Annotated in this window: 50 protein-coding genes, 1 tRNA gene and 2 pseudogenes (2 of these 53 running past the window's edge); 27 read left to right on the forward strand and 26 right to left on the reverse strand. The window is 60.4% G+C overall.

The window, feature by feature from the left end; genetic code table 11:
- On the forward strand, nucleotides 1-902 hold the final stretch of the coding sequence (locus EDF70_RS19830; protein ID WP_132277109.1) for a TIGR02302 family protein. 1873 nt of this gene lie to the left of the window's left edge; 902 of the gene's 2775 nt are visible here — the last part of the coding sequence; the start codon falls outside the window, past its left edge; its stop codon occupies nucleotides 900-902.
- 84 nt (nucleotides 903-986) lie between these two features.
- Here EDF70_RS19830 and EDF70_RS19835 read toward each other — a convergent pair whose 3' ends face one another.
- The 3 genes from EDF70_RS19835 to EDF70_RS19845 form a co-directional block, all read right to left on the reverse strand.
- Entirely contained in the window at nucleotides 987-1367 is a 381-nt protein-coding gene (locus EDF70_RS19835) for a response regulator (RefSeq protein ID WP_132277111.1), read from the reverse strand.
- A 130-nt stretch (nucleotides 1368-1497) separates the two neighbouring features.
- Entirely contained in the window at nucleotides 1498-2052 is a 555-nt protein-coding gene (gene hpt / locus EDF70_RS19840; protein WP_132277113.1) for a hypoxanthine phosphoribosyltransferase, read from the reverse strand.
- Between the two features lie 54 nt (nucleotides 2053-2106).
- Nucleotides 2107-2799 (reverse strand): hypothetical protein, encoded by a 693-nt coding sequence (locus tag EDF70_RS19845; protein WP_132277115.1) that lies wholly within the window; start codon nucleotides 2797-2799, stop codon nucleotides 2107-2109.
- 216 nt (nucleotides 2800-3015) lie between these two features.
- Between EDF70_RS19845 and ftsE the strand changes: the two genes are divergently transcribed.
- The 4 genes from ftsE (at nucleotide 3016) to EDF70_RS19865 (ending at nucleotide 6412) form a co-directional block, all read left to right on the forward strand.
- On the forward strand, nucleotides 3016-3675 hold the full coding sequence (ftsE, locus tag EDF70_RS19850) for a cell division ATP-binding protein FtsE (protein ID WP_132277117.1): 660 nt from the start codon (nucleotides 3016-3018) through the stop codon (nucleotides 3673-3675).
- Nucleotides 3676-3775: 100 nt separating this feature from the next.
- Complete coding sequence (locus tag EDF70_RS19855) at nucleotides 3776-4726, forward strand: ABC transporter permease (RefSeq protein ID WP_165932084.1); 951 nt, start codon at nucleotides 3776-3778, stop codon at nucleotides 4724-4726.
- A gap of 70 nt (nucleotides 4727-4796) precedes the next feature.
- Nucleotides 4797-5531, forward strand: coding sequence for a YdcF family protein (locus EDF70_RS19860; RefSeq protein ID WP_132277119.1), 735 nt, complete (start codon nucleotides 4797-4799; stop codon nucleotides 5529-5531).
- Nucleotides 5532-5620: 89 nt separating this feature from the next.
- Nucleotides 5621-6412 (forward strand): lysophospholipid acyltransferase family protein, encoded by a 792-nt coding sequence (locus EDF70_RS19865; protein WP_132277121.1) that lies wholly within the window; start codon nucleotides 5621-5623, stop codon nucleotides 6410-6412.
- On the opposite strand, the gene EDF70_RS19870 is transcribed toward EDF70_RS19865, so the two are convergent.
- Nucleotides 6413-6967, reverse strand: a complete 555-nt coding sequence (locus EDF70_RS19870; protein ID WP_132277123.1) for a gamma-glutamylcyclotransferase — start codon at nucleotides 6965-6967, stop codon at nucleotides 6413-6415.
- Nucleotides 6968-7012: 45 nt separating this feature from the next.
- Here EDF70_RS19870 and EDF70_RS19875 point away from each other — a divergent pair, with 45 nt between their 5' ends.
- Nucleotides 7013-8014, forward strand: a complete 1002-nt coding sequence (locus tag EDF70_RS19875; RefSeq protein WP_132277125.1) for a DUF2125 domain-containing protein — start codon at nucleotides 7013-7015, stop codon at nucleotides 8012-8014.
- Here EDF70_RS19875 and EDF70_RS19880 read toward each other — a convergent pair whose 3' ends face one another.
- The 3 genes from EDF70_RS19880 to EDF70_RS19890 form a co-directional block, all read right to left on the reverse strand.
- Nucleotides 8015-8944, reverse strand: a complete 930-nt coding sequence (locus EDF70_RS19880) for a prephenate/arogenate dehydrogenase family protein (protein ID WP_132277127.1) — start codon at nucleotides 8942-8944, stop codon at nucleotides 8015-8017.
- Nucleotides 8941-10050, reverse strand: coding sequence for a histidinol-phosphate transaminase (gene hisC, locus EDF70_RS19885; RefSeq protein WP_132277129.1), 1110 nt, complete (start codon nucleotides 10048-10050; stop codon nucleotides 8941-8943). Before hisC ends, EDF70_RS19880 begins: the two co-directional genes overlap by 4 nt.
- 96 nt (nucleotides 10051-10146) lie before the next feature.
- Entirely contained in the window at nucleotides 10147-10890 is a 744-nt protein-coding gene (locus EDF70_RS19890) for a class I SAM-dependent methyltransferase (protein WP_132277131.1), read from the reverse strand.
- Nucleotides 10891-10978: 88 nt separating this feature from the next.
- On the opposite strand from EDF70_RS19890, the gene gloB reads away from it, so the two are divergent.
- On the forward strand, nucleotides 10979-11749 hold the full coding sequence (gene gloB, locus EDF70_RS19895; RefSeq protein WP_132277133.1) for a hydroxyacylglutathione hydrolase: 771 nt from the start codon (nucleotides 10979-10981) through the stop codon (nucleotides 11747-11749).
- Nucleotides 11749-12180 (forward strand): cupin domain-containing protein, encoded by a 432-nt coding sequence (locus tag EDF70_RS19900; protein ID WP_132277135.1) that lies wholly within the window; start codon nucleotides 11749-11751, stop codon nucleotides 12178-12180. Before gloB ends, EDF70_RS19900 begins: the two co-directional genes overlap by 1 nt.
- A gap of 389 nt (nucleotides 12181-12569) precedes the next feature.
- Here EDF70_RS19900 and EDF70_RS19905 read toward each other — a convergent pair whose 3' ends face one another.
- Nucleotides 12570-13343, reverse strand: a complete 774-nt coding sequence (locus EDF70_RS19905) for a DUF3108 domain-containing protein (protein WP_132277137.1) — start codon at nucleotides 13341-13343, stop codon at nucleotides 12570-12572.
- 233 nt (nucleotides 13344-13576) lie between these two features.
- Between EDF70_RS19905 and rpmB the strand changes: the two genes are divergently transcribed.
- Nucleotides 13577-13867 carry a 50S ribosomal protein L28 gene (gene rpmB / locus EDF70_RS19910; protein ID WP_132277139.1) on the forward strand — a complete coding sequence of 97 codons (291 nt, stop codon included), beginning with the start codon at nucleotides 13577-13579 and terminating at the stop codon, nucleotides 13865-13867.
- Between the two features lie 106 nt (nucleotides 13868-13973).
- Nucleotides 13974-14609, forward strand: a complete 636-nt coding sequence (locus EDF70_RS19915) for a queuosine precursor transporter (protein WP_132277141.1) — start codon at nucleotides 13974-13976, stop codon at nucleotides 14607-14609.
- On the opposite strand, the gene EDF70_RS19920 is transcribed toward EDF70_RS19915, so the two are convergent.
- From EDF70_RS19920 to EDF70_RS19940, 5 genes are all read right to left on the reverse strand, one after another.
- A complete protein-coding gene (locus tag EDF70_RS19920) occupies nucleotides 14606-15163 on the reverse strand; it encodes an AAA family ATPase (protein WP_132277143.1) in 558 nt (185 codons plus the stop codon). The genes EDF70_RS19915 and EDF70_RS19920 overlap by 4 nt on opposite strands.
- A gap of 46 nt (nucleotides 15164-15209) precedes the next feature.
- The gene (locus EDF70_RS19925) at nucleotides 15210-16217 is read right to left on the reverse strand and encodes an esterase-like activity of phytase family protein (RefSeq protein ID WP_132277145.1); all 1008 of its coding nucleotides are present in this window, start codon (nucleotides 16215-16217) and stop codon (nucleotides 15210-15212) included.
- 14 nt (nucleotides 16218-16231) lie between these two features.
- Entirely contained in the window at nucleotides 16232-18127 is a 1896-nt protein-coding gene (gene cobT, locus EDF70_RS19930) for a cobaltochelatase subunit CobT (protein ID WP_132277147.1), read from the reverse strand.
- An 18-nt stretch (nucleotides 18128-18145) separates the two neighbouring features.
- Complete coding sequence (gene cobS, locus EDF70_RS19935; RefSeq protein ID WP_132277149.1) at nucleotides 18146-19138, reverse strand: cobaltochelatase subunit CobS; 993 nt, start codon at nucleotides 19136-19138, stop codon at nucleotides 18146-18148.
- 65 nt (nucleotides 19139-19203) lie between these two features.
- Nucleotides 19204-19830 carry a J domain-containing protein gene (locus tag EDF70_RS19940; protein WP_132277151.1) on the reverse strand — a complete coding sequence of 209 codons (627 nt, stop codon included), beginning with the start codon at nucleotides 19828-19830 and terminating at the stop codon, nucleotides 19204-19206.
- A 103-nt stretch (nucleotides 19831-19933) separates the two neighbouring features.
- On the opposite strand from EDF70_RS19940, the gene EDF70_RS19945 reads away from it, so the two are divergent.
- Nucleotides 19934-20215, forward strand: a complete 282-nt coding sequence (locus EDF70_RS19945) for a BolA family protein (RefSeq protein ID WP_132277153.1) — start codon at nucleotides 19934-19936, stop codon at nucleotides 20213-20215.
- Nucleotides 20216-20248: 33 nt separating this feature from the next.
- Here EDF70_RS19945 and EDF70_RS19950 read toward each other — a convergent pair.
- From EDF70_RS19950 to EDF70_RS19960, 3 genes and pseudogenes are all read right to left on the reverse strand, one after another.
- Nucleotides 20249-21115 (reverse strand): annotated as a pseudogene (locus tag EDF70_RS19950) (transporter associated domain-containing protein); the annotation flags it as partial.
- An 11-nt stretch (nucleotides 21116-21126) separates the two neighbouring features.
- A complete protein-coding gene (gene aroB / locus EDF70_RS19955) occupies nucleotides 21127-22260 on the reverse strand; it encodes a 3-dehydroquinate synthase (protein WP_132277157.1) in 1134 nt (377 codons plus the stop codon).
- 1 nt (nucleotide 22261) lies between these two features.
- A complete protein-coding gene (locus EDF70_RS19960; RefSeq protein ID WP_132277598.1) occupies nucleotides 22262-22888 on the reverse strand; it encodes a shikimate kinase in 627 nt (208 codons plus the stop codon).
- Nucleotides 22889-23139: 251 nt separating this feature from the next.
- On the opposite strand from EDF70_RS19960, the gene EDF70_RS30030 reads away from it, so the two are divergent.
- The 5 genes from EDF70_RS30030 to EDF70_RS19980 all read left to right on the forward strand — a co-directional run bounded on the left by EDF70_RS30030 (nucleotide 23140) and on the right by EDF70_RS19980 (nucleotide 27060).
- Nucleotides 23140-23310, forward strand: a complete 171-nt coding sequence (locus EDF70_RS30030; RefSeq protein WP_165932076.1) for a hypothetical protein — start codon at nucleotides 23140-23142, stop codon at nucleotides 23308-23310.
- Between the two features lie 16 nt (nucleotides 23311-23326).
- Nucleotides 23327-24277, forward strand: coding sequence for a site-specific tyrosine recombinase XerD (xerD, locus tag EDF70_RS19965; protein WP_132277159.1), 951 nt, complete (start codon nucleotides 23327-23329; stop codon nucleotides 24275-24277).
- A gap of 53 nt (nucleotides 24278-24330) precedes the next feature.
- Nucleotides 24331-25284: an acetyl-CoA carboxylase carboxyltransferase subunit alpha gene (locus tag EDF70_RS19970; RefSeq protein ID WP_132277161.1), complete on the forward strand. Its 954-nt coding sequence runs from the start codon at nucleotides 24331-24333 to the stop codon at nucleotides 25282-25284.
- A 193-nt stretch (nucleotides 25285-25477) separates the two neighbouring features.
- Nucleotides 25478-26803, forward strand: a complete 1326-nt coding sequence (locus EDF70_RS19975; RefSeq protein ID WP_132277600.1) for a murein L,D-transpeptidase family protein — start codon at nucleotides 25478-25480, stop codon at nucleotides 26801-26803.
- Nucleotides 26804-26811: 8 nt separating this feature from the next.
- Nucleotides 26812-27060 (forward strand): sulfurtransferase TusA family protein, encoded by a 249-nt coding sequence (locus EDF70_RS19980; protein ID WP_132277163.1) that lies wholly within the window; start codon nucleotides 26812-26814, stop codon nucleotides 27058-27060.
- Nucleotides 27061-27063: 3 nt separating this feature from the next.
- On the opposite strand, the gene EDF70_RS19985 is transcribed toward EDF70_RS19980, so the two are convergent.
- The gene (locus EDF70_RS19985; protein WP_132277165.1) at nucleotides 27064-28251 is read right to left on the reverse strand and encodes a GTP-binding protein; all 1188 of its coding nucleotides are present in this window, start codon (nucleotides 28249-28251) and stop codon (nucleotides 27064-27066) included.
- 47 nt (nucleotides 28252-28298) lie between these two features.
- Nucleotides 28299-29330: a D-alanyl-D-alanine carboxypeptidase family protein gene (locus EDF70_RS19990; protein WP_132277602.1), complete on the reverse strand. Its 1032-nt coding sequence runs from the start codon at nucleotides 29328-29330 to the stop codon at nucleotides 28299-28301.
- 234 nt (nucleotides 29331-29564) lie between these two features.
- Here EDF70_RS19990 and EDF70_RS19995 point away from each other — a divergent pair, with 234 nt between their 5' ends.
- The 3 genes from EDF70_RS19995 to EDF70_RS30655 all read left to right on the forward strand — a co-directional run bounded on the left by EDF70_RS19995 (nucleotide 29565) and on the right by EDF70_RS30655 (nucleotide 32915).
- Nucleotides 29565-30728, forward strand: coding sequence for a M20 aminoacylase family protein (locus tag EDF70_RS19995; RefSeq protein WP_132277167.1), 1164 nt, complete (start codon nucleotides 29565-29567; stop codon nucleotides 30726-30728).
- 72 nt (nucleotides 30729-30800) lie between these two features.
- Nucleotides 30801-30877 (forward strand) — tRNA-Arg (locus EDF70_RS20000).
- Between the two features lie 271 nt (nucleotides 30878-31148).
- Nucleotides 31149-32915, forward strand: coding sequence for a flagellin (locus EDF70_RS30655; protein ID WP_132277169.1), 1767 nt, complete (start codon nucleotides 31149-31151; stop codon nucleotides 32913-32915).
- Here the strand turns inward: EDF70_RS30655 and EDF70_RS20010 are convergent.
- Entirely contained in the window at nucleotides 32906-34168 is a 1263-nt protein-coding gene (locus tag EDF70_RS20010; RefSeq protein ID WP_132277171.1) for an FAD-dependent oxidoreductase, read from the reverse strand. The genes EDF70_RS30655 and EDF70_RS20010 overlap by 10 nt on opposite strands.
- A gap of 139 nt (nucleotides 34169-34307) precedes the next feature.
- Here EDF70_RS20010 and dxr point away from each other — a divergent pair, with 139 nt between their 5' ends.
- Nucleotides 34308-35477: a 1-deoxy-D-xylulose-5-phosphate reductoisomerase gene (dxr, locus tag EDF70_RS20015; RefSeq protein ID WP_132277173.1), complete on the forward strand. Its 1170-nt coding sequence runs from the start codon at nucleotides 34308-34310 to the stop codon at nucleotides 35475-35477.
- Between the two features lie 79 nt (nucleotides 35478-35556).
- Here the strand turns inward: dxr and hemA are convergent, their stop codons facing one another.
- The gene (gene hemA, locus EDF70_RS20020) at nucleotides 35557-36771 is read right to left on the reverse strand and encodes a 5-aminolevulinate synthase (RefSeq protein WP_132277175.1); all 1215 of its coding nucleotides are present in this window, start codon (nucleotides 36769-36771) and stop codon (nucleotides 35557-35559) included.
- Between the two features lie 343 nt (nucleotides 36772-37114).
- Between hemA and EDF70_RS20025 the strand changes: the two genes are divergently transcribed.
- The 7 genes and pseudogenes from EDF70_RS20025 (at nucleotide 37115) to EDF70_RS20055 (ending at nucleotide 49849) form a co-directional block, all read left to right on the forward strand.
- Complete coding sequence (locus EDF70_RS20025) at nucleotides 37115-37381, forward strand: YMGG-like glycine zipper-containing protein (protein WP_132277177.1); 267 nt, start codon at nucleotides 37115-37117, stop codon at nucleotides 37379-37381.
- Nucleotides 37382-37617: 236 nt separating this feature from the next.
- Nucleotides 37618-38232 (forward strand): GPR1/FUN34/YaaH family transporter, encoded by a 615-nt coding sequence (locus EDF70_RS20030; protein WP_132277179.1) that lies wholly within the window; start codon nucleotides 37618-37620, stop codon nucleotides 38230-38232.
- 281 nt (nucleotides 38233-38513) lie between these two features.
- Nucleotides 38514-40388: an autotransporter assembly complex family protein gene (locus tag EDF70_RS20035; protein ID WP_132277181.1), complete on the forward strand. Its 1875-nt coding sequence runs from the start codon at nucleotides 38514-38516 to the stop codon at nucleotides 40386-40388.
- Nucleotides 40389-40437: 49 nt separating this feature from the next.
- On the forward strand, nucleotides 40438-46854 hold the full coding sequence (locus EDF70_RS20040) for a translocation/assembly module TamB domain-containing protein (protein ID WP_132277183.1): 6417 nt from the start codon (nucleotides 40438-40440) through the stop codon (nucleotides 46852-46854).
- An 82-nt stretch (nucleotides 46855-46936) separates the two neighbouring features.
- Nucleotides 46937-47131 (forward strand): annotated as a pseudogene (locus EDF70_RS30720) (hypothetical protein); the annotation flags it as partial.
- A 216-nt stretch (nucleotides 47132-47347) separates the two neighbouring features.
- Complete coding sequence (locus EDF70_RS20050) at nucleotides 47348-47827, forward strand: chemotaxis protein CheW (RefSeq protein ID WP_132277187.1); 480 nt, start codon at nucleotides 47348-47350, stop codon at nucleotides 47825-47827.
- A gap of 237 nt (nucleotides 47828-48064) precedes the next feature.
- On the forward strand, nucleotides 48065-49849 hold the full coding sequence (locus EDF70_RS20055) for a PAS domain-containing methyl-accepting chemotaxis protein (RefSeq protein WP_132277189.1): 1785 nt from the start codon (nucleotides 48065-48067) through the stop codon (nucleotides 49847-49849).
- 74 nt (nucleotides 49850-49923) lie between these two features.
- Here the strand turns inward: EDF70_RS20055 and EDF70_RS20060 are convergent, their stop codons facing one another.
- The 6 genes from EDF70_RS20060 to EDF70_RS20090 all read right to left on the reverse strand — a co-directional run.
- The gene (locus EDF70_RS20060) at nucleotides 49924-51582 is read right to left on the reverse strand and encodes an OFA family MFS transporter (protein WP_132277191.1); all 1659 of its coding nucleotides are present in this window, start codon (nucleotides 51580-51582) and stop codon (nucleotides 49924-49926) included.
- Nucleotides 51583-51658: 76 nt separating this feature from the next.
- Complete coding sequence (locus tag EDF70_RS20065) at nucleotides 51659-51949, reverse strand: formate dehydrogenase subunit delta (RefSeq protein WP_132277193.1); 291 nt, start codon at nucleotides 51947-51949, stop codon at nucleotides 51659-51661.
- Nucleotides 51939-52790 carry a formate dehydrogenase accessory sulfurtransferase FdhD gene (fdhD, locus tag EDF70_RS20070; RefSeq protein WP_132277195.1) on the reverse strand — a complete coding sequence of 284 codons (852 nt, stop codon included), beginning with the start codon at nucleotides 52788-52790 and terminating at the stop codon, nucleotides 51939-51941. Before fdhD ends, EDF70_RS20065 begins: the two co-directional genes overlap by 11 nt.
- 145 nt (nucleotides 52791-52935) lie before the next feature.
- A complete protein-coding gene (gene fdhF, locus EDF70_RS20075) occupies nucleotides 52936-55815 on the reverse strand; it encodes a formate dehydrogenase subunit alpha (RefSeq protein ID WP_132277197.1) in 2880 nt (959 codons plus the stop codon).
- A gap of 258 nt (nucleotides 55816-56073) precedes the next feature.
- Entirely contained in the window at nucleotides 56074-57642 is a 1569-nt protein-coding gene (locus EDF70_RS20085) for an NADH-quinone oxidoreductase subunit NuoF (protein ID WP_132277199.1), read from the reverse strand.
- A protein-coding gene (locus tag EDF70_RS20090; protein WP_132277201.1) for a formate dehydrogenase subunit gamma crosses the window boundary here: on the reverse strand, nucleotides 57639-57671 show its final stretch. 447 nt of this gene lie beyond the right edge of the window; the window shows 33 of its 480 coding nt (coding positions 448-480); the start codon falls outside the window, past its right edge — the gene reads right to left on this strand; the stop codon is at nucleotides 57639-57641. Before EDF70_RS20090 ends, EDF70_RS20085 begins: the two co-directional genes overlap by 4 nt.

Raw genomic sequence — 57671 nt, forward strand, 5'->3', positions numbered from 1 at the left:
AGCAGATGCTGCAGCAATTGCAGCGGATGATGAACAACATGCAGGCCGGTCGCCCGCAGCGCGGCCAGCAGGGTCAACAGGGCCAGCAGCAGAACAGCCAGATGCGCCAGCAGATCGACAAGCTCGGCGAGATCATGCAGCAGCAGCAGCGCCTGATGGACGAGACCTTTAAACTCGATCAGGCCCTGCGCGACCGCCTGCAGCGCGGCGACCCGGAACAGCAGGGCGAAAACCCTTATGAACAGGGCCAGAACCAACAGGGACAAAACCAGCAGGGCCAAAATCAGCAAGGTCAGCAGCAAGGACAGAACCAGCAGGGCGGCCAGCAGCCTGGCCAGCAAGGTCAACAGGGGCAGCAATCCACCGACCAGATGACCGCAGAACAGCTGCGCGAGGCGCTGAAAAACCTGCGTGCCCAGCAGGAAGGTCTCGGCAAGCAGCTCGGCGAATTGCAGAAGGGCCTGAAGGAACTCGGCATGGATCCCGGCCCCGGCTTCGGTCAGGCCGAACGAGAAATGGGCAATGCCGGTCAGGCGCTCGGACAGGGCCAGGGCGAACAGGCCGTCGAAGGTCAGGGCAATGCCCTCAACGCACTGCGTCAGGGCGCCCAGAGCATGATGCAGCAAATGATGCAGGCCATGCAGGGTCAGGGCCAGCAGCCGGGCCAGGGTCAGGGCGAAGGGGAAGGCATGGCCAATCAGGGCGGCCAGAACGGCCGTGACCCGCTCGGCCGCCTGCGCTCCAGTTCCGGCCCGGAATTCGGCGATCAGGTGAAGGTGCCGGACGAAATCGACGTGCAGCGAGCGCGTGAAATTCTGGAAGCGATCCGCGAGAAGCTGGGCGGCGCACTGTCGGGCGAGGCCGAGCGCCGTTACCTTGAACGCCTGCTGGAAATGCGCTGAGCGCAAAGAAAACCACGCAGAACGACAAAGGCCTGGAAGCTTGTTGCCTCCAGGCCTTTTGTTATTCGGTTACCCTGAAAGGGTTCAGGCCGCCTTTGTCTCGCGAGAGACTGCGAGTGCCTGTGCCACGGCCTTGCGGATATCCGGCAGGGCAAAAGGCTTGTCGACCACGTCGATCACCTTGGTCATCAGGTCGTCGGCACGCTCGCGCTGTTCGGCATAACCGGTCATCAGCAGGATGCGCAGATCCGGAAATTTTGCAGATGCCTGATGCGCCAGCTCGATGCCATCCATCACCGGCATGCGGATGTCGGAAAGGAGAAGGTCGAACGGACCTTCATCGAGAAGGGCAAGCCCTTCGGCGCCATCGGCCGCTTCGCAGGTTTCGTGACCGTCCAGTCGCAGCGCACGAGCCACGAAACGACGTAGCGAATCCTCATCCTCGGTGATCAGGATCTTGGCCATGTCCATATAACTCCCGTGCTTCAATTCGGGACCCAAATGACCAGTCTTTCCTTTGCAAGGAGTAAACATCGGGCACATGGGGAAGGAACGTGGTTAACAGGCCGTGTCACTGTGTCAGCTTATGCGGCCGTCACGCTTGCGTTTCAGCATCCCCGGTGACGACACCGACGAATGGCAGTTCGCGGAACGCGTAGGCCACGTCCATGCCATAACCGACCACGAAATAATCCGGGCATTCGAAACCGACATAGTCCGCCTGGAGGTCTTCCTTGCGCTTGACGCGCTTGTCGAGCAGCACGGCGATGGTGACGTTGCGGGCGCCGCGTTCGAAGAGCAGTTCCTTGGCGAATTTCAGTGTGCGGCCGGATTCGAGAATATCGTCGATCAGCAGAACGTCGCGGCCATGCACGTCGCTGTCGATATCCTTGACGATGCGAACGCCCTGCGAAACCGTGCCGGTGCCGTAGCTCGACAGCGTGATGAATTCGACCTCGGGAGCAAGATCCACATCATGCATGGCGCGCAAAAGGTCGGCCGCGAAGATGAAGGAGCCCTTCAGGATGGCGATGACCAGCAGATCCTTGGTCGGACCCTTGGCAATCCTGGCTGCGATATCGTGGTTGCGCTCGGCAATCTGCTCGGCAGTGTAGAGCGGTTCGATATTTTTTCCGCGGACCACGGGCATTGGCATCTCCTTCGGCCAGTTGGGCTCGACTTCAAAGCGGGGCCGATAGCACAATCAGGGGCGCGGAGCATCACCTTCGACGAAGGAAAGCCGCAACTCCGGCTTTTTTCCACCGGCATAGGCCATGCGCGCCGAAAATCCGCGGCTTTCGCGGGCACCGATCATGGCCGTTGGTGGTGCAATAAGCGTCTGCCCCACCACCTTGCCGCCGGACACCAGTTCGGCGCGGATCGGCGACAGCGGATGGCTGTTGGCATCGCCATTCTCGATGATGCCGGTGATCAGCAGCGCCTGCATGCCGTTGGCGTCCTGCGGCGTCAGGTTGACATGAGTGATGCCGAGACCGCGGTTTTGGGCTGCATCGGCTCTATCGCCGCCAATCAGGGAAAATCCGCCAGAAAGGCCAAAAACCAGCACGAAAACGAGCGCAACGATGGCGGAGAAGAAATCCGCCGACATGCGCATGAGAGCGTGCTCAGCGCGCTCCACAATGCGTGCAACGAAACCGGCCTGCGGCGGCATTGAGCGTTGACTTGCGGCCGGGCGACGGGTGGTGCGGCGATTGTCGTTGCGCGGTGCGGCTTCGAAAACCCGGCGATGTGCCGTATCACCAACGGTCACGAATTGGGCATCCACGACCTCATCGCCAGCCTTGCGGCCCTGCGCCTGCGGCCTGCGGCTTGGCGCCGGCGGCAGAATGTCGTAGGCATCGGTCGTCTTCTCTTGGCGTGAACGGAATGCGCTCATGGCTTCTCCGGCCTCCTCGCGCCCCGTTATCCCCGAGAGTTGAGAACCACGGACAAGCGGGGCATTGAAACGAATCCCGCCCAGAAGTAAATTTAAATGGTTAATGCTTCGCAAAGACGGTGCTCAAACCGCCTCTTTCCGCGGTTGATTCATGCTCTGTAAACCTCCAGCGTTTACGCACGCGGAAAACCAAAACCTGATGGACTGGACGATCGGTTGATCCATTTCGAAAATGTCGGTTTGCGGTATGGAATGGGCCCGGAAATTCTCCGGGACATGACGTTCGACATCCCGAGCGGCTCTTTCCAGTTCCTGACCGGCCCCTCCGGTGCCGGCAAGACCACGCTTCTGCGCCTGCTCTTTCTGTCGTTGCAGCCGACCCGCGGCCTTATCCGCATGTTCGACCGCGACCTGTCGCAGATCCCGCGCAGCGAAATGCCGATGCTGCGTCGGCGCGTCGGCATCGTTTATCAGGATTTTCGCCTTCTCGATCACCTGACCACCTATGAGAACGTCGCCCTGCCCTTGCGCGTGCGCGGCAAGGACGAATCCTCCTATCGCAACGACGTCATCGAACTGTTGAAATGGGTCGGCCTCGGCGAACGCATCAATGTTCTGCCGGCTGTCCTCTCCGGTGGTGAAAAGCAGCGTGCTGCCATTGCCCGCGCCCTGATGGACCAGCCGGAAATCCTGTTGGCCGACGAGCCGACCGGTAACGTCGATCCACCAATGGCACGCCGCCTTCTCAACCTGTTTCTGGAGCTTAACCGGCTCGGCACCGCCGTCGTCATCGCCACCCATGATCTGGCCTTGATGGACCAGGTGGATGCGCGCCGCATGATCCTCACCGAAGGGCGGCTCGATATCTATGAATGAGTTCGAGCGCATCAGGCGATCGAGCCTGCCTAAAACGGAGAGCAAGCGGGCGATCCCCGCCACCGACGACCTGCCCGAACAGCAGCCGCGGCGCGCGGAAATGCAGGTGCGCCCAACGGGGCCGATCCTGCCGCCCTCCAACATTCAGGGCAATGCGCTGATGGTGGTGATCGCCATCATGTCGTTTCTCGCCTGCCTGACGCTTGGCGGCGTCAGCATGGTGCGCGCCACGGCATCCAGTTGGGAAAGCCAAATTTCCCGCGAGATCACCATCCAGATAAAGCCGGATGACGGGCTGGACATGAATGCCGCGCTCGCCAAGGCGCGTGACCTTGCCTTGAGCTTCGTCGGCACGACCAACGGTACGATCATGGACGACAGCGCCACCGCGCGCCTGCTCGAACCTTGGCTCGGCAGCGGCCTGGACCTCAAGGAACTGCCGGTCCCACGTCTCGTCATCATCACCATAGATGAAAGCAACCCGCCCGATTTCCAGGCCATGCGCGACCGGCTTCATGCGGAAATTCCGCAAGCCTTTCTCGATGACCACCGCACCTGGGTCGACCGTCTGGTTTCCATGGCAAAAACCACCGTGATGATCGGCGGCGGCATTCTCATCCTGGTTTTTACGGCGATGATCCTCACCGTCGTTTTTGCCACACGCGGTGCATTGTCCAGCAACCGGCATATCGTCGAGGTTCTGCATTTCGTCGGCGCCGAAAGCGGTTTTGTTGCCCGTGAATTCCAGAAGCACTTTTTGAAGATCAGCCTGAAAGGCTCGGCCGCCGGCGGCGCATTGGCTGCATTGCTGTTCGCTATCGCCAGCTTCTGGCAGAGCCGTTCGCTGGCAACACCGGAAAGCGATCAGGCAACAGCGCTGTTCGGAACGTTCACGATCGGCATGGGCGGTTATCTCGGCATCATCGCCACGATCGTCATCATCGCTCTTCTGACGACCCTCACCGCCCGCTTCACCGTGATGCGCACGATCGACGAGATCGACCTGATCCGCTCCGATCCCGCCCGCTCGGACGGCCTGCCCGCTTCGTGACGGGAGCGCCGCGACGCGGCTCCGAAATATAGCCCTGTTCTCGCCACGAATCTCGGTCTATGGACAGAGCATGACACCCGGTTCGACGAACAACGATCAGGAACCTCATCCAGCGCCGGGACGCTGGAAACGCAGAGGTTGGCTTTCACGCCGAAGTCCGCTGCGCCGGTTCGGGCGCTGGGTCATTTTTGCCTGTCTTGTGCTGATCGCCCTGTTCTGCGGCGGATTTCTCTGGTTTGCCAACGAGGTTACATCGCTCAAGACGCCGGACGGCGTGAAGGCTGATGCGATCGTCGTGCTGACGGGCGGTTACCAGCGCATCGATCAGGCCGTCGGCCTGCTGCGGGATGGTGCCGGGAAACGGCTTCTGATTTCAGGCGCCCACCCCTCTGCCACCCCCAACCAGATCCGCAAGACCACACAGGTCTCAACCGACCTGTTTTCCTGCTGTGTCGACATCGGTTATGACGCAATCGACACGATCGGCAATGCCAACGAGATCATCCGCTGGATCCATGATCACGGCTATCGGTCGGTCGTTGTGGTGACCAATAATTACCATATGCCGCGCAGCCTGCATGAACTGCGCCGCCGCGATGTCGAAACCGATTTCATTCCCTATCCGGTCATCAACTCGGACCTTGCGCGAAAAGCCTGGTTTGCCGATCCCGATGCTCTGCGCATCATGCTGGGTGAATACGGCAAGATGGCCGCCGCCATGCTGCGCGACTGGGCCGGCATGAACCAGGGCAGCGGGCTGAGAACCGACGGTGAAGACGAAACGCCCAAGGCCAAATCCGGCTGACAGGGATTGGTGCTGCACCGACAAGCCTGCTTTCCTCACCGCCCGATATCGTGTAGGCACCGCACACCTCACTATCCGGAAATGCATCCATGCTGCTCTTGCGTTCGATCCTCTTCAATACGGCGTTCTACATCAACATCATCGCCCGGATGGTCATATTCTCGCCGGTCTATTTTCTGTTGGACCGCAAGAAGGCCCTGTTCGTCCCAAGGGGATGGGCGTCGTCGTCGAACTGGCTGATGGCCAAGATCACCGGCGCAACCTTCGAGATCGAGGGACTGGAAAACATTCCAGAAGGCGGCTGCATTTTTGCGCCCAAACACCAGTCGGCCTGGGACACATTCGCGCTCCTGCCTTACCAGCGCGATCCCGTCTATATCCTGAAACGTGAACTGATGTGGATTCCGCTGTTCGGCTGGTATGTTGCCAAGCAGCGGATGATACCGGTCAATCGCGGCGCCCGCGGCAAGGTCATGGTCGAGGTGATGAAGCGCACCAAGCAGGAGATGGATGCCGGCCGTCAGCTGATCATCTATCCCGAAGGTACCCGCCGCGCACCGGGCGATACACCCGACTACCGCTACGGCATCGCCCGCATCTACCGCGACATGCAGGTGCCGGTCGTGCCGATCGTTGCCCATTGGGGCCTGTTCTGGGGTCGCCGCAAGCTGATCAAGCATGGCGGCCACTTCAAGGTGCGCATCCTGCCGGCGATCCAGCCGGGCATGGAGCCGGACGCATTCTTCACCCACCTGATCGCCACGCTGGAACAGGCAAGCGACGAACTGCTGCTGCAGACCGCGATCGACAATCCGAACCTGCCGCTGCCGCCGACTGCGGTGAAGCGCCTTGCCGAACTGCAGGCCCAGACCGTTTCCTGATCAGCGAGCGCCGAAGGCGGCGGCATCGTGCCGCTGCAACGCTTCCACACGGCTGCCCACACCTTCAAGCCACAGGTCACGGATACCCATCTCGCGCAGGTGCGTCAGCGTGTTGAGCACATAGGCATCGTTCGGGCCTGACTGGCCGGCGGAGGCATGCACGATGCGTGACGCCTCCTCGACGCCAAGAGCGCCGGCATACTGCTTGTGGGCGCGATCCACGACATAACCGACCGCCTGAGTCTGACGCCCGTCGGCAAGCACCAGCGGCAGCATCCGCTCCAGATAAACCTTCGTCACAAGTTCGCGTTCGTGCAGATAGGCCATGACCGGCTCACGCAACTCGCCACGCACCTTGAAGGCGACGCCGCGGCAGGAGCCACCGCGATCCAGCCCCAGCACAAGCCCCGGATTTTCAGGCGTTCCGCGATGCACGAAGGACCGCACGCAGAGCGACCTGCGATATCCGAATGCACGCGCGGCAAGCCGCTCCTCATACTCGAAGCCCGGATTCCACATCAACGAGCCGTAGCCAAACACCCAAAATTCGTCCATATCCGACGCAACACCTCTGCAATCGAAGCACCATTGGAGAACATCATGGCAGCGTCAAGCCGGCGGAGCGTCAGCGGCAAAATTTGGGCCCTTGGCATCATCATCATTCTGGTGATCGGCGTTTATACCGGCGGCTGGTTCTATGCCGCTTCGCTTCTCAAGGAGCGCACCCTCACCCTGCTCGGCAGCCAGCAACAGGCCGGCGTCAATGCCGAATGCGCCGATGCAGAATATCGCGGTTACCCGTTCCGCATCGGCCTGTTCTGCTCGAAAGTCTCGGTGGACGACCGCAACAATGGCGTCTCCGCCGTTTTCGGAGGCCTGCGCTCGGCAGCACAGGTCTACGATCCGAAACACGTCGTCTGGGAACTGGACGGGCCATCGGAGATCCGCACCAGCCATGGCCTGAGCATTTCCTCCAACTGGGAAAGCCTGCAATCCAGCCTGACCGCCAAGGGCCGTGGCGTCGAGCGCTCCTCGACGATCATCAATGCCCTGCAATCAGCAATCGTCTCGTCGGCGACCGGCCAGACATTCAATCTCGCGGCCGCCAATACCGAGATGCACCTGCGCCAAAACGGTGCCGATCTCGATGCGGCGATGACGATCACCAATGCCAGCCTGACCGGCGAAGGCCTGCCACAGGGGCTGCCGGCGCTGACGACCAGCGCCGATGTGGTGCTGACCGGCAAGGCCGGGCTGATCGACGGCAGCGACCGCAATGTCTCGCTTTACGGCGCCGAAGGCGAAATCCGCACACTGTCCGCCGATCTCGGCGAAGGTCGCGTCATTACGCTGTCCGGCCCATTCAGCTTCACCGCCGGCGGTCGCATGAACGGCAAGATGAAGCTGCGGGTGGAAAAGCTGGAAGCGTGGAAGGCAAGCCTGGAAACGATCATTCCCGGCATAGCCCCGATGCTGAACAACGCCACCAACATGCTGTCCGCTCTTGGCGGCGGTGACCGTGCCTCGATCGATTTCACGATCAAGAACGGCAAGGTTCTGGTCGGCGGCTTCATCCAGGTGGGTGAAATTCCGCCGATCTGATTATTTCTTCTGGTCGAGTGCGTGGCGTCCGAAGTCGGGCGCATCGACATCCTGACCGGCCTGGATGATCGACCGGCGGACATCACGGGTGCGGGTGAAAAGCTCGAAAAGCTTGTCGCCCTCACCCCAGCGGATCGCCCGCTGCAGATAGGCGAGGTCTTCGGAAAACCGCGCCAACATTTCGAGGATCGCGTCCTTGTTGTGCAGGCAGATGTCCCGCCACATGGTGGGGTCGGATGCGGCCAGACGCGTAAAATCACGGAAACCCGAGGCCGAATATTTGATGACTTCCGATTCCGTCACCGTCTCCAGATCATCGGCGGTGCCGACGATATTGTAGGCGATGATATGCGGCAGGTGCGAGACGATGGCGAGCACCTTGTCATGGTGCTGCGGGTCCATGTCGTCAACACGCGAACCGAGCGCGATCCAGAAGGCCTTCAGCTTTTCCAGAGCATCCGCGTCGGTATCCGGCAGCGGCGTAAAGATGCACCAGCGATCGCGGAAGAGACCTGCAAAGCCGGCATCGGGCCCCGATTTTTCCGTACCCGCCAGCGGGTGACCGGGAATGAAGTGCACACCTTGCGGCACAAACGGCGCCATCTGGGCGATCACCGATGCCTTGGTCGAGCCGACATCCGTGAGGATGGCGCCCGGCTTCAGGTTCGGTGCGATCTGTTCAGCCACGGCACCGGAGGAACCGACCGGCACTGACACAATGATAAGATCCGCATCCTTCACCGCTTCGGCAGCGGAGGAAACGTAATGCGTGCCAAGCTCAAGCTCTTCCGCTCGCTTAAGCGTCTCGGTGCTGCGGCTGGAAATCACCACCTCATTGGCAAGGCCAAGCGCCTTCACATCGCGAGCGATGGAGGAGCCGATCAGGCCGATGCCGATCAGGGCAATGCGGTTGAACTGCGGATCACTCATGCGCTTCTCGCCATGAACTCACCGAGCGTTTCGATGACGCCACGGTTTGCCTCTTCCGGGCCGACCGTCATGCGCAGCGCGTTCGGCAGGCCGTAACCCTTGACCATGCGCAGGATATAACCGCGGCTGGTGAGGAAGGCGTCGGCATCCGGCGCACGCTTGCCATCCACATCCGGGAAATGGATGAGAATGAAGTTGGTGACGGAAGGCGTAACCTTCAGGCCGATGGTTTCGAACGCGTGGGTGAGCTTGTCGAGCCAGAGCTTGTTGTATTCGACGGCAGTGCCGATGAAGGCCTGGTCGCGCATGGCGGCAGCACCGGCGGCAATGGCCGGAGCATTGAGGTTGAACGGGCCACGCACGCGGTTCATCGCGTCGACGACCTCCAGCGGGCCATACATCCAGCCGATACGCAGCGCCGCCAGACCATAAACCTTGGAGAAGGTACGGCACATCACGACATTGCTGTTGGACGAAACAAGCTCGATACCGGCCTCGTAGTCGTTCTTGCGGACATATTCCGCATAGGCGGCATCGAGAACGAGGATGACGTTTTTCGGCAGGCCCGCCTGCAGGCGACGGATATCGGCAACCGGAACATAGGTACCCGTCGGATTGCCGGGATTGGCGATGAAGACGAGCTTTGTCTTCGGCGTCACCGCAGCTAGGATCGCATCGACGTCGACCGTGTAATCCTTTTCAGGCACGGTCACCGGCGTCGCACCGGCACCCATGATCTGGATCTTGTAGACCAGAAAACCGTGCTCGGTGATAACAGCCTCGTCGCCTGCGCCGAGATAGACGTGGCAGAGCAGGCCGAGCAATTCGTCGGAACCGTTGCCGCACAAAATGTTGGCGGCGTTCAGGCCGTTGATCGAGGCGATCGCCTCGCGCAGCTGATGTGCCTGACCATCCGGGTAAAGTTCGAGATTGCCGGCGGCCTCGCGAAACGCCTCGATCGCCTTGGGGCTGGCGCCGAGTGGCGTTTCGTTGGACGAGAGCTTGTAGACGCGAGCAACGCCCTCCGCATGATCCTTGCCGGGTACATAAGCGGCAATATCAAGGATACCCGGGCGCGGAGCGGGCTTCATCATCTCGGTGCTCATCAGACAGACCTTCCAGGGAATACGCCGGAAAAGCCGGCGAAAGATTGCCTTGAGGCAATAAAACGGAAGCGCCTTTTTGTCGAGTGGGGAACCCTGCTACTCGCGGTTTCGCGTGCTCGGCACGCCCTGCGGCGACAGGACCGGCACGAAGACACGGCGGGATGCGCGTGCCGCAACAGGCAGCCCCTGATACAGCCGCTTTTGCGCCTCCACCACGATGACACCGGAAAACACCGGCCAGAACCGCCGGCCGGCCTGCTCGAAGACGTGGCGTAATTTCAGCAGGAACCGCAGTTTCGATGGTGGAAAAAACAGAGCTTCGGCGCTGGCCGAGGGCGTAAAATTGCTTTCGCGCAGAAGTGACGTGAGCTGGCTGCGCGAATAAGGCCGGCCGGAACCGAAAGGCGTGTGTTCCATGCGCGCCCACACACCACGACGATTGGGCACGACGATGATCAGCCGCCCGCCCGGCGCCAGCACCCGCCAGATTTCCTTCAGGCTCTCACGCGGGTTCTCTGCAAATTCCAGCGAATGCACCAGCAGAAAACGGTCTATCGACGAATCCGGCAGCGGCAGTTCCTCATCGAATACCAGCGCTGTGGAGGAAAATTCGCCCGGCGGCCAGTTCACAGCCCCCTGCCCTGCCGGCATGAAGGCAAAGGTGCGCTCAGTATCCTTACGGAACCGGTCGAGATAGGGAACCGCATATCCCAGCCCGACAAGCCGCTCTTCCGGCAGCCGCGCCCACAGCGACGACAAAGCCATCACGATGGATTGTTCGGCCACGCGGCCAAGCGGGGTTTGATAGAATTCGCGGAGATCGACAATATCGGCGTGCATGGTGATTTTGCTATCAGACGACGGTTGGACTTCAAGACCCCAATCTCTACATTGTTCCCGAAGCCATTCAAACTAGAGAGGCGGATTGATGAAATCCCTGGAGATCGAAGTCTTTTCATGCCGCAGCGACAATTACGGCGTGCTGGTCCATGACCCGGAGACGGGCCTCACCGCATCAATCGATGCGCCTGAGGAAAAACCGATCCTCGATGCCGCCGAACGGCGCGGTTGGTCCATCAGCCATATTTTCACCACCCATCATCATACCGACCATGTGGAAGCCAATCTGGCGCTGAAGGCCCGCTTCGGGCTTGAAATCATCGGCCCGGTCAATGAGGCTGTTGCCATTCCCGGCCTTGACCGCACCGTGGACGATGGTGACGAATTTCTGTTCGGCGAACATCCGGTGAGGGTAATCGAGACGCCGGGCCATACGGCTGGCCATATCTGCTTCCATTTCTCCGAGGACAAACTGCTGTTTTCCGCCGACACGCTGTTTGCGCTCGGCTGTGGCCGTCTGTTTGAGCGCCCGGCCGCCGACATGTGGCATTCGCTGCAAAAGCTCGCCGTGCTGCCGGATGAGACCGCCATCTATTTCGGCCATGAATATACGCTGTCCAATGCCCGTTTCGCGCTCACCATCGACCCGGATAACGAAGCCCTGCAGCGCCGTGCCGTCCAGATCGAGGAACTGCGTGCCGAAGGTCGCTTTACAATCCCGACGATGATGGGACTGGAGAAGGAGACCAATCCCTTCCTGCGTGCCACCGACCCATCGATCCGCCGCAACCTGATCATGGAAGGCAAAACCAACGAGGAAGTGTTTGCCGAGATCCGCAAGCGCAAGGACAATTTCTGATGTCCGACATTCCCTCCGCAAAAGAGATCATCGAAACGCTCGGCATGCAGCCGCACCCGGAAGGCGGCTGGTATGTCGAGACATTTCGCGATGAGCATGGCGCGCCGCGCGGACACTCGACCGCCATCTATTACCTTCTGCAAGCCGGTGAACGCTCGCACTGGCATCGCGTGCGCGACGCGTCAGAAGCCTGGCATTTTTACGCCGGCGACCCGCTTTTGCTGAAAATCTCGACAGATGGCCGCAGCACGGAAACGGTGACACTCGGTATTGACCTTGCGGCGGGACAAAGACCACAGGCCATCGTGCCCGCCAATGCCTGGCAATCAGCCAAACCATTGGGCGCGTTCACGCTGGTGGGCTACACCGTTGCGCCGGGTTTCGATTTTTCGAGTTTCGAAATGGCGCCGCCGAATTGGCAGCCGAACTGAAACCTAAGCGCGATTTTACTCGCCGTGTTTGCGCTTATCGTTACGCACCCAAAAATAAGCGTAGGTCCAGCCAATCGCCGCAATGGAGAGCGGCAGCACGATGAATGCATAAATCTGCAAACCGGTCATCGCATTCTCCTCAAAATAGCCTTACCCGACAAATGTAATATGGCGGCGGCGAAAAGCCAACAGACACCGAAAAACACCAGCGGATATACGTGTGCACTGGACCCCATCGGGGTATAGATAGCTGCGGCTATCGGCGCAAATACGCCCACCGTCAGGCAGGACGTCGATGCCCGATCAAAAGCGTTGGCGATGTATTTCGTCTGCTCATTGTGAACGACCGACACTCCCCAACTCCCCCAAGCTGGATTTCGCTCTATCCCTCACCCGCCGTATTTCGTCGCCTTCACGTAAAGCGGTCCCATCCGCGTCGGAATATAGGCATAGACGGGCGCATAGACATTGGCACCATCCGCCTTGGCAAACCAGACTTCCATCGCAACGGTCTTCAAATATTCGATATCCTTGCGGCCCTTGCGGTAACCGGCTTTCGGCACGTAGCGGATCGAGCAAACGATGACATCGCCCTTGAAGCCGCTCGTGGAGAATTTTTCGGTCCCCTTGGCGGTCAGCACCAGGTCGAGACGGGATTCTCCGTCATAGATCGGCAGTTTGGAGGGGCAGACTTTTGCATCAGCGGGAAAAATCATGCCCGAGAGCGGATCGAGCACGGAGCGCAGGTCGGCATCGCTGATCGGGATCCAGCTTGATGGCCGGGCTTTCGGCTCGGGCTGCACGGTCGTCGAAACGACATTGCCGTTGCGATATTGAACGTCGTAGATCTGCGTCTTCTTGTTGGTCTTGTAGGTCAGCGAATAGGAATTGGCCTGCAGCCTGTCCCGCCCCATCGAACCTTTCACGGTCGTCTCGGCCGAGGTCTTGGCGATGATATCGACGATGCCGGCAGATCGGAAACTGCCATTGATCGTGTAGGACTTGTCATCGAACTCACTGGCGAAGGACAGCTTTGCCACCGGCAGGAGGCCCAGCGAGACACTGTATTCGCTTGTGTGGCGGATGCCGGCCGTGCTGGCGGGGGATGCGACAGCAACGGATACGACGGCGGCGACGAATGCAACGGAAGCCTTGGCGATCATGAACCAGCCTTGGAACGAGAAATGTTGACGTCATATAGACGTGCCACTATGGCAATAAAATAGCGACTTGCGACGCCCGAAGCGGGTTTATCCTGATTCGGTTGAAGGTTTGGCTTGACGCGCGCGGCCCCACTGACTATAGAACCGCAACTTTCCAATCAGGACCAGTTGGATCGGCGCGCCGGACATTGTCCGGAAGTGGCATCCAATTGCAGAAGAACAAAGGTGTACCCATGTCCCGTGTGTGTGAACTGACCGGCAAGGGCGTAATGACCGGCAACAACGTCAGCCACGCCAACAACCGGACCCGTCGTCGCTTTCTGCCGAACCTGTGCCAGGTTACGCTGATCTCCGACGCTCTTGGCCAGCGTTTCCGTCTGCGCGTCTCGGCTCACGCCCTGCGCTCGGTCGAGCATCGCGGCGGTCTCGACGCTTTCCTCGTCAAGGCTGACGAAGCCGAACTGTCGATGCGCGCTCGTCTGCTGCGTCGCCAGATCGTCAAGAAGACCGCTGAAGCTGCATAAGCTTTAGCACTTATACATCATCGGTTCTGGTGAAGGCTTGGGCGTTTATCGCACAGGCCTTTTCCTTTGCTTTATTCCAACTGGTGGCATCACCCAGGATAAAAAAATGCTGACGAAGCGCTCTACCCTTATCTATTCGCTGGTTATGGCGGCCATCGTGGTCGCGTCCAATATTCTCGTCCAGTTTCATCTGACGGGAACACTCTGGGGCATCGCACTTGGCGATCTGCTCACCTGGGGTGCCTTCACCTATCCGGTCGCATTCCTCGTTACCGACCTTGCCAACCGCCAGTTCGGCCCGGCCATCGCGCGCCGCATCGTGTTTGTCGGCTTCGTCGTCGGCGTGGCCCTGTCCTTCTGGCTGTCGGAGCCGCGTATCGCGATTGCCTCGGGCACCGCCTTCCTGATCGGCCAGTTGCTGGATATCTCGGTGTTCAACGAACTGCGCCGCAAGACGTGGTGGAAAGCACCGCTGGCAGCTTCGATGATCGGCACGGTGATCGACACCGTCCTGTTCTTCTCGCTCGCCTTTGCCCCCTTCTTCGCCTTCATCGGCCCGAACCTCGACTTCGCGGTTGCGCCGGCCCCGGTTCTTGGCGTGATGGCGACAGAAGCGCCGCGCTGGATCTCTTGGGCGCTGGGCGACCTCGTGGTCAAGATCTTGGTCGGCGTCGTGCTGCTGCTCCCCTATGGCGCACTGATGAGCATTCTGAAGCCGATGCCGCAGGTTTCCGCGCGCTAGGATCGGACTGCATTTAGAACAATAGGATGACGGAGAACGGCTTCGGCCAGCTCCGTCACCGGCTTGATCGAATCGAGCCGCAGAACGGTTGTCGCCTGTGCCGAGAGCCACGCCTCATGCGCGGCAAGACTGCGTTGCTCCGGCCCTGCGGTATCATAACTTTCCGCCCACCGCAGAAACTGCCGGCTTTTCTCGGCCATGTCGCCACCCGGCTCGATCCGCGCACCATACCGCTGCTGCTCACGCCTGTAGATGCGGCTCATGCGAATGGATGGCTCAAGCCGTAGGAAAACGATCAGGTGATACAGCGGCTCGACCGCCAGCCCCCATTTCAGCGCCGAGCCGGATAGAACCCAACCCTTGTCAGTGGCCGCCTGCGCTCTCAACATGGAGATGCGCGACACCATTTCTCTGGGCGTCGTGAACGGCGGGTCGGTGGGCATCCAGTAAAAATTGTCGGAATCGAGATGGCGGATATCAAGCCGCTCAGCCAGAACGGCGCCCAGTGACGTCGTGCCGGAACCGGATGCACCCGTCACATGAATGCGGAGCATGATCTTTGTCCTTCAGTCAGCAAGGATAAAGACTATGAAAGCAGGCTCAGCGGTTCAAGCGGAATTCCAGCATCAGGTTGCGCTGGAAAATGGAATGGTTGTCGTCGGAGACGATGATCAGGTGCGGCACGCCATCGGCTCCCGCCACCACATCGATGCCTTCCATATTGTCGATCTGCTGGCCGAGATCGGCCTCGATCAGCATCTCGCCATCCACCAGCGCACCTGGCTTCAAACTGTCGCCATCGATGCGGCGGATGCGCATACCGACACCACCGAGCAGGCTGAACGAGCGCTCCAGCAGAACGAGGTCGCCATCCGGAAGGAAAGCGCCATCCGTAATGTCGAACGGGTGATGGCGCTGCACCTTGAACTGGCCCTTGCGCGGCCCCTCCAGAATGGCCGCGTAAAAATTGCCGTCAGCATCGACGCTCTTTTCCGCAGCGACCACGATAGCACCCTGCAACGGACCTTCCTTCGGCGCGGCAACCACCGTCTCCAGGCCGCCATTGGCACGCAACTCGCGGCGCGGGATCAGGAAATCCAGCGTCCTTCGCGGGCGAGAGGTTTCGAAACCCGGATCGGGATAAATATCGACACGATGACGGCGCTCGAAACTGACGATCGCTTCGCCATTGCGCAACGTCACCCCTTCCGCATCGATATCGCCCTTGGAGCGTGGCTCACGCCCACTCGCGTCCACCATAGGCATGATGCGAACATCCTGCATGCCCGACAGGCGCCCCTGCCCGTCACGCTCTATCGAACCCGTCATCCAGTGGCCGGTATCGAGCACGGCAACAAAATTGCGGCCATCCGGCCGGAAGCGGATGCTGGAGACGGCGCCGACAAGGTCGTTGCCGGACGTATATTCGAGGCCCCCGACAAATTCGAGAGCACCGAATTTCGTTTCCGGATTGCCGGCCTTGAATTCGTGGAAGGCACGCGCCTCGATCGGCGCATCAACATCCGCCGCCCGCAAGGATTGCGCGGCGACGGCCACAAAAATGGCTGCGAGCACATGGGCACGAAGCCGGGCGTGTTTTGGGAGCATATGCCGGCCGGTTCTCAACCGGCGCGGCGGGCGCCACGGCCCCTGCCCGCATTTTCTTCAAACAACGAGGCAAGCTGTTCGGTCATCGCACCGGCAAGCTCGTCGGCATCAACGATCGTCACCGCCTTGCGGTAATAACGCGTCACATCGTGGCCGATGCCGATTGCCAGAAGCTCGACCGGCGAACGGGTTTCGATCTGTTCGATGACGGCGCGCAGATGCCGCTCCAGATAATTGCCCGGATTGACCGACAGCGTCGAATCATCGACCGGCGCACCATCCGAGATCATCATCAGGATCTTGCGCTGCTCGCGACGATTGATCAGGCGGTTATGCGCCCACATCAGCGCTTCGCCGTCGATGTTTTCCTTGAGCAGGCCTTCGCGCATCATCAGGCCGAGATTGCGGCGCGAACGGCGCCACGGCGCATCGGCCGACTTGTAGATGATATGGCGCAGATCGTTGAGGCGGCCCGGCGTCGCCGGCTTGCCGCTTGCCAGCCACTGCTCGCGCGATTGACCACCCTTCCATGCCTTCGTCGTGAAGCCGAGAATCTCGACCTTGACGCCGGAGCGTTCCAGCGTGCGGGCCAGAATATCGGCGCAGCTAGCGGCAACGGTGATCGGGCGACCACGCATGGAGCCGGAATTGTCGATGACGAGAGACACGACCGTATCGCGGAATTTCGTGTCGCGTTCCTTCTTGAAAGAAAGCGGCTGCATCGGATCGATGACCAGGCGCACGAGACGGGCCGGGTCGAGATAACCTTCTTCCAGGTCAAAATCCCAGGAACGGTTCTGCTGCGCCATCAGGCGGCGCTGCAGGCGGTTGGCAAGACGGCCGACCGCGCTCTGCAGATGCGCCAGCTGCTTGTCGAGAAAGGCGCGCAGGCGGTCGAGTTCCGCTTCGTCGCAAAGCTCTTCGGCGGTGATTTCCTCGTCGAACTCGTGGGTGAAGATCTTGTAATCGACCTTCTCGTTGAAATCGTCGAACGGGCTGTTGGGACGCTTGGTTTCGCCGGGCGTTTCGGATTGCTCGTCGCTCTCTTCCGACATGTCTTCGTCGGAGATTTCGGCGCCGTCCATCTCGCCGTCGTCCATCTCGTCTTCGGCAGCCTGGCTCTGCTCAGCCGGCGCCGCATCCGATCCCGCCTCTTCCTCGACCTCTTCGTTTTCGGTCTCGTTGCTGCGGGCCTGATCTTCTTCGCTCTGGTTTTCGAGTTCCTCGGCTTCGGTATCGTCGTCGCCGTAGTCCTCGGCCATCTGCATGGAGGACAGCATGTGGCGGATCAGCTTGGCGAATGCCTGCTGGTCTTCCATCGCATTGCGCAGACCATCGAGGTCGGTCGCAGCCTTGTCCTCGATGAACGGACGCCAGAGATCGAGCACCTTGCCGGCGCTTTCAGGCGGCTTCACGCCGGTCAACTTTTCCCGCACCAGCATGGCCATGGCCTCGCCGATCGGCGCATCATCCTGACGCTCGATACCGGAGAAATTGGCCTTGGCGTATTTTTCGGCATTCATGCTGCCGATATTGCTGGCCATGCCGGCCATACGCAGCGAGCCGATGGATTCGACACGCGCCTGCTCGACGGCATCGAAAATCGCACGGGCATCCGGCCCCTGTGGCGCCATCGTCGCATGCACACCGGTATCGTGGCAGGCAAGCCGCAGCGCCATGCTGTCGCCGAGCCCGCGGGTTACCGCGAGCTCATGGGCCGTCGGACGTTTCGATATTTCCGGCAGGCGAATGCGCTCACCGGCCATGCCGGGACGCTCGTTGGCGAAGGTTACCTCCACCTCGCCGCTGCCCGCAACCGAGCGGACGCAGCCGGTAATGGCCCGGCGCAACGGTTCGGTATCAACCGGACCACCCGCCTTGGGCTTCGAATTGTCTCCACGACCTGCCATGCTGCTGCTCCCGCGCGCTTAAGCCCCGAGAACGATGTTGGCGGCGCTTTCCTTCAGTTCGACACCGAAGGCGCGCTGGTACTGTTCAGCCACCAGCGTACGCTCCAGTTCGTCGCACTTGTTGAGGAAGGTCACGCGGAAAGCAAAGGCGACATCGCCGAAGATCTCCGCATTTTCCGCCCAGGTAATCACCGTACGCGGGCTCATCACGGTCGAAAGATCGCCGTTGATGAAGGCCGAACGGGTCATGTCGGCGATGCGGACCATCTTGGAAACCGTCTCGCGGCCTTCAGCCGTCTTGCCGAAGGATTTGACCTTGGCGGCAACGATATCGACTTCCTTCTGGTGCGGCAGGTAGTTCAGCGTGGTGACGATGGACCAGCGGTCCATCTGCGCCTGGTTGATCTGCTGCGTGCCGTGATAGAGGCCGGTCGTATCGCCCAGACCAACGGTGTTGGCGGTTGCGAACAGGCGGAAGGCCGGGTGAGGACGGATGACACGGCTCTGGTCGAGCAGGGTCAGGCGGCCCGACGATTCCAGCACGCGCTGGATGACGAACATCACGTCCGGGCGACCGGCATCGTATTCGTCGAAGACGAGCGCGACATTGTGCTGGTAGGCCCAGGGCAGGATGCCGTCCTTGAATTCGGTGATCTGCTTGCCGTCCTTCAGGACGATGGCGTCCTTGCCGACGAGATCGATACGGCTGACATGGCTGTCGAGGTTGACGCGCACGCAGGGCCAGTTGAGGCGGGCCGCGACCTGTTCGATATGGGTCGATTTGCCGGTGCCGTGGAAACCGGAAACCATCACGCGGCGGTTATGGGCAAAACCGGCGAGAATGGCGAGCGTGGTATCACGGTCGAAAAGATAGTCGGGGTCGAGGTCGGGAACGTAGGGGTCGCCGTTGCTGTAAGCCGGAACCCTCAGATCGGTATCGATGCCGAAGACGTCCCTGACTGAAACGGTCGTGTCGGGAAGGTTCGAAATATCAAGATCAATTTTGCTCATCACCACTCCATGCCGGACGGTCCGTAGCCCGGCAGCAATCCTTGCTGCTTCCTATGTTTTACCGCTTAGCAGAAACCAGACTGTTTCAACAACTGATATGCTTGAATTACCGCGCGAAAACGTTCTTCCGATCCGCGGTCGCCGCCATTGGCATCGGGGTGATGCTTCTTGACGAGTTCCTTGTATCGGGTCTTGATCTGCGCAGACGTAGCGCCTGCGGTCAGCTCCATCGTGTCGAAGGCCTTCTGTTCCAGCGTCTTCAGCTTGCGTTCCTGCGGGAAACGCGGACCGCTACCCATGCGCCCTTCCCGCACGAAACCGAAGGGATCGCGCATGCGGTTTTGGCTCGCTGCACTGCCGGACCGCATCGTCGCATGTAGGGGCGCATCCTTGATGTCCTTGTTGACGCCGACAGACCATGTCGGACGATGACCGGTGATCGCTTCCTTCTGGTAGCGGGCGATCTCGCTGTCCGACAGGCCGGAAAAATAGTTGTAGCCCTTGTTATAGTCCTTCACATGCTCGAAGCAGAACATGAAGAACTGCCCCTCAGCATTGCGGCCGACAGGCGCACGATGGGCTCCCGGCTTGTCGCACCCGTCCCACTGACAAGTAGACGCCTGAGCGGGCTCTTCCTGCTTGCGGTTCCGGCGCGTCCGGATGCGGTCGAAATATTTTGAATCTAGGTTCATCAGACGCACATTATGGGCTGCACAAAGGGAGAGGACAAGAATTGACAAATCCCTTTGCTGCTGGTTTGTGAAGTGCCCTTCCACGCTGCTTCGGAGCGATTTCATGACTGTCAAAGCCCGTATTGAAACGAGCCTCGTCCACGCTCTGCAACCGGAACGACTGGACGTGATCGACGAGAGCCATCAGCACGCCGGCCACCAGCCGCAGTTTTCCGGCGAAGGCGGCAGCCACATGCGGGTACGCATCGTTTCGAAGGCGTTCGAGGGAAAGAGCCGCATCGAGCGGCACCGGATCATAAATGATATCCTCAAGCCCGAACTTCAAGCCGGCCTGCACGCCTTGGCAGTCGAAGCTTCGGCACCGGGTGAGCCGACCCGCTGGTAACATCTGCGCGAGCGCAAAGATTTGGCGCGCGAGCTACTGGGCGGCTGCAACGGCGGCCGGGCGGATGCGCAGGCGGGTGATGCGATTCTTTTCGCGCTTCAGCACGATGAAGCGCTTCTCATAGAAGGTGAAAGCCTGCCGCTCTTCCGGGATCAGTTTCGATTCGTGGATGACGAGGCCGGCGATCGTCGTCGCCTCCGTATCGGGCAGGCTCCAGCCGAGCGCGCGGTTGAGATCACGGATCGACACCGAGCCATCGACGATGATCGAGCCATCCGCATCCTGCCGCACGCCCTGCAGCGACGGATCGTGCTCATCGGCAATATCACCGACGATTTCCTCGATAATATCCTCCAGCGTGACGATGCCCTGCATCTCGCCATATTCATCGACCACGACGGCCATGTGGACCTTGCGCCGCAGAAAAGCGTTGAGCTGATCCTTGAGGCTGGTCGTATCGGGCACGAACCACGGCTTTTGCGCGACCTTGGCGATATCGACCGTTTCCGGCCGCACATCCGGCTCGGACAGTGCCCGCAAAAGATCCTTGGCATGGATAACGCCGACGATGTTTTCCGTCGAGCCGCGCCAGACCGGCATGCGCGTATAGGGGCTTTCCAGCACCGTGCGAACCACCTGTTCGGGCGGATCGGCAGCATTGACGGCGCGCATCGCCAGACGATGCACCATCACGTCGGAAACCTCGAGTTCCTCCAGATCGAACAGGCCGCTCAGGCGATCACGGTCCTGCTTGTCGAAATCCCCCTCACGATGCACCTCATCGAGAGCTTCGTGCAGATCGTCATGCGAGGCGAGCTTGAGCGTAGAAGGGGTCAACGTCACGCCTGTAACACGCAGCGTGCCGCGCACGACAGCGTTGACAAGACCTGACAGAAACCCGCTTCCTGACGTCATCTGGCCTTTTGCAACTCCAGGAAATTGAGGACTTCGGATGCCGCCACATCGTCGGCCACATAGGACTGGCCGATGCCGCGGGTGAGAATGAAGGTGAGCTTGCCGCCCTTGACCTTCTTGTCCTGGGCAATCGCCTCCATCAGCCGCTCGACCGGCAAGGCTTCGCCCGGAATATCGCTGATGCGGGTCGGCAGGCCGACAGCCTTCAGATGCGCTTCGACACGCTCGGCATCATCGGGGCTGGCAAGATTGAGACGGGACGAAAAGCGATAGGCGAGCGCCATGCCGATGGCGACACCTTCGCCATGCACCAGACGGCTGCTGTCATACTGGGTCGCAGCCTCCAGCGCATGACCGAACGTATGCCCCAGATTAAGCAGCGCACGGCGGCCGTTTTCGAACTCGTCTTCGACGACCACATCCGATTTCGCCTGGCAACTGATGGCGATCGCTTCGGCACGGGCCGGACCACCGAAAAAAACATCCTTCCAGTTCTTTTCCAGCCATTCGAAAAAGTCCGGCTTGTCAATCAGGCCGTATTTGGCGACTTCGGCATAACCGGCGCGGAATTCACGCTCGCTCAGCGTATTCAGCGTATCGGTATCGGCAAGCACCAGATCCGGCTGATGGAATACGCCAAGCAGGTTCTTGCCGTGGCGTGAATTGACGCCGGTCTTGCCGCCGACGGAACTGTCCACCTGTGATAGAAGCGAGGTAGGGATCTGCACGAACCGGACACCGCGGCGCACGATACCTGCGGCAAAACCGGCCAGATCGCCGATGACGCCGCCGCCAAGCGCTATGATCGCATCGCTGCGCTCGATACGCGCCGCCAGCGCCATGTCACAGACGGCGGCCAGATGATCGAGGCTTTTGGTCTTTTCGCCGGCCGGCAGGGTCAGCGAGGCGACCTCGATACCATCCGTCTGCAATGCGTCCGTCAACGCTTCGAGGTAAAGCGGGGCGACATTTTCGTCGGTGACGATGGCAGCCTTGCGGCCCTTGATGCGGCTGGTGATCTCGCCACCGGCACGACCGATCAGGCCGGGACCGATGAGAATGTCGTAAGCGCGTTCACCAAGCGGAACATGCACAAGCTTTTCAGCCGCCTGCGAAGAAGACGTCGTCATTTCAATCACTTTCCACTGCCTGATCATTGCTCGATAACGACGAGCCGGCATGATCGCGGGGAGAAAGCCCGGCGATGGCTGCCAGCACGTTATGCGCCATGGTTTCCTTGCGTACGTCGGCCGACTCGACGGTCAATTCCGCTTCCGCATAGATCGGATACCGCTGGTTCATCAGATTTTCGAGCGTCTCCTTGGGGTTCTCGGTCTTCAGCAACGGCCGTGTATCGCGTTTGCGCACACGGTCCCACAGAAGGTCGAGATCGGCGCGCAGCCAGATCGACAGGCCACCGGCCTTGATATGCCCGCGGGTCTGCTCGTTGATGAAGGCGCCGCCGCCGGTCGAGACGACGCGCTGCGACTGATGCAGCAGGCGCTCCATCACCCTTGCTTCCAGCGCACGAAATTCCGCTTCGCCATAGGTGGCGAAGAGTTCGGAAATCGTCATGCGCGACACTTTTTCGATTTCGGCGTCGGTATCCACGAACGGCAGGGAAAGCTGTTGCGCCACCAGCCGGCCGATCGCCGACTTGCCGGCGCCCATCAAGCCGACGAAGATCAGGTTACGGCCACCAAGCGCTTCGCGCGCCTTGTCGCTCAGCGAAGGCGCTGCCACGAGCGCCTCTGGCATAACAAGATCGGTCATCACCGGATAAGCCTGTTCCTTGGGGTCTTCCATGTGAAAACCCTATCGACAAATGCACCGGCAGCGTCAAGGCTTGCGCCCGTGAAAGATGCAACCTTGGCATTCGGGCAGCGATGCGCAGCATGCTTGCAACGCAGATGAACAACCGTATGCCGAACACGCCCATGTCAGCCAATGCCGGCTTGCACTGGCACGCTGCTTTGCTCATAAAGACGGCTGTTCAAACGGAGCCCCGCATGCCCACACTCTTCCGGTTTCTCTTCATCCTGGCCGTCATCGCGGGGGTGATCTACGGAAGCATGATGGCGCTGGTTCTGCTGGTGGAACCGAAGGAGCGCGACGTGACCGTGCGTGTGCCATCCGAACGCCTGAACCCGCCGGCAACGACCGCTCCGGCAAAGCCATGAGCGAAATGGACCGGACATGATGGATCTGTCTGGCGCGCATCTGGAAGCCTTTCTGGAGATGATGAGCGCGGAACGCGGTGCTGCCGCCAACACGCTTTTATCCTATGAACGCGATCTGACAGACCTGCGAGAATTCCTCGGCAAGAAGCAGACGCTGGTGCTGGCCCAGAGCAGCGATCTCTCCGCTTATCTCGCCCACCTTGCGCGACAGGGTTTTGCCGCCTCCTCGCAATCGCGCCGCTTGTCGGCCATGCGGCAATTCTACAAGTTTCTCTATGCGGAAAACCTGCGCGGTGACGATCCGACGGCCATCCTGGACGCGCCCAAGAAAGGCCGCTCGCTTCCCAAGGTCCTGAGCGAGGATCATGTCGGAAAACTTCTCGCCCAGGCGGCGAGCGAAGCGGAAGACCCCGCCTCCGGCAGATTGTCGCGCCTGCGCATGCTGGCATTGCTCGAAATTCTTTATGCGACCGGCATGCGTGTCAGCGAACTGGTATCACTGCCTGCCCGCGTGCTCGATCAACAGGGCCGTTTCCTGATGATCAAGGGCAAGGGCAACAAGGAAAGACTGGTGCCGCTGTCGCGTGCTGCGATCGAGGCAATGCGGGTTTATGGCGCCGCCAAGGCCGAAGCTGCCCGTCAGAAGGAAAAAGAAGAGGAAAGTGCATGGCTTTTCCCCTCTTCCGGCAAGGATGGTTTTTTGCCGCGTCAGGTGTTTGCCCGAGACCTTAAAGATCTGGCCATCCGGGCGGGCCTGCCGCCGTCGGCGATCTCGCCACATGTGCTGCGCCACGCCTTTGCCAGCCATCTTCTGGCCAATGGTGCAGACCTGCGCGTCGTGCAGGAACTGCTTGGCCATTCGGACATTTCCACCACACAAATTTACACACATGTTCTGGAAGAAAGACTTCGTGAACTGGTGGAAACGCATCACCCTCTTGCAAAACAGGGCAAAAACCGGGATTAGAGCGGTCAAAAGCGCGGCCATCCATCAGCCAGCAAGATCGGAAAACGGTTCTTATGCAGACTTATCTCGATTTCGAAAAACCCATCGCGGATCTCGAAGGCAAGATTCATGAGCTGAAAAAGCTCGCCACCGAAGACGAGAGCATCGACACCTCGGACGAGATCGGGCGCCTCGAAATTCGCGTGCGCGAAGCCATACAGGATATCTATTCCAAGCTCACCGCCTGGCAGAAGACGCAGGTCGCGCGCCATCCGCAGCGCCCGCATTTCGTCGATTACGCGGCAGGCCTGTTCACCGAATTCACGCCTCTGGCCGGCGATCGCACCTTTGGTGAAGACGCTGCCATCCAGGCAGGTCTTGCACGTTTCCGCGGCCAGCCGGTTGCGCTGATCGGCCAGGAAAAGGGTCACGACACCAAGACCCGCATCAAGCACAATTTTGGCAGCGCCCGGCCGGAAGGTTACCGCAAGGCGATGCGCGTCATGGAAATGGCCGACCGTTTTGGCCTGCCGGTCATTTCGCTGATCGACACCGCCGGTGCCTATCCGGGCGTTGGTGCGGAAGAACGCGGCCAGGCCGAAGCCATCGCCCGCTCCACCGAAATGTGCCTCGGCCTGAAAGTGCCTATGGTTTCGATCGTCATCGGCGAAGGCGGTTCCGGCGGCGCGATTGCGATTGCCACCGGCAACAAGGTCTACATGCTGGAGCATTCGATCTATTCGGTCATTTCGCCGGAAGGTGCGGCCTCGATCCTGTGGCGCGATTCGACCCGCGCCCGCGAAGCCGCCACCAACATGAAGATCACCGCGGAAGACCTGAAGGGCCTTGGCGTGATCGACGAGATCATTGCCGAACCGCTGGGCGGCGCCCATCGCGAGCCGGAAACGGTGATCCATGCCGCTGGCAACGTCATCGAAAAGGCGCTTGCAGAACTCGGCCAGCTTTCGGGCGAGGAAGTGCGCAATGCACGCCGCCAGAAATTCCTGGCCATCGGCCGCAATCTCTAAAAGTCGAAACGGCCGGAAAACCGCCGCATTGACAGTCACATTGCTATGCTAGACGATGCCGGTCGCTTGATTTGCGATCGGCATCGTCGTATGCGGTTAAGAAGATGTAAAGATTACCATTCTATTGAGAATGGATGGGAAGCTGGCTTACGCCTGCTTCGTTCGTATCGTCAGCAATACGTGGTTGTCCGTGATGCGCCTGAAACACATCGCCCTAGCTTTTCTCGTCGGCACGGTTTTGACCGGTTGCAATGACACTCTGGATTCGGCGTCCACCGTCGATATTTCCAAGGTCAAGAACAAGGTCGAGCAGCCGCTCTCCTCGCGCATCATTGCCGAGATGCAGGCAAAGAACATGCCCCGCACCTCTCCGATCATGATCCGCATCTTCAAGGAAGAAGGTGTTCTGGAGATCTGGAAGGCGAAGGCCGACAACCGCTTCGACAAGCTGACCAGCTACCAGATCTGTGCGTGGTCCGGCAAACTCGGCCCCAAGGTGAAGGAAGGCGACCGCCAGGCGCCTGAAGGTTTTTACGGCCTGACGCCGGCCCACCTGAACCCGAATTCCAAATATTACCTCGCCATCAACACCGGTTTTCCGAATCGGTATGACGCAGCGAACGCTCGCAGCGGTTCGAACCTGATGATCCACGGCGCCTGCTCGTCGTCGGGTTGCTATTCGATGACCGACGAGCAGATCCTCGAAATTTACGGCTTTGCCCGCGACGCCTTCAAGGGCGGCCAGACCTCCGTGCAGATGCAGGCCTTCCCCTTCCGCATGACGGCCGAAAACATGGCGCGTCATCGCAGCAGCGAACATTTCGAATTCTGGAAGATGCTGAAGGTCGGCTACGACAATTTCGAAGTCACCAAGCGCCCGCCGGACGTGAATGTCTGCGAGAAGAAATACGTCTTCAACCAGCAGGCCAGCGGTGGCTTCACGCCGGGCGGCGCCTGCCCGACCATGTCGACACCACCGGCGCTGAACGTCGCCTTGTCTTCCTACGAAAAGAACTATGACATCGCCTACAACAAGGCGATCGACAAGCTGGACGGCATGGTCTGGTACGAGCCCAGCGAAGCCGAGCGCAAGGCCGTTGTTGCCGACAAGCGCAAGGGCCGCGAACTGGCCTACGCGCCGACCGGCAGTTCGCTGGAAGCCGGCAAGCTGATGAAGCAGTCGGAATTCGAAAAGATGATGGCGACGCGCATGGGCGCAGGCTCCAAGCCGGCCGGCCCGATGCTCGCTTCCGCGCCTGTTAGCGGTTCCGCCGGCGCAGAGGTGGCTGCACCCCAGCCACGCACCAGCGCCGCTGCCGTGATGGCCGCCGAAGCCCAGAAACGTCGTGGCGCACCGGCCGTTGCCGATACGGCCCAGACTAATGTTGCCGCCAAGACCGATCGTGACGGCACGACATCGACCGGCGCAATCCCGGTACCGGCCCAGAACCCGCTGGCTTACGCGCAGGCACCGGCACCCGAGCCGGAAGAAAAGAAGCCTTTCTGGAAGCTCTGGTAGTCGCCCTCATGGGCGATGCCGGCGACGCGAAAGAACTTTACGATCTCAGAGGCCTGAAATGTCCGCTGCCGGTGCTGAAAACGCGCCGACGCCTGAAGGACATGGTCGTGGGCGACGATCTTCTCATCGAGACCAATGACCCTCTGGCCGGCATCGACATTCCGCATTTCTGCCGGGAAGACGGCCACGCGGTCGTGTCATCGGAAAAGACCGCGGACGGCCACCGTTTCCTGATCCGCAAGGGATCGGCGGCCTGACACTCAGAGTTTGAGGCCAGGCACCGCCAGCGGATTATCTTCCAGTGCCGCGCGATCGGGGCGATCCAGCCGCGGTTCGCCGGTAAAGGCGGCAAACAGATCCTTCACGAAATCCTCCGGCATGCCCTGCGTGATCAGCACCATGCGGGTGCTGCGATCGCTGCCGTCCGGCCATTTTGCCAGCCGTTCCGGCCGGTGAAAGATACTCTGCACGCCATGCAGCACCAGCGGACGATCAACGTTGTCGCTGAGCGCCACCACCGCCTTCATCCGCAAAAGCTTTTCGCCATGGGCGGAGCGCAGCAGATCGACGAACATCTCGATCGCCATCGGCGAGATCGGCTTGTCATGCACGATGGAGAAGGAGCGGATATCCTCGCCGTGTCGGTTCACATCGTGATGATGATGGTGGTGATGACCGTGACCCTGATCCGCATGACCGTGTCCGTGGTGATGGTCATCGTGGTCGTGGCCATGGTGATGATCGTGTTGCGCATGGTCATGCGCGTCCGCCGCCATCTCGTCACGCAGCCAGCGACCGACATCGGCGATCTTGGTTTCCGGATCGTAGAGACCATTGGCGAGGATCACGGCCGTACCGGCATCGGCACTGTCGCCATCGATCATCGGCGCACGCGGATTGAGCGCGGCAAGCCTCGTCTTCAGGGCCGCAACATGAGCTGCATCCGCCATGCCCTGCTTGGAAATGATCAACCGGTCAGCCACCGCCGCCTGCTTGAGCGCCTCCGGATGGCGATCGAGCGTCGCCAGACCATTGACCGCATCGACCACGGTAATCACGCCATCGAGTTCGAAATTCTGGGCGATGACCGGATTGCCCATCACCGCCTGCATGACCGGAGCGGGATCGGCAAGGCCGGTCGTTTCGATCACCACACGGCGGATCGGCTGCAGTTTTTGCGTCTGCACCTGATCGACCAATGTCGCCAGCGTATCGACCAGTTCGCCGCGAATGGTGCAGCACAGGCAGCCGTTGGAAAGCTGCAGCAGCGTATCACCCGAGGATTCGACCAGCAGGTTGTCTATACCCACCTCACCGAATTCGTTGATGATGACGGCCGTATCCTTGGTCGCCGGATCTTTCAGGATGCGGTTGAGCAGGGTCGATTTGCCGGCACCGAGAAAACCGGTGAGGATCGAAACCGGAATACGGTTGCGCAGGACGGACATGGACTGACTTTCTGGCTGGCTCTGAGGCCGCTGCCGGATCGCCGCGATCAGAAAGTGCTCGGACGCGGGATCGGGATCGGCACGTTGGCAAACTGGCTGGCACCGGTGGTCGTCGGGCTGGCAGGTTCTGCTCCCGGCAGAACACCCGCAAACGAATAGACGATCGGATGCGACAGTTCGCGAATATAGGGTGAATGGGTGATCATGCGGCCGGCCTCGTCGCGCGTTTCGCTGCGCATCTTGGCGGCCTTGGGGTTACAGATTTCAGCACTGACATCATTGACCTGCACGGTCTCGCCATAGGGCGCCAGCGAGCCGAGAGGCGCGCCCTGGTTCGAACCGGCGGTGAGACCGGCCTGCAGCAGGTTGGCGGTATCGTCAGCACGGCCGGCAAGGCTATCGGAACCGAGCACGACCGAAATCACCGAACGTCCGTTGCGCGTCGCCGAGCCGATCTGGTTGAAACCGGAAGCGCAGATAAAGCCAGTCTTCATGCCATCGGCACCATCGAAACGGCCGATCAGCATGTTGAAATTGGCATATTGCTTCTTGCCGACGTCGATACCCTCGATCGAGAAATAACCGGCATATTCCGGGAATTCCCGCTTCAGCTGCAGCGTCAGGATCGCAAGGTCACGTGCCGTCGTATACTGCCCCTGCCCCGGCAGGCCATGCGGGTTGATGAAGCGCGACGAATTCATGCCAAGCCGCGCGGCTTCCGAATTCATCATGGCGACGAACTGCTCCAGCGAACCGCCACCGACGGTTTCAGCCACGGCAACGGCCATGTCATTTGCGGACTTCACCAGCGTGATCTTCAGGGCATTGTCGAGCGTCAGGCGCGTGCCCGCCTTGAAATACATCTTGCTGGCCGGCTGGTCGGCCGCTCTTTTGCTCATCGTCACGACGCTGTCGAGATTGAGGCGACCGCTCTTGATGGCGCGGAAGGTCACATAGGCCGTCATCAGCTTGGTCAGCGATGCCGGATACCATTTGCGAAATGCTTCCGTATGGCTGATCACCCGGCCGGTGCGCACATCGACGACCATTTTCGGGTTGGCCTCGGCCACCGATGCCATGCTGGTGGAAAACAGCGACAATGCGATCACGGCGCCGATCGACTTCGATGCGAACGGCAGAAAGGTCTTCGATCTATGCAAGGGGTCGTCCTCGTACAATCCGGGCGTAACGAGCGTGGCGGTTATTCGACCACTATGACCTAGCAATGGCAAAGATCGTTGATTCCGTCAATTCCGCAGCGCAATATGGAATCGGGAGCAACATCACGTCTTTGCAAGCGAAATGGAAATCTTATGCCGATCCTGAACAGAGCCGCCGAAATGCAGGATGAAGTCAGCGCCTGGCGCCGTCATATCCACGAAAACCCGGGCATTCTCTACGAGGTCGAGCATACGGCGAATTTCGTGACGGAAAAACTGAAGGAATTCGGCGTCGACGAGGTGGTGACGGGCATTGGCAGAACGGGCGTCGTCGGCCTCATTCGCGGCAAGGGCCCCGGCAGCCGCACGGTTGGTTTTCGTGCCGACATGGATGCGCTGCCGCTGACCGAGATTACCGGCGCCGAATGGGCCTCCAAGACGCCCGGAAAAATGCATGCCTGCGGCCATGACGGCCACACCGCCATGCTTCTGGGCGCGGCCAAATATCTGGCCGAGACGCGCAATTTCAACGGAACCGTCGCGGTGATCTTTCAGCCGGCCGAAGAAGGCGGCCGTGGCGCCGAAGCCATGGTCAAGGACGGCATGATGGAGCGGTTCGGCATCCATGAAGTCTACGGCATGCATAACCGGCCGGGCATTCCGGTTGGCCAGTTCGCCATCCGCCAGGGCGCCATCATGGGCGCGCCCGACAAGTTCTCCATCACCATCGACGGCCGCGGCGGCCATGCGGCAGAACCGCATAACACGGTCGACCCGATCGCCATCGGCGCGCAGATCGTCAGCAATGTTCAGCTGATCGCCTCGCGCAACATCAATCCGCTGCGCTCAGTCGTGGTTTCGGTCACCCGTTTTCAGGCCGGCACGACCCACAACATCATTCCCGAGACGGCCGAGCTGGAAGGCACGGTGCGCACGCTGGACGAATCCGTGCGCGATTTCACCGAGGCGCGCCTGCGCCAATTGGTCGAGACGATCGCCGCCGCCCATGGCGCAACGGCGACGTTCGAATATGAACGCGCCTGCCCGGTGACGATCAACCACGACACGGAAACGCTGCATGCGGCCGAGGCGGCGACGGCTATCGCCGGCCCGAAAAACGTCGACGCCAACACAGATCCGATGATGGCCGGCGAGGATTTTTCCTTCATGCTGAATAGCCGCCCCGGCGCCTTCATCTTCATCGGCAACGGCGACAGCGCTGGCCTTCACAACCCGGCATACGATTTCAACGACGAAGCAATCGCCCACGGCATATCCTATTGGGTAAAGCTCGCGGAACAGCGCCTGACCGATTGATCCGGCAGCGACGAAGAGGGGTGGAAAAACGCTTGGCTTGCCGCCCCTCCTTTTGTATGGATGGCTTTGAGTGGTTCCGTAGCTCAGCAGGATAGAGCATCAGATTCCTAATCTGAGGGTCACGCGTTCGAATCGCGTCGGAATCACCATTTGCCATTCACGGCAGCCATCTGAAGACAGCGAAGCATGACGCTTGGGAGTCATCGAGGTCAAAAACTCGCAAGAAAACTTTTCGTCTAAAACGGGTTCCTTTAAGTCAAGAAAGGCTCCGAAATTAATTACTCACGCTTTCTTTCAACCATTTATAGTCTAAAAACACCCAATATCTTATTGTTAACATTTACCATCGCTTAACCAAGGTTTTGTTGTATGGCGTAATCATTTGCGCATGATGCGCTCTCCCATATTTGCAGAGCTTTCATGTCCAGTATCCTCACCAATAACGGCGCCATTTCCGCGTTGCAGACCCTCCGTTCCATCGAAAGTCAGATGGGAAACACGCGAAGTGAGGTCGCGTCCGGCATGCGGATAGACGTGGCCGCGGACAATGCCGCCTATTGGTCCATCGCCACCACCATGCGCTCGGACAACAAGGCAATCTCTGCCGTCGGCGACGCACTGAACCTTGGCGCCGCAAAGCTCGACGTCGCCTATACGGGGATCGAGTCGGTCATCGACGTGCTCTCCGATTTCCAGACGAAGCTGGTTGCCGCCAAGGAACCCGGCGTCGATCCCGGCAAGATCCAGAAGGAACTCGACCAACTCAAGCAGCAGGTGATCGACATCTCGACGTCGGCAAGCTTCAGCGGCGAGAACTGGCTGAACACCGAAATCGCGGACATCAATGACAGCGATCTTAACCGGGTGTCGATGGTGTCGTCGTTTACGCGCACGGGATCCGCCGTTTCTCTCGGCAAGACCGATTTTCATCTTTCCGAGGTGTCGCTTTTCAATTCCGAAGGCGGCGGCCTGCTGCAAGCAGACAAACGCCGACTGAAAACCCTTGGTGGCGTCCGGCTTTTTGACACCTACATGGACAACGATGGCCTGGTCCACATGAGCCAGACCAACTTGACCGGCGGCACCAATGCGCGCAGCGGCTTCACGTTTGCCGGCCCACTCACCTTTGACACGAACGACAAGATCGAGTTCGACGTCATCGTTGATGCCGACAACCCCGCCGACCTGCCCGGACCGCACGATCCAGGCAAGCTCACGCACATCACCATCGATCGCACTATGGTCGACAGTGTACTTTCCATTTCTGACGGAAAAGTATCGACCTACACGCAGTTCGTGCAGGTGCTGTCTAACGCGCTATCGTTGTCTGGCAGCGGCGCATCGGCAGGTCTGGTTCCACAATATCCGAGCGGGACGGTGCCCAACCAGATCGCCATGCAAACCAATGAAAGCTCCGGGCTAGACGGTTCAGCGCTGGAGATCCGCAATTTCAGCAGCGATGTCGGCAGTGCCGGCATGTCCAATTTTCTCGCCTATGGAACGCGTGGTTCGGCAATCAGCCTGGGCTTTACGCCCTTCGAAGTTTATACGGATGGCGACGATCCGGATGGTGTCTCCGTAACGTTCCGCTTCACCCTCAACGGCGCCAGCTCGCAGACCTACGAATTCGACAGACCTTATGTGAACAGCCTGCTGGGCAAGGACACAGGCAAGGTCGAGACCGCCGACGAGATGGTGACCCTGTTGAAGTCGTTCATGGAGGATGGCTGGCCGAATGTCATCATCGAGGCGACAGATCCCAGCACGATATCTGTGCGATCTGACACGGCAGGCGACCGGCTTTCCGGCATCAAGACCTCCATCGGATTTACCGGCATGAGCGTCAGCATCGAACCGATCCCGACCCAGAATTTCGTCGATATCGATATCGTCGAAAACCCCGAAATGCTGGATCGTTATATTGGCTACATCAATGTCGTCACATCCGACATCATCGACGCAGGCACATCGCTGGGCGCCCTCAAAACGACGCTCGACATGCAGACAAGCCTGATGCTCGACCTGTCGGATGTCATCGAAAAGGGCGTCGGCCGGCTTGTCGATGCCGATATGGATGAAACCTCGACACGATTGAAGGCTCTGCAGACACAGGAACAGCTGGCGATACAGGCATTGTCGATCGCCAATTCCAGTTCGTCGAGCATGCTGTCGCTATTTCAGTCCTGACCTTTCGACGCCGCACTGATCTGCGGCTGGCGCACATGCTCCATCCGAAAGCCCAGGCCGATCAGGCGTCCGGCCAGATGTGACAGCAGAGGGAAACGCGCTATGCCCCGGATGAAGGCCGGGGGGCCTTTTCGCTTTTCTGCGCTAACCTGATCCGTGCGGCGCGAACTGCGCATCATCAATTGCAGTTTCTGGGTGGCGCGCGTCGGAAAACCGCGGCGAGCCTCGACCGCAGCCAGATCTCCATCGGAAAGGTTTCCCGCCCTCAAGGGCTGCGCCAAAAGATTGCCGGCCGCCACCGCATCCTGAATGGCCAGATTGACGCCCACACCGCCGATCGGCGACATGGCGTGCGCTGCGTCCCCTATGCAGAGCAGGCCCGGCCGCCACCAGCGTTTCAGCCGGTCGATACGCACCTGCAGCAGGCTGACATCCCCCCATCCGCCAATCTCATCCATGCGGTCGGCCGGCAGCGGCGAAACGGCACTCACCGCCTCGCGAAACGCCGCGATCCCGCGCGTTTTTATATCAGTGAAGGTGCCGCGCCGGATGACATATCCGCACTGCCAGTAATCCCCGCGATCGATCAGCACAAAGCCTTGCCGCGGACCGGCATGACCCATCGTCTCCTGCGGATCGCCGGCCTGTTTGGACAGTTTCATCCAGACGACTTCGCTTGGCGTACCAAAGCTCTCGACCTCAAGTCCCGCTTTTGCCCGCGTCACGGAATTGCGGCCATCGGCACCCACCACCAGACGGGAACGAATGATAATCTGCCCGTCCGGAGTGGCAGCGGAAAGCCCGGCGATCTTGCCCTGTTCCTCCAACAGATCTTCGACGCGGGCCTGCATGATCAGCCGAAAATTCGGATATCGTGCCGCCTCCTGCGCCAAAAAATTCAGGAATTCCCATTGCGGCATGAAGGCAATGAACCGGTGATGCACCGGCAGACGCGAAAAATCAGCGATGCTGATTTGCCGTCCGCCGATCTCCGCCGACAATTTCGGCGCCCGCGTGTGCGGCAATGTCAGAAAGGCTTCGTCAAGACCAAGCTCACGCATCACCTCCAGCGTCGAGGGATGGATCGTATCGCCGCGAAAATCGCGCAGGAAGTCGGCATGTTTTTCCAGAACCACGACCTCCACACCGGCGCGCGCCAGAAGCAGGCCGAGCATAAGCCCCGCCGGGCCACCGCCGACGATGGCGCAACCGGTTTCGATTTGTTCGGAATATTGAGAATGGATGCTGGTCATGCCGCACATTCTACCGCCAGTGCGATCGGATCAAGCCGTTGCATCGTCACATCCGCTTGCGTGGCGGAAAACAGCCGGGACTTGTGACCACACCCATTCGGCGATAGACCGGCCACGATAAGAAGCAGGCGGACATTTCATGGCATCGACGCATCATTCGCGTTCCATCACCGTTCTCGGTTCCACGGGCTCGATCGGCGTCAGCACGCTGGATGTGGTCCAACATCTGGGCCGTGAGACGTTTGAAGTGGCGGCACTGACCGGCAGCGGCAATATTTCGCTGCTGGCCGAACAGGCACGCGCCTTCAACGCCAGACTGGCTGTGACGGCTGACGAAGCCCGCTACAACGACCTGAAGGAAGCCCTGGCCGGCACCGGCATTGCCGTCGCGGCGGGTCGCAGCGGCCTGATCGAGGCAGCTGAAATGGATGCCGGGCTGGTAATGGCGGCAATCGTCGGCACGGCGGGTCTTGCGCCAACGCTGGCCGCTGCCAGACGCGGCGCCGATATCGCGCTTGCCAACAAGGAATGCCTCGTTTCGGCCGGCGACCTGTTTATCGAAGCGGTCAGGCAGGGTGGCGGCAAGCTGCTGCCGGTCGACAGCGAACACAATGCCATCTTTCAGGTGTTGGAGGAAAACCAGCGGCATGCGCTGGAGCGGGTGATCCTCACCGCATCCGGCGGTCCTTTCCGCGCGTATTGCCTCGAGCAGATGGCAGGCGTGACGGCAGATATCGCCCGCGCCCATCCCAACTGGTCGATGGGCCTGAAAATCTCCATCGACAGCGCCTCGATGTTCAACAAGGCGCTGGAGATGATCGAGGCCAAACATCTGTTTGGACTGACGCCCGAACAAGTGGAGGTGATAGTGCATCCGCAATCGGTCATTCATTCCATGGTGGGCTACACGGACGGCTCGGTGCTGGCGCAGCTCGGCTGCCCGGATATGCGCACCGCGATCGGCTATGCCCTGCAATATCCGAAACGCGCCAGCCTGGCCGTCGAACGGCTGGATTTCGCAAAGCTGGCGCGACTGGATTTCGAAGCGCCAGACGAGACCCGTTTCCCAGCCTTGCGCCTGGCGCGTTTGGCGATGACGCGCGGCGGCGTGCAGGGCGCGGTGCTGAACGGTGCCAAGGAAGTGGCGCTCGAAGCCTTTATCGCCGGCCGCACCGGCTTTCTCACCATGGCCGAGATCACGGAACAGGTGATGACGGAGCTTTCCACCCTGCCGCCGGCATCGAGCATGGATGACGTGTTTGCCGCCGATGCCGAGGCACGCCGTCTCGCCGCAAGACACATCGGCTGACAACGGACACCACGACCAAACCAAAAAGGCCTGATCGCGAACGATCAGGCCTTTTGTATTTCGTCGACAGTCTTTGAGCTTACGCGACCTGGCGGGCCAGTGCGCAACGCGCCCACAACTGATGCAGCGAATCGACCAGATGTTCGAGATCGGCGTCGGAATGCAGCGGCGTCGGGGTAATACGCAGACGCTCCGTTTTGCGCGGAACGGTCGGATAATTGATCGGCTGCACGTAGATGCCGCAATTGTCCATCAGCAGATCCGAGATCCACTTGCACTTGGCGGCATCGCCAACCATGACCGGCACGATATGGCTGGGGTTGGGCATATGCGGAATGCCCTTGGCATCCAGCATGCCGCGCAGCTTGCGCACGCGTTCCTGATGGCGGGCGCGCTCGAACTGGCTGTTCTTGAGGTGGCGGATCGAGGCGATTGCACCGGCGGCAAGCGTCGGCGGCAGCGCCGTGGTGAAGATGAAGCCGGAGGCGAAGGAGCGCACGAAATCGCACAAAACGGTGGAGGCAGTGATATAGCCGCCCATCACGCCAAAAGCCTTGCCCAGCGTGCCTTCGATGACCGTCACGCGGTCCATCAGGCCTTCGCGCTCGGCAATGCCACCGCCGCGCGGGCCGTACATGCCGACGGCATGCACTTCGTCGAGATAGGTCATGGCGCCGTATTTGTCGGCGAGATCGCAGATTTCCCTGATCGGCGCGATATCGCCATCCATGGAATAGACGCTCTCGAAGGCGATCATTTTCGGCGCGTTCGGATCTGCGGCAGCAAGCTTGGCTTCGAGATCGGCGAGATCGTTGTGCTTCCAGATAACCCGCTCGCATTTGCCGTGGCGAATGCCCTCGATCATGGAAGCATGGTTCAGCGCATCGGAGAAGATGATGAGGCCGGGGATCTTCTGGCCAAGCGTACCGAGTGCGGCCCAGTTCGACATATAGCCGGAGTTGAAGATCAGGCCGGCTTCCTTGCCGTGCAGATCTGCGAGCTCGCGCTCGAGCAGAACGTGATAGTGGTTGGTACCAGAAATATTCCGGGTGCCTCCCGCACCCGCGCCACAGTGATCTATGGCCTCATGCATGGCGGCAAGAACGGCGGGGTGCTGGCCCATGCCGAGATAATCATTGGAGCACCAGACGGTGACGTCCTTCGTGCCGTCGGCCATGTGATGGGTGGCGCGCGGGAAACTGCCACGCTGACGCTCAAGGTCGGCGAACACGCGGTAGCGGCCTTCCTGATGCAGTCCGTCCAGCTCGTTCTTGAAAAATGCCTCGAAATCCATATCAAACTCCAGAACCTGCACTTTTGTGAGTTCTGCCTTTTCTTCCGTCAACCCCAGCAATGTCTAATAGAGCACACTGCGGCAAATGGCCCACTCTTTTGAACTGTTCTAGTCAAAAGATAGAGAGGCAATACGCGCCCGTGTTGATCGATGTCAAATTTTGACGAATTGCATTTTTGCGTCCGCTTGAGGAAAAACCGCCTCGCGTCGGGTAAGCTAGGCCGCATCACAGTATGGACATATGGGTATGGAACCCTATTCTCCGTCAAGACGATGCTGCCGCGGGATGCGGTGAGAGGCGAGATCACTCCCTGCAGCCGTCTTCAATGAAGTGGAGAGAGTTATGAAAAAATTGATGGTTCTCGCTCTGGCCGGCCTGTCGCTGGCGAGTTGCACCCAGACCGAAAAAGGCGCCGGCATCGGCGCTGCATCCGGCGCCGTCATCGGTGGCCTGGCAACGGGTAACGTCCGCGGTGCCGCAGTCGGCGGTGCGATCGGCGGCGTCGCAGGCGCTGTGATCGGCAATGTCTCCGAACAGCCCGGTCAGTGCTACTATCGCGACCAGTACGGTCGTCGTTACATCGACAGCTGCCCGCGCGGCGGCTACTGAGCCGTTCGATACGGTCGTATTGACGACCGAACCGATGAAGAAGCCCGCGGAATGATCTTCTGCGGGCTTTTGCATTGGTGCATGCAGACCTTTGCCCGTCTGAGACTGATGGACGCAGATTGCGCCAGATCAACCTCAAGCTGTTCGCAGTCAGCTTAGCCAGCAGCCGCCATCGCGCGCTGCACATATCCGATCGGATTGGCAGCTTTTATCGCCATCCCAGTGACGGATATCCCATGAACGCCAACACGCCGCCCGATCAGATCATCACCGCAGAACCTGTCGCCCATAATCACGCAACACACGGCAACCCGGCCGTGGTCGGCCTTGCCGGTTTCGGCATGACGACCATCCTCCTTCAGTTTCACAATGTCGGCTGGGCCTCGCTCGGACCCGTCATCTGGACCGGCCTCATCTTCGGCGGCCTCGCCCAGCTGATCGCCGGCCTGCATGAAGGCCGGATCGGCAACAATTTCGGTTATGCCGCCTTCACGTCCTATGGCTGCTTCTGGATTGCACTTTGCCTGATCCAGATCGGCAATGCGACGGGCATTTTCCCCATCAGCCACACGGATCTCGGCTGGTTCCTGGCCATCTGGACGATCTACACGGCCATCATGACGCCGGGCGCGATGCGCGCCAGCACCGGCCTTGGCCTCGTCTTCATCACATTGCTGATCGGCTTCACCCTGCTTGTAGCCGGCCATTTTGGTCCACCTGCCTTCAACGTGATTGCCGGTTACGAGCTGATGCTGTGCGGTGCCTCGGCTCTCTATGTGATGGCACATACGATCTACAAGGATGCGTTTGGTCGCGACCTGCTTCCCGTCGGCAAGCCGATGATCGGCTGACAGGCGGGAACGCCTTTAAAACACCGGGTCGCTAATCGTGCGACCCGCCCTATTTTGTGGCGGATTGCGCGGCCATGGGGCAACACTCCCCTCCTAAAGCCCTCACTTTTTTCCATAAAGATTCGACCTGGCTCATTAAAAGACATATGTTGCCCCTGTTTTTGCGAATAAATTAGCATTTCAGACAAACAGCAAAGACCGGCGAGGGCGGAAACATAGCAGTACTGCGGAAACGCCCCCACACGGCACCATTCATTCGCTCGGCCTATCGAGGCGCAACGATACTGGCGCTCGCGTTGGCGACGACAAGCTCTCCCGTGCTTGTTCCGGAAGCGCATGCGCTGAAGATTTTTGGCCTGACCCTGTTCGAAAGCGACAAGGACGAGGTCGAGGTCGTCGACCCTGTCCGCTACGACGTTACCTTTCAGGCCAAGGAGGCGGACAGCGACCTCGAAGAGCGGCTGGAAAACGCCGCCTCTCTGGTGGCCGACAAGGAAAATCCCGTTTCCGGCGATCTCGGTATCGTCATCAAGGCGCGCGAGGACCGCGACCGCCTTGTCGCCGTGCTGTTCGAGGAAGCCCGCTACGGCGGCATCGTCAACATCACGATCGCCGGTCAGGATATCGACCGGTTGCCGCCAAACCCAAGCTTCGATCGCAGCAAGCCGATCCCCGTCACTGTCTCCGTCGAGCCCGGCCCTGTCTTTACCCTCGGCAAGATCACCATGCTGGGCGATGCAGCCGGCAGAGACCCGGCCGAATACGATCTCGTACCCGACGGCAAGGCCGGCTCGCGGCTGATCATCAAGGCCGGGGAAACCATCATTCACGACCTCAAGAACGAAGGTCGTCCGCTGGCAGAGCTGGCAGAACGGCAAGTCGTCGCCGACCACGCCACCAACAAGGTAGATGTGACGCTGGATGCCCGCGGCGGCCCGGTCGCACCTTTCGGCAGCGTCGCTGTGAAAGGCGCGCGGGCGGTCAACCCGGAATTCATCCGCCGTTATTCGCGCCTCGACCAGGGTCAGCAATATTCACCCGATCAGATGAAGAAGGCGGCCGATCGTCTGCGCGAACTCAGCGTGTTTTCCAGCCTCACCATCCAGGAAGACAAGGCACTGGCTCCGGACGGCTCCATTCCGCTGTCGATCGAAGTTTCGGAAGGCAAATTCCGCTATTTCGGTTTTGGTGCCGAATATTCGTCGCTCGATGGCGGTGGCCTCTCGGGTTACTGGGGACATCGCAATCTGTTCGGGCAGGCGGAATCGCTGCGTTTCGAAGGCGAGGTTTCCGGTCTCGGCTCAACTGATGGCACCGATGTCGGCGATCTCAACTATCGCGCCGGTGTCTATTTCAAGAAACCGGGCACATTTCTTCCGCAGATCACCTTCGATGCAAGCGTCGAAGCAAAAACGGAAAACTACGACACCTATGACGCCGAATCCGTGACCGCACTTGGCCAGTTCACCTATGAGCTGAACGATCAGGACAAATTCACCGGCGGCGGCGAGATTGCCTATACCCAGACACATGACGTTTACGGCGACAACGACTACCTGACGTTCAGCCTTCCGATCGGCTACGAGCGCGACGCCCGCGACAACAAGCTCGATCCCACCGAAGGGTATTACGGCACGCTGTCGGCCAAGCCGAGTTACGAGGCTCTGAACGGCAATGTCTTTTCTTCCTTTGAAGGCTCGATTTCCGGTTATCTCGGTCTCGGGCAGGAAGATCGCGTCGTGCTGGCCGCCAAGCTCTCCGCAGGAACTTTGATCGGTGGCGATGGTTTGGCCAGTATCCCTGCAACGCGGCGCTTTTATGCGGGTGGCGGCGGCTCGGTGCGCGGTTATTCCTATCGCGAAATTTCGCCCTATAACGACGACAACGAGGCACTCGGTGGCCGCTCTTACATGTTAACTTCTTTGGAAGCGCGCATAAAAATTACCGATACGATCGGAATTGTGCCGTTTTTGGATGTCGGTACAGTTGCGACCGAAATCGTGCCCGATTTCTCGGATATCCGCATGGGCGCCGGTATCGGCCTTCGATACGCGACACCCTTCGGGCCATTGCGCATCGATTTTGCGCTGCCGCTTGATCGATATGAAGGTGGCAGTTCATACGGCATCTATGCAGGCATAGGGCAGTCGTTCTAAGAGAATGCAGCGAGCCCGAGGGGCAAGTGGAAAGGTCTGATCGCGTTCGATGACAGTATTGTTTCGCCTGATGAAATGGATCACGCGCGCCGTCGCCGGCGTCGTCGCGATTCTGCTCGTCCTGGCCGTGGCCGTCATCCTGTTCGTCGGGCTTGCGCCCGCCGGCGGACGCATCGCTGCCGACACCATTTCCTCGCTGATTTCCACTCCCGACCAGACGATCAGGATCTCCCGCCTGAAGGGTGTTCTGTCCGGCCGCCTGCGCATCGAAGGCGTCACCTTAGCCGACCGTGAGGGTAGTTTTGGTGAGATCAGGAACATTGCCGTCGACTGGTCGCCGCTTGCCCTGCTGACCGCGACATTTCATGCGGAAAAAATTGCGATACAGTCCATCGCGTTGACGCGGGCACCCGCCGAAAGCGAAACGCCAGCCGAGACGACAACAAGCAGCAGCAGCGGATTTTCGCTGCCCGTCGAGCTCAAAATCGACCGGTTTGAACTTCCCGATATCCGCCTTGCCGAAGCCTTTGCCGGCCGCGATTTCTCCATCGCCGCCCATGGCGCCGTCGATGCGACATCCGAGCGGGTCAGCCTGAACTTTGCCGCCCATCGTCAGGATCTGCCCGATGCGATGGCCGAAGCTGACATCGTTTATGCGCCCGAGCAGAATGAATTGAAGCTGCAGGCGTCGATCGCCGAACCGCAGGGCGGCCTTATTGCACGCCTGCTGCGGCTGCCGGGCAACCCGTCCGTGGCCATGGCGCTGGATGGTAGCGGCCCGCTGTCGAACTGGACCGGCCAGCTGGATGGCAATGTCGATGGCGCGCCTGTGATCAGCGTCAACGGCAAGCATACCCTGACGGATAATGGACGCCATCGTCTTGAACTGACAGGCGGCGGCCAGCTGCAGGAAATGCTGCCGCCGGCCTTGCGTCCCTTCTTTGCCGGCCTCACCGCGATCGATGTCGCCGCGCGCTTCGGCAATGGCGACCGCATCGATATCGACAAGGGCAATATCAGCACCGGCGCCGTCAAGGTCGCGGCATCCGGCGCACTCGACCAGAAGGGCGACAACAGCCTGACCGCCAGCGTTGCCGGCGCCAATGGCCCGATCACCATCAACTGGCCGCTGCAGCAGAACCAGCAGGCGCGCCTTTCGGTGGACAATGTCAATTTCACGCTGACGGGTGCGGCAACGTCGGCCCGCTTCAACGCGACGGCCGCCATTCGTTCCGCCGAACTGCCGCAGGGCCGTTTCGAGCAAGTGCGCCTGCAGGCCGAGAGCGAGGATCTCGATCTCGTCGAGCGCGCCGGCAGCATCCGCAGCCGCCTCACCATTGCCCGCTCGGCCTTTGCCAATGCGGATCTCGACCGCGTCATCCGCTCACCGTTCACGCTGGATGCGCCGATCCGTCTGGCACTGCCGGCCATCGGGCTTGACGCGGCCACGGTCGAAAGCGCCAACCTCAACGGCACGATCAGCGGCGCCTATGATCTGTCGAAGCAGGCCGTGACCGGCAATATCCGCATGACCGCCAACCCGGCCGTCCTGCCGCCTGCGATTGCCGGAAAGTTTGCCGAAGCGATCGGCGTCGAGGCCTATGTCAACGCCGTGATCGGCGGGCGCATGGCTTTGGAAAACCTGACGATCCGCTCCGGCACCATCGAAGGCCACGGCAACGCTGTTGTCGAAAACCAGACGATCAATGCGCGGCTGGCCGGGCGTATGCCCGATATCGGCAAGTTCCGTCCGGACGCCAAGGGGGCCGCCGGCTACGACATCTCGGCAACCGGCCCGCTATCGGCCATGGCCGTCAAGGGCGTCGTCAACTCGGCGGAAGCCCGTGTTGCCGGCCGTCTGATAGAAGCTTTCAGCGTCAACATCGACGCCACGGCCGATCCCAATGCGCCGCGCGGGCATGTCGGCCTCACCACCCGCGTCGACGGCAAGCAGATCGATGCCGGATCGGATGTCGCCTATGTCAGCGGCCGCCTGTCGACATCCAATCTGCAGCTGAATGTCGGCTCAAACAAGCTGACCGGCGCGCTCGATTTCTCCGAACAGTTTCTGCCACAGGGCAATCTGGAATTCGACTTTCCGGAACTCGCGCTCCTCGCCTCCTTCGCCGGCCAGCAGGTGCAGGGTGACCTGCGCGGCACGGTCAATCTCGTCAATGCCGGTGAAAAGCCATCCGTGACGGTCAAGGCGACCGGCAACGCGCTTGCCCGCGGCGGTATTGCCATAGCCTCACCGTCGGTCGACATGACCCTGCCCGACCTGCGGGCCCTGACCGCCGAAGGCACGATCCGCGCGGCCCGCATCGGCGTCGGCGCGCAGGCGCTGACCGATGTGGTTCTCGGCGTCAAAAGGAACGACGCGGCGACCTTGTTCGATCTTGCCGCACAATTTGATTCGGCACCGCTTTCGACAGCCGGATCGATCACCCCCGATAGCCGCGGCATGACGGTCGCGATCGACCACTTTACCGCCAAGCCACGCGGTATCGACGTTGCGCTGTCGAGACCGTCTCGGATCGGCATCGCCGATGGCGCCGTCAGCCTTTCGGAACTGACGATCAATGCCGGCAATGGCCGTGTCGTACTGGACGGTCAGGCAGGCACCAATCTGAATCTCACGGCAAACGTCACCACGCTGCCGGCGACACTCGCAAATGCTTTTGTTCCAAACATCGACGCGGCCGGCGCCATTACCGGCAAGATCGTTGCCACTGGCACCACAGCTGCACCGGTCGTACGTTACGACCTGCAATGGAGCGATGCGCAGCTTCGCCAGACGAAAGCGGCTGGTATTTCGCCTTTACTGATCGAAGCCGATGGCCAGCTTCAGGACAATGTCGTCACACTCGGCACTACCCGCATCACCAACCCGGACGGCCTGTCGCTTTCGGCAAACGGCTCTGTCGGCCTGAAGGATGGCGGCCCCGGTCTGGATGTGAATGCCGAGATCGGCGCCTTGCCGGCCAAGCTTGCCAATGGTTTTCGGCCCGGCCTTGATGCGGCCGGCAGCATATCCGGCCGTGCAAGCGCCAAGGGAACGATCGCTGCACCGGCTGCCGATTTCGATTTGAAATGGGCTGATGCCGCAACCACCGAGACCCGCAAGGCAGGACTTTCCGCACTTCAGCTTCAGACGGCCGGACGTTTCGAAAACAACGCCCTGACCATCGCCGATGCCAGGATTTCCGGCCCCGGCCAGCTTGGCCTGACGGCCCGCGGTTCCGTTTCGCTGAACGACGACAAGGCTGTCGATATCGATGGCGAACTGACCGACATTCCCGCAGCGCTTGCCAATGCATTTCTTCCGAACCTCGATGCGGCCGGCCTTCTATCCGGCCGTGTGGGCGCCAAGGGCACGCTAGCTGCACCATCGGCGACCTTCGATCTCAACCTGCGCGATGCGGCCGTGCGCCAGACCCGCCAGGCCGCCGTGGGTCCGCTTGCCATTGCAGCGCAGGGGCGCTTCGAAAACAATCGCGTCACGCTCGATACACTGTCTGGAACCGGCGAAGGTGTCGGGCTGTCTGCCAAAGGCTGGCTCGACCTTGCCGGTGATCGCCCGTTGTCGGTCGATGCCTCCATCTCCGCGCTGCCAGCCAAACTCGCAAACGCCTTCCGGCCGGACCTGAATGCCGCCGGTTCGTTTTCCGGCACGATCAATGCCAGCGGCACCATCTCTGCCCCCAATGCGACCGTTGATCTGACCGGCGCCGACCTCGCGGTCGGCAAAGGTCCAGCCTCGTTGACCGGCCTGCAGGCGCGCCTTAAGGGACGTTTGGAAAATCAGGCGTTCACACTGGAAGCGGCTGACCTCAACGGACCACAGGGCCTGTCGCTGACGGCACGCGGCAATGCCGCACTGTCCGGCGATCGCAAGCTCGATATCACCGCAAACCTTGCCTCCGTACCGCTCGCTCTTGCCAACGTTTTCCGTCCCGATCTCGAAGCCAGCGGCGCCATCAACGGCGCGGTTACGGCGTCCGGCACTGTCGATGCCCCGAACGTGCGCTACGATCTCGGCACCACCGAAATCCAGACACGCCAGACCAGACAGGCAGGCGTCACAGCCTTGCAGATGAAGGCCAAGGGGAATTTCGAAAACGGCACGGCAACACTCGAAGAAACCAGCATCACCGGCTCTGGCGGCCTGTCCGCCTCGGCGACCGGCCGGGTCATTCTGAACGGTGCATCCGGCGCCCCGGCGCTGGACGTCAACGCCGATATCGCCGCCCTGCCCGCCAGCCTCGCCAACGGTTTTGTCGCAGGTCTTGATGCCAGTGGCACGATTGCCGGCAAAGTCACATCCACCGGCACGGCGCAAGCACCTGCCATCCGTTACGACCTACGCTGGTCAGATCTTGCGCTGCGCCAGACCCGCGCAGCCGGCCTCAATGCGCTTCAGCTGACCGCCGCAGGAACATTCGAGCAGGGCACTGCCAATCTCGAGGGCGTAAAACTGTCCGGGCCTTCCGGTCTGGCGCTCGACGCCAAGGGAACGGTCAGTCTTGCAGGCGAACGTCCGATCAGCGTCACTGCCAATGTCGCGTCATTGCCGGCAAGCCTTGCCAACAGCTTTGTGCCTGGCATCCAGACGGGCGGCGAGATCACCGGTTCGGTCACGGCCAACGGCACGATGGCGGCCCCCGCCGTCCGTTACGATCTGCAATGGAATGGCGCGGAAATCCGCCGACAGGGTGCTGCTGGCATTTCCGGCATGAACCTCAAGGCCGCCGGCAATTTCGAAAACAACACGCTGACGCTTTCAGAAACCCGCCTGACCGGACCGCAGGGCATGTCGCTGACGGCCGGTGGTCGTGTGGTCCTCGGCGGCAAGGCAGGTCCCGTCCTCGACGTCAACGCCGACATCAACGCGCTTCCCGCCAGCATCGCCAATGGCCTCGTTCCCGATCTCGATGCCGGCGGCAAGATCACCGGCAAGGTTACCGCCCTCAACAACGCATCGACGCCCGGCGTGCAGTTCAATCTCGCCTGGGATGACGCGGCAGTAAAACAGACCCGCTCAGCCGGTCTTGCGCCTTTCCGCATCACCGCCAATGGCCGCTTCGAGAACAATACCGTTACCGTCGATACCCGCCTTTCCGGCCAGTCCGGTCTGGCGATTTCCGGAAACGGCTCGGTCGGTCTGGCCGGCAATCGTGCCCTCAATCTCAAGGTCAATGGCGGCGTTCCCTTCGCACTTCTCGGCGCACAGCTTGCAGGTCAGGGTTTTGTGCTCGAAGGCAACGGCAATATCGACGTCAATGTCGGCGGCACTGCAGCTGCGCCGCTCGTCACCGGGTCGGCCAGCACATCCGGTGCCCGGCTGATCGACGTCCGTCGCAATCTCGCCCTGGAAAACCTTGCCGCCAACATCGCCTTCAACCGCGATCAAGCCACGCTCTCATCGGTGACGGCAAACCTCTCCACCGGCGGTAATGTCTCGGCGCAAGGCACGATCGGCATCAATCCGGCGGCCGGCCTGCCTGCCGACCTGACGGTGACGCTTGCCAAGGCCACCTATGTCGACGGTCAGCTTCTTGCCTCGACTGCCGACGGTCAGCTGACGGTCAAGGGTCCTCTCCTCACCAACGCCATTCTCGGCGGCCGCCTCAACCTGTCGAAGACGTCGATTACGGTTCCGGCAAAACTGCCATCCTCGCTGGCCGAACTGAATATCAAGCAGAAAAATGCCCCGGCAGATGTCCGCCGCCAGATGGCCGAGATCCAGCCGAAGGGCGGCAGCGGCAGCAGCTCTGCGCTCGGTCTCGATCTCGTCATCAGCGCGCCGAGCGGCATTTTTGTCCGCGGTCGCGGCATCGATGCGGAACTCGGTGGCGAACTGACCGTCACCGGCACGTCGGCCGCACCGAATGTCTCCGGCGGCTTCGAGATGCGCCGCGGCCGTATCATCATCCTGACCAAGCGACTGGATTTCACCGAGGGCAAGATCACCTTCGGCGGCGGCCTTATCCCCGTGCTCGATATGGAAGCAGACACCACGTCTTCGCAGACGACCATCACGGTGAATGTAGCAGGCGTTGCCAACGATCCTGATATCAGCTTCTCCTCCTCCCCTGCCCTGCCGCAGGATGAGGTTCTGGCACGGCTCGTCTTCGGCCAGTCCATGTCAAAACTGTCGCCACTGCAGATCGCCCAGCTTGCCGATGCCGTCAGCCAGCTGGCAGGCGGTGGTTCGAACTCGCTGCTGGACACGCTGCGCGCCAATCTCGGCGTCGATGATCTCGACATCAATACCGACAGTAACGGCCAGACGACGGTTTCGGTCGGCCGCTACATCAACGACCGCACGTACCTCCAGCTTGAACAGGGTGGCAAGGCAGGTGCGCGCGCCGTCATCAATCTCGATGTCGGACGCGGCGTAAAGCTCAAGGCCGGTGCGGGCGGCGATGGTGGTTCGGCGGGCGTATTCTATGAAAAAGAATACTAAATCGGATCCGTCGTGCGACCGGCATTTGCTAGAGCGGTTCATTGTTAAATGGAATCGGTTCTGTTGGCTCAAACGGAGTTGGATGGTCGCATGGCTGGCGCGCGTCGTAGCCAAAGCATACGACCAAGCCGGCCATGCGATCAGCCGGCCCGTTTCAGCCAACCCATAAGGGCCGGGCATCTTTCCGCCGGGATCAGCGGCGATCGGCTCGCACGTACCTTCGGGCATGCACTTCGCCAATCGCCACTGCCCCGACGAAAACCTGCTCCGGCAGAACCGTTTCCATTTAACAATGAACCGCTCTAAGCAGCTGATTCCGCGCCGGCTTTCGTCGGCCGGTTTAGATTTAAGAAATACTCTTCCCCTACATTAAACTTCGAATCGATCGACAGCACATCCCGTGCCATCGACGACAAGTTTTTCGGCAACGGTCGCGTGCGCCATATCCGGTGCGTCCGCTCCGTCCAGCAAAGGGCAATGGGGTAGAAGTTTGATGGCTACGACGATCAATTCCGTAAGCTATGGCGATGAGAACCTGGAAATCATCGCTTTCCGTCTGCACGATCAGGAATTCTGCGTGAAGACCACGACCATCCGCGAAATCCGCGGCTGGGCACCGTCCACGCCCATCCCGCATGCACCAGCCGACGTCATCGGCGTGATGAACCTACGCGGCTCGGTCATTCCGATCATCGACCTTGCCTACAAGCTCGGCATGAAGAGCACCGTTGCCAACGAGCGCAGCGCCATCGTCGTTGCCGAAGTGCACAACATGGTCATCGGCATGCTGGTCGACCGCGTCTCGGACATCCTGACCATTTCAGCCACCCAGGTTCAGCCGGTTCCGGAAGTCTCCGCCTCGTTCGACAAGTCCTTCTCCGAAGGCGTTATCGCCAACGAGAACGGCATGATCTGCTTCCTGAACCTTGCCAAGATGTTCAAGGGCACCGAGGCCGAAGACCTCGCAGCCTGACTTAGCTTTTCTTGCAAAGACAAGCTGACGGCCACCGTATTGCTGCGGTGGCCGTTTTGATTCGTGGGATCTGCGAACCCTTTGTTCATCCCCTACGAAATATTGTGATTCCTGTTCACTTTGTTTCAATTTATTATTAAGTTTTAAATGTCTAAAGTAACCCTGAGATGAATCGCCGGTTGTATTCGCCTGCCCTCAGACGAACCGACGAGGACGCAAAGCCCTTGGGAGCGAAGAATGTTCGGACTCGGCACGTCAGGCGCACAGCAGGTTGTCGACGCACTATCCAAATCGCAGGCCATCATCGAGTTCGATCTTCAGGGCAATATTCTCTATGCGAATGAGAATTTCTGCCGGGCGCTCGGTTATCGCCTTGAAGAGATCAAAGGTCAGCACCACCGCATCTTTTGCGACCCGGCCTATGCGGCAACCGCGGAATACCGCCAGTTCTGGAGCAATCTAGGCTCAGGCAAATTCGATGCGGGCGAGTATAAGCGCCACACCAAGGCTGGCGAAGAGATCTGGATTCAGGCCTCCTACAATCCAGTCCTGCGCGGTGGAAAACCCGTCAAGGTCGTCAAGATCGCCTCCGATATCACCGCTGCAAAGGCAAGAGCCACCGAGGACGCGGCGAAGCTTTCAGCTATTTCCAATTCCCAGGCCGTCATCGAATTCACGCCGCAGGGTGAAATCCTCGATGCCAACGACAATTTTTGCCAGGGTCTCGGTTATGCCCTTTCGGAGATCAAGGGCCGCCATCATCGCATGTTCTGCGATGCGACCTATGCCGCCTCGCCCGAATACGCCGCCTTCTGGCAGAAGCTTGCCTCTGGAGAATTCATCGCCGACGAGTTCGTTCGCTTCGGCAAGGGGGGCAAGGAAATCTGGATCCAGGCGGCCTACAACCCGATCCGTAACCTCAAGGGCCAGGTCTACAAGGTGGTGAAATTCGCCACCGACGTGACACCGCGCATGAGCGCCATCACCAGCCTCGGCAACGGCCTGAAGGCGTTGGCGGGCGGTGACCTCGAGCAAAGCCTCGACAACACTTTCGTACCGAGCATGGAAGCAACCCGTCACGATTTCAACGAGGTCGTGGCCAAGCTGCGCGCCGCCATGCAGACCGTGGCGGAAAACGCCGCCGGCATTGCAGCCTCCTCCGGCGAAATCGCCGGCGCATCCGACGACCTTGCCCGACGCACGGAACAGCAAGCCGCTTCTCTTGAGGAAACGGCAGCGGCACTGGAAGAGATCACCACCACGGTGTCCGACTCCACACACCGCGCCGACGAGGCGGGCCGTCTGGTGACGCTGACCAAGCAGAATGCCGAGCAATCGGGCCAGATCGTCCGCGACGCCATCGCGGCCATGGACCAGATCGCCAAATCGTCCGGCGAGATCACCAACATCATCAGCGTGATCGACGAAATCGCCTTCCAGACCAATCTGCTTGCGCTTAATGCCGGCGTGGAAGCGGCGCGTGCCGGTGAAGCGGGCAAGGGTTTTGCCGTCGTCGCCCAGGAAGTACGCGAACTGGCACAGCGTTCGGCGACCGCCGCCAAGGAGATCAAGACGCTGATCAACGCGTCCAGCGGTTACGTCACAAACGGCGTCAATCTGGTCGGGCAGACCGGATCGGCCTTGAGCGAGATCGTCGGTCAGGTTGGCGCCATCCACACCAACGTGGCGGCAATCGTCGAGGCATCCCGCGAGCAGTCGGCCAGCCTCAAGGAGATCAACCAGGCGGTCAACGTCATGGATCAGGCTACCCAGAAAAATGCTGCCATGGTCGAGGAAACCACTGCGGCGAGCCATTCTCTCTCATCCGAGGCCGAGAACCTGCGGCGACTGCTGCAGCAGTTCCGCATTGGTCAGGCAACGGGAGCGGTCGCCGCCGCGCCACGTTATGCAGCGCCTGCCGTGCACAACACCCGCAGCACCGCACCCTCACGACCAGCGGTACGCACCGCCTCGAGAGGGCAGGCAATCGCCGTCGCGGATGATGGCTGGGAAGATTTCTGATCCTGAAATTTCATCGTTGAATGGAAAAGGGCAGCCGAAGCTGCCCTTTTTTATATGCGTATCAGGAGCACGGTTTAGCCGAACAGCGCAAGGCTGCTCTTCAACGTGACCCAGACACCCCACAGAAGCGGAATGCCGACCACGGCCCAGGCGAAAGCCGCCTTGGCATCCAGACCACCCTTGCCGATACCGAAGGAACCGGTCGGGCCAGCGTTGGCAGCAGCAGTCTTTGCCTGCAGCGAAGCCACTTCCTCGTCCGACATGAACCACTTGTCGGCCAGCGGGCGAACGAGCGAGTTGGCAATCAGACCGAGGACCAGCATGCCGGCGAGAATGTACATCGTGCCGGAATAAAGAGCCGGGCCCGGTGCAACACCTGCGCTGATCTGCGCTTCGCGGATGTAGTTGACGACGACGGGGCCGAGAATACCGGCAGTCGCCCAGGCAGTCAGCAGACGGCCATGGATAGCGCCGACGAACTGGGTGCCGAAGATATCCGCAAGGTAAGCCGGGATGGTCGCGAAACCGCCGCCATACATCGACAGGATGATGCCGAAGGCCAGCACGAACATCGCCTTGTTGCCCATTTCGGCAAGCGTCGGGGCAAGCGTGTAGAGGATGATGCCGAGGATGAAGAACGTGTAGTAGGTGTTCTTGCGACCCAGCTTGTCCGACAGCGATGCCCAGACGAAACGGCCACCGATGTTGAACAGCGAGATCAGACCGGTGAAGCCGGCGGCAATCGCGGCGATCTGCGTCTTCTGAGCCATGTCGAGCTGCGAGAAGGTCAGATCAGGCAGGCCGATCAGCGAACCGGCGAAGATTTCCTGCAACATCGGCGAAGCCATGCCGATGACGCCGATACCAGCCGAAACGTTGAGGCAGAGAACAGCCCAGATCAGCCAGAACTGCGGTGTCTTGTGCGCATCGCGCAGATGGACGTGCTTGCTGGTGATCATGGTCGACTTGGAAGCCGGAGCCGTCCAGCCTTCCGGACGCCAGCCGGCCGGCGGAATACGGTAACCGAAGGCACCTGCCATCATGAAGACGAAGTAGATCAGCGCCATGGCGACAAAGGTCTGCCATACGCCGACGGATACGTCGGTCTTGAAGTGGTTCATCAGCAGGTTGGCGAGCGGAGCACCGATCATGGCGCCACCACCAAAGCCCATGATGGCCATGCCGGTTGCCATGCCGCGGCGGTCCGGGAACCACTTGATGAGCGTGGAAACGGGCGAAATGTAACCGAGGCCGAGGCCTACACCGCCGATGACGCCGGCACCAACCCACATCAGCCACAGCTGATGGGTCATGACGCCGATAGCGGCAACGAGAATACCACCGCACCAGCACAGAGCCGATACGAAACCGGCCTTGCGCGGGCCGACCTTTTCAAGCCAGCCGCCCCAGATGGCAGCGGAGCAGCCGAGCAGGACGAAGAACAGGGTGTAGATCCAGCCAAGATCCGAAACGCGCCAGTTGCACTCGGTGGTGAACAGCGCGGTGACAAGATTCATGGTGGCGCAAGCCGCATCCGGCGTGCCGGGAATGGCGCGAGACAGCGGCAGCCAGAAAACGCTGAAGCCGTAAGCCATGCCGATGCAAAGATGAATTGCCAATGCTGCCGGCGGTACGAGCCAGCGGTTAAAACCAGGTTTTGCTATAATGCGTTCGCGGTCGAGAAGACCGGCATTGCCTGCGGAACCTTCGCCCGCAGATGTTGCAACTGCCATTCGCACTTCCTCCCTCTGGGAAAATGATGTTTCAATATCGAACGCGACCGGCTCTCTCCCACCCGGCCGCATGATTTTATGCGGTGTCCCCCGGGGCACGGGATTGAACGGGCGCCTTTTCGTCGCACCCTGTGCGACGGATCAGCGCAGACGCGTCCTTGACGATTGGCAATAAACCGTCTCCGCCCTTATCGATATGGGCAAAAAGCTGCCGCCGCATCCTTGACTCCCAAAACTTGTTGATATGTGTCGCAATTCCCTCAGTTTGGGTATTTTTTGGCTGGGAAAGGAAGAACGTTCCGATCTGATTGGCCATGCGAATCAGTTTCTCAGGTGTCTGGGTGCCTGCATCTGCGTCATGAGACATCGGGTTCCGCCTCGAATCGAATACGGTTGGGGTGAGTGAACACTTCGAAATCCTCGCCGCGCGACAGGGCGACGAGCGTCATTCCGGCGGCATCCGCAGTGCGGATGGCAAGGGCCGTTGGCGCCGAAATGGCGATCAGTATCGGTGCGCCAAGGATGGCGGTTTTCTGCACCATCTCCACCGAGATACGGCTGGTGACGACGACCACGCCTTCACGTCCATGACGACCGGATCGCAGAACGGCACCGGAGAGCTTGTCGAGTGCGTTGTGGCGGCCGACATCTTCGCGCACCGCGATCAGACCTTCGCCGGGGATGAAAAAACCGGCGCCATGTACTGCGCGCGTCTGCGCATGCAGCGGCTGCGCGCTGTTCAGCGCCGAACTGGCAGTGGCAATATCGGCAGCCGACAGCACCATCTCGATAGCAGAAACATCCGGCACCGGCCGCATGGCCTGCTCGATGGATTCGATACCACAGAGACCGCAGCCAACGGGCCCCGCCATATGGCGGCGGCGGGCGCGCAACGCGTCCTCCTTGTCCTCCGCCAGCACTATCTGAACATCCAGACCATCACCTTCCTGCAAGACCTCGATCGTCTCGATCTCGGCCAGCGAGGCGATGATACCTTCGGTCAGGCTGAAGCCGGCGGCAAAGTCTTCGAGATCCGCCGGCGTGCCCATCATCACCGCGTGACTTGACCCACCATAGGAAAACGCAATCGGCACCTCCTCCGGCACAGACCGAACCGCCTTGCGCACCACGCCATCGCGCCGGATCGTCTGCGGCGCGGCAGCGGTCGTGGCAATCTGGAAATTCGGGCTGTGTTCGGCGGTCGACATGAGGGGCATCCTTTGCACGGGAAGCGGCGACCTCACGGCCAATGCTTCCCCATTCTTGATGCCGGTCAAAATAGTCATCGGCGCCGCCCGCGCAACGGGCGACACATCATTCGTTTCTCGCCGTGGCCAAGCATCTGGAATGCGCTCATTCGGCCGCTTCCAGTTTGGCCGCGATACGGCGTGAGCGACGGGACAATTCGTCGTAATCCTCCTGCCATTCGGTCGGGCCGTTGGAGGGCGACACCTGTACCGCCGTCACCTTGTATTCCGGGCAATTGGTTGCCCAATCGGAGAAATCGGTGGTGATGACATTGGCCTGCGTGTCCGGGTGGTGGAAGGTCGTATAGACCACGCCCGGCGACACCCGATCGGTGATCAGCGCCCGCAGCGTCGTATCGCCCGAACGGCTGGCAAGCTTGATCCAGTCACCTTCCTTGATGCCGCGCTGTTCGGCATCGTGCGGGTGGATTTCCAGACGATCTTCCGCATGCCAGGCAACGTTTTCGGTACGCCGCGTCTGCGCCCCGACATTGTACTGCGAAAGAATGCGGCCGGTGGTAAGCAGAAGCGGAAAACGCGGCCCGGTGCGCTCGTCGGTCGCCACATATTCCGTGCGGATGAATTTGCCCTTGCCGCGCACGAACCCATCGACATGCATGATCGGCGAACCGACCGGGAATTTTTCATTGCACGGCCACTGCACCGAACCCATTTTTTCCAGATAGTCGTAGGAGACCAATGCAAAGCTCGGTGTTGTCGCGGCAATCTCGTCCATGATCTGCGACGGATGCGTATAGGCCCAGTTCAGCCCCATGGCCTGCGCCAGTTTCTGCGTCACTTCCCAGTCGGCATAACCATTCTTCGGGCTCATCACCTTGCGCACGCGGTTGATGCGCCGCTCGGCATTGGTGAACGTGCCGTCCTTTTCGAGGAAGGTCGAGCCGGGCAGGAAAACGTGGGCGTAATTGGCCGTCTCGTTCAGGAAGAGATCGTGCACGACGACGCATTCCATCGCGGCAAGCCCCGCCGAGACGTGCTTGGTATCCGGGTCGGACTGCAGAATGTCCTCGCCCTGAATGTAGATGCCCTTGAACGAGCCTTCCACGGCGGCATCCAGCATGTTGGGAATGCGCAGGCCCGGTTCGTTGTTGAGCGTCACACCCCAGAGTTTTTCGAAAATGTCTCGCGTGGCATCGTCGGAGATATGGCGGTAGCCCGGCAGTTCATGCGGGAAGGATCCCATGTCGCAGGAGCCCTGCACATTGTTCTGCCCACGCAGCGGGTTCACGCCAACGCCAGGGCGGCCGATATTGCCGGTGGCCATGGCAAGGTTTGCGATCGCCATCACCGTGGTCGAGCCCTGGCTGTGTTCGGTAACGCCGAGACCATAATAGATGGCGCCATTGCCGCCGGTGGCAAACAGCCGGGCCGCACCGCGCACCAGTTCGGCCGGAACAGCGGTAAAACGTTCCGTCGCTTCCGGGCTATGCGCCTCTTCCGAAACGAAAGCCGCCCAATCCGCGAATTCCGACCAGTCACAACGCTCGCGAATGAAAGCTTCGGCAAACAGACCTTCGGTGACGATGACATGCGCCAATGCGGTCATGACAGCGACATTGGTGCCGGGTTTCAGCGGCAGATGGTAAGCCGCCTCGACATGCGGTGTCTTGACCAGATCGATGCGTCGCGGATCGATGACGATCAGCTTTGCACCCTGCCGCAGCCGCTTCTTCAGACGAGACCCGAAGACCGGATGGCCATCGGTCGGGTTGGCACCGATAACGATCACCACATCCGTCTGCTCGACACTGTCGAAATTCTGCGTGCCGGCAGACGTGCCAAAGGCCTGGCCGAGACCATAACCGGTCGGCGAATGGCAGACGCGGGCGCATGTATCGACATTGTTATTGCCGAACCCGGCGCGGATCAGTTTCTGGACGAGAAAGGTTTCCTCGTTGGTACAACGCGACGAGGTAATGCCGCCGATGGACTCGCGGCCATACTGATACTGGATGCGCCGGAATTCCGAAGCGATATGCGAAAACGCCTCCTCCCATGTCACCTCGCGCCACGGATCGGCGATATTTTCGCGGATCATCGGGTTGAGAATGCGGTCCTTGTGGCTGGCATACCCATAGGCAAAGCGGCCTTTCACGCAGGAATGCCCACGATTGGCCTGCCCATCCTTCCACGGCACCATGCGCACCAGTTCCTCGCCGCGCATTTCGGCCTTGAAGGAACAGCCGACGCCGCAATAGGCGCAGGTGGTGACGGCGGAATGTTCCGGCTGGCCGATTGCGATCACCGACTTTTCCGTCAGTGTCGCGGTGGGACAGGCCTGCACGCAGGCACCACAGGAGACACATTCGGAGTCTAGAAAATGCTCATGCGCGCCGGGTGAGACCCGGCTCTCAAAACCGCGCCCTTCGATCGTCAGTGCAAACGTGCCCTGCACTTCCTCGCAGGCACGCACGCAGCGCGAACAGACGATGCATTTCGACGGGTCATAGGTGAAGTAAGGATTGGACTCGTCCTTCGGCATCCATTTGGCGTTGATGGCGCCGTCATTGCGGGTGCGCACATGGTTATCGCCCTCATACCCGTAACGCACATCGCGAAGGCCGACAGCGCCCGCCATGTCCTGCAATTCGCAGTCGCCATTGGCGGCGCAGGTCAGACAGTCGAGCGGATGATCGGAGATATAAAGCTCCATCACGCCGCGGCGAATATCCTTCAACCGGCCGGTCTGGGTATGGACGACCATGTTGGCCGCAACCGGCGTGGTGCAGGAGGACGGCGTGCCATTGCGGCCCTCGACCTCCACCAGACAGAGCCGACAGGACCCGAACGCATCCACCATATCGGTGGCGCAGAGTTTTGGGATCTGGATGCCTGCCTCCATCGAAGCGCGCATGATCGACGTGCCTTCCGGCACGGTGATGGCGCGGCCATCGATGGTGAGCGTAATCTGTTTTTCGGAGCGGGAGGCCGGTGTGCCGTAGTCGATTTCATGAATGAGCGACATGCTGTGCCTCCTGTACAGAATGGTAATTGCCTTGATTGCTGCGGCGCTGCCTGCCCCCCTCTGCCCTGCCGGGCATCTCCCCCACAGGTGGGGAGATCACAAGAGGCGCGACCGGCGTTTCAAGAGAAACGTCAGTGAGAATGGAACGGGAAATGAGAAGCGGGGAACGGGAGGCGAACCGATCTCCCCCCTTGTGGGGGAGATGCCCGGCAGGGCAGAGGGGGGCGCCTTGCTCCGGCATTGCGTTCGAAAACACGATCATTCCGCAGCCTCCACCATCGGTGCCGGCGAAAAATCCTCCGGGAAATGCGTCATCGCGCTCATCACCGGATAGGGCGTAAAACCGCCGAGCGCACAGAGCGAACCGAACTTCATCGTGTTGCAGAGGTCGGCAAGCAGCGCCTTGTTTTTCTCCGGCTCGATGCCTTGAGCGATCCTGTCGACCGTTTCGACACCACGCGTGGAACCGATCCGGCAGGGCGTACACTTGCCACAGCTTTCGATGGCGCAGAATTCCATCGCGAACCGCGCCTGTTTCAACAGGTCGGCGGTATCATCGAACACGGTAATGCCGGCATGACCGATCAACCCGTCTTTTGCGGCAAAGGCCTCATAATCGAACGGCGTATCGAACAGCGCGCGTGGAAAATAGGCGCCGAGCGGACCACCGACCTGTACCGCCTTGACCGGACGCCCGGTTGCCGTACCGCCGCCGATATGATCGACGATCTCTCCAAGCGACAGACCGAAAGCCGTCTCGAACAGGCCGCCATACTTCACATTGCCGGCAATCTGGATCGGGATCGTGCCGCGCGAACGGCCCATGCCAAAATCCTTGTAGAAGGCGGCGCCCCTGTCCATGATCACCGGGATAGTCGCCAGCGAGATGACATTGTTGACGACAGTCGGCCGCCCGAGAAAACCCTGCAGCGCCGGCAATGGCGGCTTGGCGCGCACCACACCGCGTTTGCCTTCCAGCGAGTTCAGCAGCGAGGTTTCCTCGCCGCACACATAAGCCCCCGCCCCCGATCGGATTTCCAGATCGAACGCATGGGCAGAGCCGAGTACGGACGGTCCTATAATACCCGCCGCGCGAGAAATCTCGATTGCCCTGGTCATGGTGGCGATCGCATGCGGATATTCGGAACGGGTGTAGATGTAACCCTTGGTCGCGCCCGTCGCGATGCCGGCGATCGCCATGCCCTCGATCAGCACGAAGGGATCACCCTCCATGATCATACGGTCGGCAAAGGTGGCGCTGTCACCTTCATCGGCATTGCAGACGATGTCTTTCTGGGAAGCCTGCGCCTCCATCACCGTCTTCCACTTGATGCCGGTCGGGAAACCGGCGCCACCGCGACCGCGCAAGCCGCTCTCGGTCACCTGGGTGACGATATCGGCCGACGTCATGGTGACGGCCTTTTCCAGCCCCTTCAGCCCCTGATAATGGCGATAATCATCCAGAGAAAGCGGATCGGTGATGCCACAGCGCGAGAAGGTCAGGCGGGTCTGCTGACGAAGGAACGGAATTTCCTTCGTCAGCCCCAGACAGAGGGGATGACAGAGAGGATGATCATCGCCAGATAAAAAACCGGCATCGAAGAGTGATTTCACATCCGAGGCTTTCACCGGCCCGTAAGCCACACGGCCACGCTCGGTGCGCACCTCGACCAGCGGCTCCAGCCAGAACATGCCGCGAGAACCATTGCGCACGATCCTGGCATCAAGGCCACGAGCGGCGATCTCGGCAGCGATGGCCGTTGTCACCTTCTCGGCTCCGAGCGCCAAAGATGCCGCATCACGCGGAACGAAAATCGTCACCGTCATCGGCCAATCTCCCCAACGATGTCGGAAAG

It is taken from the genome of Neorhizobium sp. JUb45 (genome assembly GCF_004343585.1).
Classification (GTDB): Bacteria; Pseudomonadota; Alphaproteobacteria; order Rhizobiales; family Rhizobiaceae; genus Neorhizobium.

Coding starts and splice junctions, on each gene's coding strand:
- EDF70_RS19835 (WP_132277111.1), bottom strand. CDS start 1,367: ATGGCCAAGATCCTGATCACCGAGGATGAGGATTCGCTACGTCGTTTC.
- hpt (WP_132277113.1), bottom strand. CDS start 2,052: ATGCCCGTGGTCCGCGGAAAAAATATCGAACCGCTCTACACTGCCGAG.
- EDF70_RS19845 (WP_132277115.1), bottom strand. CDS start 2,799: ATGAGCGCATTCCGTTCACGCCAAGAGAAGACGACCGATGCCTACGAC.
- EDF70_RS19855 (WP_165932084.1), top strand. CDS start 3,776: ATGCAGGTGCGCCCAACGGGGCCGATCCTGCCGCCCTCCAACATTCAG.
- EDF70_RS19860 (WP_132277119.1), top strand. CDS start 4,797: ATGACACCCGGTTCGACGAACAACGATCAGGAACCTCATCCAGCGCCG.
- EDF70_RS19865 (WP_132277121.1), top strand. CDS start 5,621: ATGCTGCTCTTGCGTTCGATCCTCTTCAATACGGCGTTCTACATCAAC.
- EDF70_RS19870 (WP_132277123.1), bottom strand. CDS start 6,967: ATGGACGAATTTTGGGTGTTTGGCTACGGCTCGTTGATGTGGAATCCG.
- EDF70_RS19875 (WP_132277125.1), top strand. CDS start 7,013: ATGGCAGCGTCAAGCCGGCGGAGCGTCAGCGGCAAAATTTGGGCCCTT.
- EDF70_RS19880 (WP_132277127.1), bottom strand. CDS start 8,944: ATGAGTGATCCGCAGTTCAACCGCATTGCCCTGATCGGCATCGGCCTG.
- hisC (WP_132277129.1), bottom strand. CDS start 10,050: ATGAGCACCGAGATGATGAAGCCCGCTCCGCGCCCGGGTATCCTTGAT.
- EDF70_RS19890 (WP_132277131.1), bottom strand. CDS start 10,890: ATGCACGCCGATATTGTCGATCTCCGCGAATTCTATCAAACCCCGCTT.
- gloB (WP_132277133.1), top strand. CDS start 10,979: ATGAAATCCCTGGAGATCGAAGTCTTTTCATGCCGCAGCGACAATTAC.
- EDF70_RS19900 (WP_132277135.1), top strand. CDS start 11,749: ATGTCCGACATTCCCTCCGCAAAAGAGATCATCGAAACGCTCGGCATG.
- EDF70_RS19905 (WP_132277137.1), bottom strand. CDS start 13,343: ATGATCGCCAAGGCTTCCGTTGCATTCGTCGCCGCCGTCGTATCCGTT.
- rpmB (WP_132277139.1), top strand. CDS start 13,577: ATGTCCCGTGTGTGTGAACTGACCGGCAAGGGCGTAATGACCGGCAAC.
- EDF70_RS19915 (WP_132277141.1), top strand. CDS start 13,974: ATGCTGACGAAGCGCTCTACCCTTATCTATTCGCTGGTTATGGCGGCC.
- EDF70_RS19920 (WP_132277143.1), bottom strand. CDS start 15,163: ATGCTCCGCATTCATGTGACGGGTGCATCCGGTTCCGGCACGACGTCA.
- EDF70_RS19925 (WP_132277145.1), bottom strand. CDS start 16,217: ATGCTCCCAAAACACGCCCGGCTTCGTGCCCATGTGCTCGCAGCCATT.
- cobT (WP_132277147.1), bottom strand. CDS start 18,127: ATGGCAGGTCGTGGAGACAATTCGAAGCCCAAGGCGGGTGGTCCGGTT.
- cobS (WP_132277149.1), bottom strand. CDS start 19,138: ATGAGCAAAATTGATCTTGATATTTCGAACCTTCCCGACACGACCGTT.
- EDF70_RS19940 (WP_132277151.1), bottom strand. CDS start 19,830: ATGAACCTAGATTCAAAATATTTCGACCGCATCCGGACGCGCCGGAAC.
- EDF70_RS19945 (WP_132277153.1), top strand. CDS start 19,934: ATGACTGTCAAAGCCCGTATTGAAACGAGCCTCGTCCACGCTCTGCAA.
- aroB (WP_132277157.1), bottom strand. CDS start 22,260: ATGACGACGTCTTCTTCGCAGGCGGCTGAAAAGCTTGTGCATGTTCCG.
- EDF70_RS19960 (WP_132277598.1), bottom strand. CDS start 22,888: ATGCCAGAGGCGCTCGTGGCAGCGCCTTCGCTGAGCGACAAGGCGCGC.
- EDF70_RS30030 (WP_165932076.1), top strand. CDS start 23,140: ATGCCCACACTCTTCCGGTTTCTCTTCATCCTGGCCGTCATCGCGGGG.
- xerD (WP_132277159.1), top strand. CDS start 23,327: ATGATGGATCTGTCTGGCGCGCATCTGGAAGCCTTTCTGGAGATGATG.
- EDF70_RS19970 (WP_132277161.1), top strand. CDS start 24,331: ATGCAGACTTATCTCGATTTCGAAAAACCCATCGCGGATCTCGAAGGC.
- EDF70_RS19975 (WP_132277600.1), top strand. CDS start 25,478: ATGCGCCTGAAACACATCGCCCTAGCTTTTCTCGTCGGCACGGTTTTG.
- EDF70_RS19980 (WP_132277163.1), top strand. CDS start 26,812: ATGGGCGATGCCGGCGACGCGAAAGAACTTTACGATCTCAGAGGCCTG.
- EDF70_RS19985 (WP_132277165.1), bottom strand. CDS start 28,251: ATGTCCGTCCTGCGCAACCGTATTCCGGTTTCGATCCTCACCGGTTTT.
- EDF70_RS19990 (WP_132277602.1), bottom strand. CDS start 29,330: ATGGCATCGGTGGCCGAGGCCAACCCGAAAATGGTCGTCGATGTGCGC.
- EDF70_RS19995 (WP_132277167.1), top strand. CDS start 29,565: ATGCCGATCCTGAACAGAGCCGCCGAAATGCAGGATGAAGTCAGCGCC.
- EDF70_RS30655 (WP_132277169.1), top strand. CDS start 31,149: ATGTCCAGTATCCTCACCAATAACGGCGCCATTTCCGCGTTGCAGACC.
- EDF70_RS20010 (WP_132277171.1), bottom strand. CDS start 34,168: ATGACCAGCATCCATTCTCAATATTCCGAACAAATCGAAACCGGTTGC.
- dxr (WP_132277173.1), top strand. CDS start 34,308: ATGGCATCGACGCATCATTCGCGTTCCATCACCGTTCTCGGTTCCACG.
- hemA (WP_132277175.1), bottom strand. CDS start 36,771: ATGGATTTCGAGGCATTTTTCAAGAACGAGCTGGACGGACTGCATCAG.
- EDF70_RS20025 (WP_132277177.1), top strand. CDS start 37,115: ATGAAAAAATTGATGGTTCTCGCTCTGGCCGGCCTGTCGCTGGCGAGT.
- EDF70_RS20030 (WP_132277179.1), top strand. CDS start 37,618: ATGAACGCCAACACGCCGCCCGATCAGATCATCACCGCAGAACCTGTC.
- EDF70_RS20040 (WP_132277183.1), top strand. CDS start 40,438: ATGACAGTATTGTTTCGCCTGATGAAATGGATCACGCGCGCCGTCGCC.
- EDF70_RS20050 (WP_132277187.1), top strand. CDS start 47,348: ATGGCTACGACGATCAATTCCGTAAGCTATGGCGATGAGAACCTGGAA.
- EDF70_RS20055 (WP_132277189.1), top strand. CDS start 48,065: ATGTTCGGACTCGGCACGTCAGGCGCACAGCAGGTTGTCGACGCACTA.
- EDF70_RS20060 (WP_132277191.1), bottom strand. CDS start 51,582: ATGGCAGTTGCAACATCTGCGGGCGAAGGTTCCGCAGGCAATGCCGGT.
- EDF70_RS20065 (WP_132277193.1), bottom strand. CDS start 51,949: ATGTCTCATGACGCAGATGCAGGCACCCAGACACCTGAGAAACTGATT.
- fdhD (WP_132277195.1), bottom strand. CDS start 52,790: ATGTCGACCGCCGAACACAGCCCGAATTTCCAGATTGCCACGACCGCT.
- fdhF (WP_132277197.1), bottom strand. CDS start 55,815: ATGTCGCTCATTCATGAAATCGACTACGGCACACCGGCCTCCCGCTCC.
- EDF70_RS20085 (WP_132277199.1), bottom strand. CDS start 57,642: ATGACGGTGACGATTTTCGTTCCGCGTGATGCGGCATCTTTGGCGCTC.